General features: G+C 43.3%; 42 protein-coding genes (1 of these 42 running past the window's edge). 11 read left to right on the plus strand and 31 right to left on the minus strand.

Annotated elements, in window-relative coordinates:
• Nucleotides 1-96 precede the first annotated feature (96 nt).
• The 6 genes from ACVBIK_RS13450 to ACVBIK_RS13475 form a co-directional block, all read right to left on the minus strand.
• Nucleotides 97-558, minus strand: coding sequence for a MarR family winged helix-turn-helix transcriptional regulator (locus ACVBIK_RS13450; RefSeq protein ID WP_447162518.1), 462 nt, complete (start codon nucleotides 556-558; stop codon nucleotides 97-99).
• The gene (locus ACVBIK_RS13455) at nucleotides 524-1,549 is read right to left on the minus strand and encodes a DUF2955 domain-containing protein (protein WP_447162517.1); all 1,026 of its coding nucleotides are present in this window, start codon (nucleotides 1,547-1,549) and stop codon (nucleotides 524-526) included. The genes ACVBIK_RS13450 and ACVBIK_RS13455 overlap by 35 nt, the downstream gene beginning before the upstream one ends.
• A gap of 23 nt (nucleotides 1,550-1,572) precedes the next feature.
• Nucleotides 1,573-2,622, minus strand: coding sequence for an HlyD family secretion protein (locus ACVBIK_RS13460; RefSeq protein WP_447162516.1), 1,050 nt, complete (start codon nucleotides 2,620-2,622; stop codon nucleotides 1,573-1,575).
• Nucleotides 2,623-3,086: 464 nt separating this feature from the next.
• Complete coding sequence (locus ACVBIK_RS13465; RefSeq protein ID WP_220762826.1) at nucleotides 3,087-3,332, minus strand: hypothetical protein; 246 nt, start codon at nucleotides 3,330-3,332, stop codon at nucleotides 3,087-3,089.
• Between the two features lie 64 nt (nucleotides 3,333-3,396).
• Nucleotides 3,397-4,458, minus strand: coding sequence for an alpha/beta hydrolase family protein (locus tag ACVBIK_RS13470; RefSeq protein WP_447162515.1), 1,062 nt, complete (start codon nucleotides 4,456-4,458; stop codon nucleotides 3,397-3,399).
• Between the two features lie 233 nt (nucleotides 4,459-4,691).
• Nucleotides 4,692-5,606 (minus strand): M14 family metallopeptidase, encoded by a 915-nt coding sequence (locus ACVBIK_RS13475; RefSeq protein WP_447162514.1) that lies wholly within the window; start codon nucleotides 5,604-5,606, stop codon nucleotides 4,692-4,694.
• A 221-nt stretch (nucleotides 5,607-5,827) separates the two neighbouring features.
• On the opposite strand from ACVBIK_RS13475, the gene ACVBIK_RS13480 reads away from it, so the two are divergent.
• A complete protein-coding gene (locus ACVBIK_RS13480; protein WP_447162513.1) occupies nucleotides 5,828-6,208 on the plus strand; it encodes an STAS/SEC14 domain-containing protein in 381 nt (126 codons plus the stop codon).
• 137 nt (nucleotides 6,209-6,345) lie between these two features.
• Here ACVBIK_RS13480 and lolE read toward each other — a convergent pair whose 3' ends face one another.
• The 3 genes from lolE to ACVBIK_RS13495 form a co-directional block, all read right to left on the minus strand.
• A complete protein-coding gene (lolE, locus tag ACVBIK_RS13485) occupies nucleotides 6,346-7,599 on the minus strand; it encodes a lipoprotein-releasing ABC transporter permease subunit LolE (protein WP_447169897.1) in 1,254 nt (417 codons plus the stop codon).
• Entirely contained in the window at nucleotides 7,596-8,294 is a 699-nt protein-coding gene (gene lolD, locus ACVBIK_RS13490) for a lipoprotein-releasing ABC transporter ATP-binding protein LolD (protein WP_447162629.1), read from the minus strand. Before lolD ends, lolE begins: the two co-directional genes overlap by 4 nt.
• Before the next feature lie 63 nt (nucleotides 8,295-8,357).
• On the minus strand, nucleotides 8,358-9,581 hold the full coding sequence (locus ACVBIK_RS13495; RefSeq protein WP_447162628.1) for a lipoprotein-releasing ABC transporter permease subunit: 1,224 nt from the start codon (nucleotides 9,579-9,581) through the stop codon (nucleotides 8,358-8,360).
• 238 nt (nucleotides 9,582-9,819) lie between these two features.
• Here ACVBIK_RS13495 and ACVBIK_RS13500 point away from each other — a divergent pair, with 238 nt between their 5' ends.
• From ACVBIK_RS13500 to ACVBIK_RS13510, 3 genes are all read left to right on the plus strand, one after another.
• Nucleotides 9,820-10,428 carry a hypothetical protein gene (locus ACVBIK_RS13500; RefSeq protein WP_447162627.1) on the plus strand — a complete coding sequence of 203 codons (609 nt, stop codon included), beginning with the start codon at nucleotides 9,820-9,822 and terminating at the stop codon, nucleotides 10,426-10,428.
• Nucleotides 10,429-10,517: 89 nt separating this feature from the next.
• Nucleotides 10,518-13,991, plus strand: coding sequence for a transcription-repair coupling factor (mfd, locus tag ACVBIK_RS13505; RefSeq protein ID WP_447169898.1), 3,474 nt, complete (start codon nucleotides 10,518-10,520; stop codon nucleotides 13,989-13,991).
• Nucleotides 13,992-13,993: 2 nt separating this feature from the next.
• Entirely contained in the window at nucleotides 13,994-15,004 is a 1,011-nt protein-coding gene (locus tag ACVBIK_RS13510) for a peptidoglycan binding protein CsiV (protein WP_447169899.1), read from the plus strand.
• On the opposite strand, the gene ACVBIK_RS13515 is transcribed toward ACVBIK_RS13510, so the two are convergent.
• The 3 genes from ACVBIK_RS13515 to nagZ all read right to left on the minus strand — a co-directional run bounded on the left by ACVBIK_RS13515 (nucleotide 15,001) and on the right by nagZ (nucleotide 17,092).
• Nucleotides 15,001-15,276: an acylphosphatase gene (locus ACVBIK_RS13515; RefSeq protein WP_447162624.1), complete on the minus strand. Its 276-nt coding sequence runs from the start codon at nucleotides 15,274-15,276 to the stop codon at nucleotides 15,001-15,003. The two genes, ACVBIK_RS13510 and ACVBIK_RS13515, sit on opposite strands and share 4 nt — an antisense overlap.
• Before the next feature lie 192 nt (nucleotides 15,277-15,468).
• The gene (ycfP, locus tag ACVBIK_RS13520; protein WP_447169900.1) at nucleotides 15,469-16,011 is read right to left on the minus strand and encodes an alpha/beta hydrolase YcfP; all 543 of its coding nucleotides are present in this window, start codon (nucleotides 16,009-16,011) and stop codon (nucleotides 15,469-15,471) included.
• Between the two features lie 73 nt (nucleotides 16,012-16,084).
• Nucleotides 16,085-17,092, minus strand: a complete 1,008-nt coding sequence (gene nagZ, locus ACVBIK_RS13525) for a beta-N-acetylhexosaminidase (protein ID WP_447169901.1) — start codon at nucleotides 17,090-17,092, stop codon at nucleotides 16,085-16,087.
• Nucleotides 17,093-17,485: 393 nt separating this feature from the next.
• Here nagZ and ACVBIK_RS13530 point away from each other — a divergent pair, with 393 nt between their 5' ends.
• Nucleotides 17,486-18,862: an L-serine ammonia-lyase gene (locus ACVBIK_RS13530; protein ID WP_447162621.1), complete on the plus strand. Its 1,377-nt coding sequence runs from the start codon at nucleotides 17,486-17,488 to the stop codon at nucleotides 18,860-18,862.
• Between the two features lie 92 nt (nucleotides 18,863-18,954).
• Here the strand turns inward: ACVBIK_RS13530 and cysB are convergent, their stop codons facing one another.
• Complete coding sequence (cysB, locus tag ACVBIK_RS13535) at nucleotides 18,955-19,929, minus strand: HTH-type transcriptional regulator CysB (RefSeq protein WP_447162620.1); 975 nt, start codon at nucleotides 19,927-19,929, stop codon at nucleotides 18,955-18,957.
• A gap of 225 nt (nucleotides 19,930-20,154) precedes the next feature.
• On the opposite strand from cysB, the gene ACVBIK_RS13540 reads away from it, so the two are divergent.
• Nucleotides 20,155-20,931 (plus strand): hypothetical protein, encoded by a 777-nt coding sequence (locus ACVBIK_RS13540; protein WP_447162619.1) that lies wholly within the window; start codon nucleotides 20,155-20,157, stop codon nucleotides 20,929-20,931.
• A 133-nt stretch (nucleotides 20,932-21,064) separates the two neighbouring features.
• On the opposite strand, the gene topA is transcribed toward ACVBIK_RS13540, so the two are convergent.
• Nucleotides 21,065-23,770 (minus strand): type I DNA topoisomerase, encoded by a 2,706-nt coding sequence (topA, locus tag ACVBIK_RS13545; RefSeq protein WP_447169902.1) that lies wholly within the window; start codon nucleotides 23,768-23,770, stop codon nucleotides 21,065-21,067.
• Between the two features lie 334 nt (nucleotides 23,771-24,104).
• Here topA and astB point away from each other — a divergent pair, with 334 nt between their 5' ends.
• The gene (astB, locus tag ACVBIK_RS13550) at nucleotides 24,105-25,442 is read left to right on the plus strand and encodes an N-succinylarginine dihydrolase (protein ID WP_447162076.1); all 1,338 of its coding nucleotides are present in this window, start codon (nucleotides 24,105-24,107) and stop codon (nucleotides 25,440-25,442) included.
• A 78-nt stretch (nucleotides 25,443-25,520) separates the two neighbouring features.
• Here astB and ACVBIK_RS13555 read toward each other — a convergent pair whose 3' ends face one another.
• Entirely contained in the window at nucleotides 25,521-28,832 is a 3,312-nt protein-coding gene (locus tag ACVBIK_RS13555) for an invasin (protein WP_447162077.1), read from the minus strand.
• A gap of 217 nt (nucleotides 28,833-29,049) precedes the next feature.
• Between ACVBIK_RS13555 and ACVBIK_RS13560 the strand changes: the two genes are divergently transcribed.
• On the plus strand, nucleotides 29,050-30,378 hold the full coding sequence (locus ACVBIK_RS13560) for a dicarboxylate/amino acid:cation symporter (protein ID WP_447169903.1): 1,329 nt from the start codon (nucleotides 29,050-29,052) through the stop codon (nucleotides 30,376-30,378).
• 480 nt (nucleotides 30,379-30,858) lie between these two features.
• On the opposite strand, the gene ACVBIK_RS13565 is transcribed toward ACVBIK_RS13560, so the two are convergent.
• The 7 genes from ACVBIK_RS13565 to ACVBIK_RS13595 form a co-directional block, all read right to left on the minus strand.
• Entirely contained in the window at nucleotides 30,859-32,163 is a 1,305-nt protein-coding gene (locus tag ACVBIK_RS13565; RefSeq protein WP_447162079.1) for an inosine/guanosine kinase, read from the minus strand.
• Between the two features lie 259 nt (nucleotides 32,164-32,422).
• Nucleotides 32,423-33,418 carry a ferrochelatase gene (hemH, locus tag ACVBIK_RS13570; protein ID WP_447169904.1) on the minus strand — a complete coding sequence of 332 codons (996 nt, stop codon included), beginning with the start codon at nucleotides 33,416-33,418 and terminating at the stop codon, nucleotides 32,423-32,425.
• A gap of 162 nt (nucleotides 33,419-33,580) precedes the next feature.
• A complete protein-coding gene (gene adk, locus ACVBIK_RS13575) occupies nucleotides 33,581-34,225 on the minus strand; it encodes an adenylate kinase (RefSeq protein ID WP_220762881.1) in 645 nt (214 codons plus the stop codon).
• A gap of 180 nt (nucleotides 34,226-34,405) precedes the next feature.
• A complete protein-coding gene (locus tag ACVBIK_RS13580) occupies nucleotides 34,406-35,251 on the minus strand; it encodes a tetratricopeptide repeat protein (protein ID WP_447169905.1) in 846 nt (281 codons plus the stop codon).
• 86 nt (nucleotides 35,252-35,337) lie between these two features.
• Nucleotides 35,338-37,257 carry a molecular chaperone HtpG gene (htpG, locus tag ACVBIK_RS13585; RefSeq protein WP_447169906.1) on the minus strand — a complete coding sequence of 640 codons (1,920 nt, stop codon included), beginning with the start codon at nucleotides 37,255-37,257 and terminating at the stop codon, nucleotides 35,338-35,340.
• 186 nt (nucleotides 37,258-37,443) lie between these two features.
• A complete protein-coding gene (gene recR / locus ACVBIK_RS13590; RefSeq protein ID WP_447162084.1) occupies nucleotides 37,444-38,043 on the minus strand; it encodes a recombination mediator RecR in 600 nt (199 codons plus the stop codon).
• A gap of 236 nt (nucleotides 38,044-38,279) precedes the next feature.
• Nucleotides 38,280-39,263, minus strand: coding sequence for a DUF4862 family protein (locus tag ACVBIK_RS13595; RefSeq protein WP_447163424.1), 984 nt, complete (start codon nucleotides 39,261-39,263; stop codon nucleotides 38,280-38,282).
• Between the two features lie 419 nt (nucleotides 39,264-39,682).
• Between ACVBIK_RS13595 and nagA the strand changes: the two genes are divergently transcribed.
• Both nagA and ACVBIK_RS13605 read left to right on the plus strand, forming a co-directional pair.
• Nucleotides 39,683-40,819: an N-acetylglucosamine-6-phosphate deacetylase gene (nagA, locus tag ACVBIK_RS13600; RefSeq protein ID WP_447163425.1), complete on the plus strand. Its 1,137-nt coding sequence runs from the start codon at nucleotides 39,683-39,685 to the stop codon at nucleotides 40,817-40,819.
• Between the two features lie 18 nt (nucleotides 40,820-40,837).
• Complete coding sequence (locus tag ACVBIK_RS13605) at nucleotides 40,838-41,743, plus strand: dihydrodipicolinate synthase family protein (protein WP_447162087.1); 906 nt, start codon at nucleotides 40,838-40,840, stop codon at nucleotides 41,741-41,743.
• Nucleotides 41,744-42,159: 416 nt separating this feature from the next.
• Here ACVBIK_RS13605 and nagB read toward each other — a convergent pair whose 3' ends face one another.
• The 5 genes from nagB to ACVBIK_RS13630 all read right to left on the minus strand — a co-directional run bounded on the left by nagB (nucleotide 42,160) and on the right by ACVBIK_RS13630 (nucleotide 48,359).
• Complete coding sequence (nagB, locus tag ACVBIK_RS13610; protein WP_447162088.1) at nucleotides 42,160-42,966, minus strand: glucosamine-6-phosphate deaminase; 807 nt, start codon at nucleotides 42,964-42,966, stop codon at nucleotides 42,160-42,162.
• 107 nt (nucleotides 42,967-43,073) lie between these two features.
• On the minus strand, nucleotides 43,074-43,946 hold the full coding sequence (locus ACVBIK_RS13615; protein ID WP_447162089.1) for an ROK family protein: 873 nt from the start codon (nucleotides 43,944-43,946) through the stop codon (nucleotides 43,074-43,076).
• Nucleotides 43,943-44,698 (minus strand): N-acetylmannosamine-6-phosphate 2-epimerase, encoded by a 756-nt coding sequence (locus ACVBIK_RS13620; RefSeq protein ID WP_447162090.1) that lies wholly within the window; start codon nucleotides 44,696-44,698, stop codon nucleotides 43,943-43,945. The genes ACVBIK_RS13615 and ACVBIK_RS13620 overlap by 4 nt, the downstream gene beginning before the upstream one ends.
• Before the next feature lie 23 nt (nucleotides 44,699-44,721).
• The gene (locus tag ACVBIK_RS13625) at nucleotides 44,722-47,400 is read right to left on the minus strand and encodes a sodium:solute symporter family transporter (RefSeq protein ID WP_447169907.1); all 2,679 of its coding nucleotides are present in this window, start codon (nucleotides 47,398-47,400) and stop codon (nucleotides 44,722-44,724) included.
• Nucleotides 47,401-47,654: 254 nt separating this feature from the next.
• Nucleotides 47,655-48,359: a transcriptional regulator NanR gene (locus ACVBIK_RS13630; protein ID WP_012154766.1), complete on the minus strand. Its 705-nt coding sequence runs from the start codon at nucleotides 48,357-48,359 to the stop codon at nucleotides 47,655-47,657.
• Between the two features lie 200 nt (nucleotides 48,360-48,559).
• Here ACVBIK_RS13630 and ACVBIK_RS13635 point away from each other — a divergent pair, with 200 nt between their 5' ends.
• On the plus strand, nucleotides 48,560-49,372 hold the full coding sequence (locus tag ACVBIK_RS13635; RefSeq protein ID WP_447162092.1) for an alpha/beta hydrolase: 813 nt from the start codon (nucleotides 48,560-48,562) through the stop codon (nucleotides 49,370-49,372).
• A gap of 90 nt (nucleotides 49,373-49,462) precedes the next feature.
• On the opposite strand, the gene ACVBIK_RS13640 is transcribed toward ACVBIK_RS13635, so the two are convergent.
• From ACVBIK_RS13640 to ACVBIK_RS13655, 4 genes are all read right to left on the minus strand, one after another.
• Nucleotides 49,463-52,312, minus strand: coding sequence for an exo-alpha-sialidase (locus ACVBIK_RS13640; protein WP_447169908.1), 2,850 nt, complete (start codon nucleotides 52,310-52,312; stop codon nucleotides 49,463-49,465).
• 516 nt (nucleotides 52,313-52,828) lie between these two features.
• Nucleotides 52,829-54,013 carry a cyclically-permuted mutarotase family protein gene (locus tag ACVBIK_RS13645; RefSeq protein ID WP_447163427.1) on the minus strand — a complete coding sequence of 395 codons (1,185 nt, stop codon included), beginning with the start codon at nucleotides 54,011-54,013 and terminating at the stop codon, nucleotides 52,829-52,831.
• Nucleotides 54,014-54,130: 117 nt separating this feature from the next.
• Nucleotides 54,131-57,025 (minus strand): TonB-dependent receptor domain-containing protein, encoded by a 2,895-nt coding sequence (locus ACVBIK_RS13650; protein ID WP_447163428.1) that lies wholly within the window; start codon nucleotides 57,023-57,025, stop codon nucleotides 54,131-54,133.
• A 569-nt stretch (nucleotides 57,026-57,594) separates the two neighbouring features.
• On the minus strand, nucleotides 57,595-57,671 hold the 3' end of the coding sequence (locus ACVBIK_RS13655) for a hypothetical protein (RefSeq protein ID WP_447162096.1). Its footprint extends 883 nt past the window's final position; only the last 77 of its 960 coding nucleotides appear in the window; its start codon lies off the right edge, out of view; it ends in the stop codon at nucleotides 57,595-57,597.

A 57,671-nucleotide genomic window follows, 5' to 3' on the forward strand; every position in this document is an offset into this window, starting at 1 on the left:
GGTTCTAGGTTCTAGGTTCTAGGTTCTAGGTTCTAGGTTCTAGGTTCTAGGTTCTAGGTTCTAGGTTCTAGGTTCTACAAAGTTTTAACCCATTAGTTAGTCATTTGCCAAAAAAACATCATCTTTTACCAGCTTACGGCAAAGCACTAATATCGTTTCTCTCTCCTGAGCAGTTAATGGCGCGTAAAACTGTTCAATAATTCCTGACAATATAGCGCTAGCCTGCTCTTTTACCTGTATGCCTTTATCTGTAATCGCTAAATATTTCGCTTTTTTATTTGTTTCATTTTTATAGCTGCTGATTAATTCGCGCTTAATGCAGTTATCAACTAGTCGCTTAGTCGCCGAGCGTTCACGCAGTAGGCTTTCAGCTAACCCTTGCTGCGGCATCTCGCCAGCATGGGCTAACACTTTAAGCGCACCTAACATTTCAAGACTAATGCCAAGCTTTGCCGTCAACGCTTGGTTAGCCAAGGTTCTAAATTGTTTATAAGCTAGTCCCATCATAAATGACGTACTAGCTTCAAGCTCCGGCACCATTTTGCTCGTCTGTGACATTGTGTTCTCTTCTGTTAGATAGCTGAAATAATAGGAATAATATACCTAATGTTAGCGCCAGTTCCCACGCTCTAAGTAAAATACTCTCCAACCCCATACTAGCGGTACCAATATAAAGTTGGATTGGTAGGACTGTCGCTAAAAGCGCATCGCCATGAAAGTCTCGTAACGCTTTTTTGGCTGTGACCATCTGGGTCGCAATCAAAAAAATAGCCGCGCCAACAATAAGCGTATAGTAACTGATAACCGCTTGATGGCCTGCAAGTAAAACGCTCACTATCACAGCAATGGCGCAGCCACCTACTTGAGTGATGAAGCGGCGCCTCACCACCTCTTTATAGGCATTGCGATCAATTTGAGTTGCTGCGGCGATGACTGGCACCATACAAAAGGTTGCCGAAAGCAGATTAATGTTCATCAATACCGCAATACCCGTGCCGATAAGACTCATAGTCACAAGTCTTTGCTGATAGGTGACTTGTTGCGGCTTAAATATCTTAGTCTTAGCGTTTTCCGCTAAGTCTGATACAGGGAAAAACCGAACGACAACCTTTGCGACACAAACAGTAATCAACATCGATAGAAAAATTTCACCAATTCTATCCGGCATGCTCTGACTACTAAATTGTGAAAAAATGACGATAAGAATCCAATTAAAAACCGGCATTATCATTGCGCCACGCTTAATGGGTGTATCTGCTTTTTTTCGCATCCAATCGACAAACAGTAAGCTAATTGTCCACACAATAAAGGGATGAGACTGAAACAGTTCAACAATCACAAGCGCTATAGATGCACTGAGCAGTGTTGGCGCAAAGGTTTTTACAAGATGACTCCAAGAGTAATCTTTTACTTTGGTCATCACGATTGTTGGATACAGCGCAAGGTAGACCGCAGAGTCAAAACGAAACATTTGGCCAACCAACATACAAAGCGTGATCACTAAGGTGATCCTAATGGCTTCATTTCTTTGCATTGCGTTAGAAAACATATTCGAACCTGACTTCAAACCTGTTAATACACATAGTGAAAGTAACTAACTAAGCTCATCCAGATCTTAGCACTAGCATCCACCAGCCAATTACCGTTTATCACCATCACACTGGCTCGAGAGCCTGAAATCAATTGCTTATTTAGATCATTAATAGTAATTCGAGTTCGAATTTTTTGCTGTTCCCTGATCCAGCGATCGCTATTAGTGACCTCGGCTAATTGATTGCTCATGCTCGATTGATCGTAAATGGCGCGATCCTGATTAATAATTTTTCCGTAAAAGATGTTACCAGGCAATGCATCGAACACAATCATCACAGGAGCGTCAGCTTGTATATGCTCAATGCCATTTTCATTGAAGTCTGCACTTAGCCAGCTGTCATGCTCATTTACAACAAACATGGCCGTCGCACCCGCCGCGACATAGCTTCCAGTTTGAAGTTGTAAATTACTTACCGAACCCGCGAGTTGCGCTGTAACCTGTGTATGTTCAAGCTCTAACTGAGCTTGAGCTAACTTTGCTTTGGCAAGTTCAATTGCGGCATTATCTTGTTCAGTGGCAAGCTCAGCTTTAATACGCTTCACATCTGCTTTGGCTGCAGACTCACTGCTCAATGCGACGTTATAGGCTAACTCGGCATCTTCTAGCGCTTGCTGTGTAACCGTGCCCTGCTTTAATAACGATTGATAACGCTTCATCTTACGGGTTGCATTCATTTTCTCTGAGCTGCGCTGGGATATAACCTGCTCAGCCGCAACTAACTCTTGCCCCTTGGCAGAGTTATCCTCTAATGCTTGATTAAGCTCAGCTTGGGCCTGTTTTACCGCAATCAGGTACTGACTTTGAACAATTGCAAATAATGGCTGCCCCTGAGTCACTTGCTGGCCATTCTCAACGTAGACCTGAGTAACCACCCCCGAAACTTCAGCGGCTATTGTCGCCACGTTCTTATGTACAGCAGCCTGTGTGGTGAAAGGGGCGATATTGTCTGTTGTGACCAAAAATAGCGAAAACAGTACGGCTAAGCTCAGTACTGCATAGCTAATATATTGGTATATTTTGTCTTTCATCTTCTCTCCACAAACATCACTTGCTCTAATTCCAGCATCTTTATTCGTTGGCCATAACGGGCTTAGGTGTTAGGTGTTAGGTGTTAGGTGTTAGGTGTTAGGTGTTAGGTGTTAGGTGTTAGGTGTTAGGTGTTAGGTGTTAAGCCTTGCTTCAACAGACTCATGAGTTGAACAGCCAGTTAACTTGCTACTTAAAAATTATTGTTGCACATACAACAACTGTGAATTCTAGACTAATTTTGTTGCATAGGCAACAATGGTCTTGCTAAAGTTTATTTTCTAGGCATTAAAAAACGCAGTCCCCCTGATTTCAGGTAATGGCTGCGTTTTCTTTTTTTAAGCTATGTTATAACTCTGGCTTGACGCCGCGCCTTACTCAAACTATTGATATGACCACATATTAAACACTTCCACCGCGATACAGATGTCTCAATTACTGCTAGCGAGTCTGAAGTCAGTTTAACTTAGCCTGCAAACCTTACTTTTGCGCGGCTAAATGCTCGGTAAAACTCAGAAACACTGCAAATAGCCAGAGCGAAGCTGACCACTAACTCAGGACGCTCAGGCGCAGTACTCAATGCTTGTAATAACGGCTCAGAGCGATAGATAAGATGACCGAGTAATCGACCTGTATTGAAGACACTCGCAATAAAAATGATTGGACAAATGATTAAGCCAAACCAAAACCAGAACTCGTTAAATACTCTCATTGCGCATTCCTTGCTACTTTGTGTTGATGGTTAATGCTCGTATTATGTTAATGCTCATTTTAAATTATAGGTATTGCTGAAACCAAGAGACTACCTCTTGGTACGCTTGCTCTTTATTGCGGGTTAAGCCGTGATCATCCTTATCATAAACAACCAGCTTATGACTCAAGTTATGTTGCTTCAACTTCTCGGCAAATGTAATTGAGTGACTGACATCGACTCGCCTATCATCACTGCCATGTAACAACAGAATGGGGACATTAGTCGGTAACTTATCGACCCACTTAATCACCGATCGCTTGTCAAGTTCAGCGGCTTTATTTTGACGATAGTCTGGAATACGTTTTTTATATACACGCTCCATATCAGGGCGCTGGCTAAGACCAGCTAACAGATCTGTGCTCCCGGCTATCGTCACTACCGCTTTAATATTTTCAAGCTGCTTTAATACTAGATAGTTTTGCATTCCCCCTCGACTCCAGCCAAATAGGCCAATACGCTCTGAGTCTGCACCAGCAATACTCGGAATATAATCAATCAAGTGAGTCACATCTTGTATATCTTTACCGCCAAATTCGTCCTCGACACTTACTCGGTCAACGGCTTTTGAGCCCGATTGAGAAAGGAGCTGAGCGCTATAGGAGCCCCTATATTGGCTGCCAATAATCACAAAGCCTTCTTGCGCGATGGGAAAAAGAGTGTGCATCATAGCGCTGAAGCCTACCCGGCCAAAGTCGCCGTTGCCACCGCGGTTAAAAACCACCACTGGTAAAGGTTTTATTGAGAACTTGGGTTTAATCACAAAGCCATCAACTGGAATGCCATCGACCATATAGGTAAACGTGCTGCAAGCTAATTCGCGCTGAGCATAATTAAATTTATGCCGTGGATATCGAGCTTCGAACGAGCTCATCGCATGACTTATCTGTTCTTGGGTATGGTAGTGCGGTTGGTACCTTTGCTTTACCTCTTTTTTCCACACATCGTAACTGGAGAATGTCCCGCTGAAGCAACCCTGCTGCTGGGTAACCTTGGGGTTTTCAATAAGCACCGATGAATCGCCGTTCAAGGGCGCAAGTACTGAGAGAGATAAAGCAAAAGCTGAGGTAGCTAAAACTATGCTCATTCGCAAATTTCCTTTTGCTGTTTTTTGTCATTATTATCGCAATCAGGTTAACTGAAAGTGACCTTTTACTTCAAATACATTTCTTCAAGCAGATGAAAATACAGGCATAAAAAAGCCTCATCTATATGACGAGGCTATTGTGCTAAAGCCGCATTTTTACTGCAAAATGCTAAACTAGAGCCTTAAACTAGAGTCATAAACCAAAGCCTAGGGTCACAGCTAAGAAGCAAAAGCTACAGGGTTAGCAAGTAATCCAGTCCACCGGTTATCGCAGCGACCTGCGCCACAATGCAGTTTTCATCATCTGATAATGGGCTATCAGGGTAGACTTCTGTTGTGGTGACATATTTTGCATCTGTCACGCCCGCGCATAAACCTAACGCTTTAGTCGCGTAATTAATCACGCCAAACTGAGCCAGAACAACACCAATTAACTTACCGCTGTCATCGGCTGGAGCGATATGAGTCACCTGCTCTACTGCTGTTATCATTGCCGTTTGAAACGCATCTTGTGGATTGATGGTATCGCCTACCAGATAGAATCCGTCTGGAATATTCCAGTTAGTGTGTTCTACCGCGTCACGCGCTGCTAATGCCGGTCTAAATTCACTGTTATCGGTATCGGTGGTTTCGTGTAGGTCAATATGGGCAAATATCTCCACCTCAAGTTCTGCTAACAGCTTAATTAACGCTGCCGACTCTTCTGCAGGGCTATCTGCATAGAACGAGCGATTAGGATCAATAGCTTTCGGGTTCCAGCGGTTAATGGTTTCATAACCCCAAGGGCTAATACACGGTGCCACTAAAATATTGAAATGCTTTGCATAATCAGCCGCTTTCGTTTCAACAAAACGAATCGCACCTTGAACGCCGCTTGTCTCGTAGCCATGCACGCCACCGGTCACTAAAATGGTCGCTTTGTTGTCATCCCAGTTTGGCGATTTAATGGCAAATAGAGGATAACGTGCAGCATCGTATGACAGCGCGCCATACTGCTCGACGTTAAAGCAGTCTTTAAGCGCTAGAATTTTACTCAGCACTTCATCTTGGTATGAGCGTTTAACCGACTGAGCATTAAACCACTGGGCTTTTTCTGCATCGCCCCACTTTTGGCCTTTGACACCAATTGAATATGCTTGCTGATCCATTATTATTCCTTTTGGCTTGGTTTTCGCTCCAAGCTCTTCTATACCTAGTACCCAAATAACACCTGATTTTTATAGCTAAACAGGCGAAATTAAATTGCCCGAAAGCATAAACGTGATATTCATCGATATCAATGCAGTTGTCTGGATTAGTTTTCATGGCGCGAGTGATATCAAATCAACAAATACTGTATGACGCGCATTATCTAACAAGGAGAGTCTATATGAATGCACTAAGACACGGTTTCTCTATCGGCATAGAGAGAGTGAGTGACGAGTTTTACTTAACCCTAAAAGCCAAAGGTAAGCTTACCCATAGCGATTACCTCGCGATTACCCCTGTCATTGATTCCGCCCTATCGGAGGTCAAACAGCCTAAGATTAAAGCCCTGTTTGATGCGACAGAGCTTGAAGGTTGGGAGCTTAGCGCTGCTTGGGATGACTTTAAACTCGGGCTTAAACATGGCAATCAATTTGTTAAAATAGCCCTATACGGCAATAAAGGTTGGCAAGAAACCGCCACCAAACTAGGGCGCTGGTTTGTCGCAGGAGAAATTGAATTCTTTGACAATGAGGATGCTGCGTTGACTTGGTTACATGAATAAGCTTTCTAACACCTTATTGCCCTAGATTGCTTACCTTTTTTGACTCGATAGTTGCCGAGATGGTAAAAGATAAGCCAAAAATAAAAACGCCAGCATCTGCTGGCGTTATTTTTGTCTTATAGAGCTGATAATCAGTATTACCTACCAGCCAAGGCTCTTGCTGGCGGAGTTTGGCTCGCTTTCCATGCGGGATATAAGGTTGCAATAACACTCATTATAAAGGCTAAACAGACAACCGTTACCACATCACCGCTTTTTAGTTCAGAGGGTAAGAAATCAATAAAATACACATCCGCCGATAACAGCTGAACGCCTAATACCGATTCTATCGTACGTGCTATAGCGCTTAAGTTAAGCGAGATCATGACCCCTAATACCCCGCCAATGGCACAGCCCAAAATACCATTAAAGGCGCCTTGTACAATAAAGATCAGCATGATTGATGCTTTTCTCATGCCCATGGTGAGTAAGATGGCAATTTCAGACTGTTTATCTCGCACCGCCATTACTAAGGTCGACACAATATTAAAGCACGCCACCGCAATGACTAATGCAAGCACCAGATACATCACCATACGCACTAGCTGGATATCTTGGTATAAATGGCCTTGAGTACGAGTCCAGTCAGAAATATACACATATTGCTGCTGACTATAACCTAAATCTCTTATCAATCTTGGCGCTGCAAATACGTCATCAACTTTAATACGCACGCCCGAAACACTGTCACCTAAATTCAAGGTCTTGGCGGCATATTGCATCGGGATATAGGCTGTGGTCATATCTAGCTCACCGCCAAGTTCAAAAATGCCCGAAACCACAAAGCGATGACTTTTAGCCGCGCCAATTTTACTTTGTGACTGGCCATTGATATTAGGCATATACAAGCTTAATGACTGACCGACTTTTAAATCTAAACTCTTGGCTAAACCTTTACCTAAAACGATATTATTGCTGTTTTGCTCACTTAGGCTCTGCCAGCTCTTAGCTGACATAAATTGCTGAATATTTGATACTTCCGATTCGGTTTCGATATCAATACCCAGTACTGTTAACCCTTGAAAACCACCGACTTTTTGCACTAAGCCCTGCATACGCACAAACGGCGCGGCGGCAGTGATCCCCGGCACTTTATTGGCATCACTGACAATTGATTGCCACTGATGGATGGGCTCATTGACACCAATTAACTCACCATGTGACACCACGCCTAATAAGCGATGCTCTAACTCTTTTTCAAAGCCGTTCATCGCCGATAAAACCACGATAAGCACGGTTACCCCGAGCGCGACCCCCGCCGTTGAAGCAAACGAGATAAAGTTAATAAACCGATTTGACTGACGCGCTAAATAGAAGCGCCAGCCAACCCACATAGCTAACAGACTTCTCATGCAGTGAATTCCTCGGCTTGCACCAAGCGGCCATCTTTCATATGCAGCTGCCTATCCATTCTTGCCGCGAGGCTTTGATCATGAGTCACCACAACAAATGCAGTGCCCAGCTGCGCAGCAAGTTCAGTGATAAGCTCATATACGGCTTCGCCGCTATTAGCATCGAGATTACCGGTTGGCTCGTCTGCGAGCACTAACTTAGGATCGTTAATCAAGGCTCTGGCAATTGCTACCCGTTGACGCTCACCACCGGACATTTCTGCCGGAGTATGGCTTAACCTATGCCCTAACCCCACCCGCTCGAGCAATGACTTGGCTTTGGCTTCAACCTGTTTACGACGTTGACCTTGAATTAACGCAGGCATAGACACATTTTCAAGCGCAGTAAACTCAGGTAATAGATGATGAAATTGATAAATAAAGCCTAAATTTTCATTTCGTATCTTGGCTTGGCGCTGACTCGATAACTTATACAGGTCCTCTCCAAGCATAGTGACGGTGCCGCTGGTCGGGCTATCAAGCGTCCCCATTATATGTAGCAAGGTACTTTTACCCGAGCCAGAGCTGCCGACAATAGCCAGTTGCTCACCTTTAAATACTTGTAAGTCAACATTATGCAAAACCTCAGTATCGACAGAGCCTTCTTGATAACGCTTGCTGACACCGCTGACTTGTAGCAATAATTCTTGATTCATTGTTAACTCGCTATTGTTACTTATTCTGTTCTTATTCATATCGCCGCTTACTCGTATGTTTGCTTACTCATACCTAAGCGCGGTAGCAGGCTGCACATTAGCTGCTCTAATTGCTGGGTAAACGGTGGCTACCAGTGTTATCACTAATGTACCAACCACAATCCAGGTTAATTGACTCAGCTCTAATTGCACCGGCAAATTTTGCCCGGCTCCCAAGATAGAGATCCCTAAAAGCTGAGTAATCATATTGAGGTTCAAGGTTAACAATACACCAACAGCAACGCCTGATATCAAACCAATAATCGCGTTAAGTGAGCCTTGGATCATAAAGATCCCCATCACGTTCGATGTGGTTAAACCTTGTGTTTTGAGAACCGCAACGTCAGTGGTTTTATCAACCACCATCATCACCAAGGCAGAAACAATATTAAATGCAGCAACGGCGATAATAAGACTGAGCATTAAAGACATCATGTTCTTTTCCATCTTTACCGCCCCGAATAAATGTCCGTAGGTATCTCGCCAATCTGTTGTGGTAACGGGCGTGGCAAATTGGTTAATCACTTGAGGCGCCATTTTTGCGGCGTTAAAGGGATCATCTAAATACAAACGCAGCTCTTTAATTTCACCCGCTTTTTGTCTCATCAAACGCTGCGCGTCATCATGATGAACATAGGCAAGGGTCGCATCGACTTGTGAACCCATTTCAAAAACACCGGCCACAGTAAATTTACGCTGGCTTGGCACGGGGCCCAGTGGCGTATACACCACACCATCGCCGCTCAACACTCGAATTTTATCGCCGGGAGCAACATCGAGCATTCGGGCTAGCTCTGCACCTAGGATGATGCGGTATTTTCCAGATTCTAGTGCGTCAAAATCACCGGAATAAACCTGTTTTGTGGTATTAAGTAAGCTTTTTTCTTGCTCAGGATAGATCCCATAAACCTGCGCGGCGCCTATATTACTCGGCGATTGCACCATGGCTTGAGTTGAAATACTGGGGGTAGCCCCAATCACACCGGGAAGTTCGCTCAGCTTGATGACTTGCTCTGGCCAATCAACAATCGCTGTTTGCGAATGCACAGTTAATTGCGGCACTGCGCCTAAGATCCGCTGTTTAAGTTGACCTTCTAGGCCATTCATGACTGAGCTGACCACAATCAATGCCGCGACACCAAGTAAAATCCCAGAGACAGCAAAGATGGTGATAAATGATGCAAATGCATTGGATTTACGCGCTCGCCAGTAGCGATAACCAATATAAAACGATAATGAAAAATTCATTAAAAAACCCAAATATAATCGACTTAAGCTGAGCTCAATAGCCACGGTAATTAACTGGCTAGCCCCCATTCAAATGGAATAACAGATCCCCAGCGCTTCACAAAAAACCTTAATATTTCCTCAATATCTTTTCAATACTGCTCAAATACTAAGACATTTGCGTGTCTAACCTTGCTAAATCATAAAGATGCGCACGATAATAGGTGTATTAGCCCCCTAAAAACAAGAGGCAAAAGCCTTGTTAACCGACTCTACAGCCTATTTTAGTATTAATCATCCATTTGATGTCTATTTGAGTCCTTGGGATAGTGCTAAACCACTGCCATCACCAGCGCAACTTGGCATGATGCTGCCTACCAGCCTGCAGTTGATTAGCGATGTTAAAGCCCTTGAATCAGATTGCCTTATACAACTGCGCCACCTCGATGATGAAGCAAAAACGGTGGTGGAATTTTTAAAGTTGCAGTCTCGAAAAATTGACATGGTATTGCAACACGTCATGGCCAAAGAGGAATATGAGGGAACTCGCTATACCGGCAGTCATTTCGGTGGTAGTGGCATTACCCTTGTTAGTGCTGCGCCAATTGAACTTGGGCAAATGTTTCAAGTGACATTACACATCAAAGAGGAGCTCGTGGCCCTTCTATGCCTTGCAAAAGTGAAAAGCTGCACCTTGCTTGAAGCTGATCCACAAGTTAATTCTGAAACCGCCTCACAAGCTAGCGCAGCCCAGTATGCCTGCGAACTAACCTTCAGTGTGATCCAAGACAGTGATGTAGAACAACTGGTGAAAGCCAGCTTAAGCATACAGCAGAGGCAACTAAAACTGCGCAAGTTAGCCCGCTAAGACAAACATAATTTTCACTGGCATGAGTTGAGACAAGCCTCTACAATACTTAGCAACTTTACTGCTAATGGACTTGTTTCCTCGCCTTAATGAATGCTTTTTCCGTATTGACTCCACCAGCTGTCAAGAGTGCCAAATTGGCACAAACGCTGTGTACACTTAGCGGCGCAGCCCAAGCGCTAACCATCGCCAATATTGCGAAGCAGCACCAGGGAGTAACCTTGGTTGTGACCGCCGACACGCCTAATGCTATCGGCCTAGAAGCTGAGCTAAGTTACTTACTCAGTGAGCAATCAATACCGATCTGGCTGTTCCCTGACAGAGAAACACTGCCTTACGACAGCTTTTCGCCACATCAAGATCTGGTGTCTCAGCGACTCGAAGCGCTATCTCGGATCCCTCAAGCTCAGCAAAGTGTTGTCATTGTGCCGGTTACCACCTTAATGGTGCGCTTACCGCCGCAATCATTTCTCACTGGCAATGTACTGATGCTAGAAAAAGGCGATAAATATCGTCTTTTAGATGTGCGCGAACAGTTAATAAATACCGGTTACCATGTGGTTGAGCAGGTTTATGAGCATGGTGAATTTGCCGTGCGCGGCTCTATCATCGATATTTTTCCTATGGGCTCGAGCCAGCCTTATCGAATCGAACTGTTTGATGATGAAGTGGAAACTATCCGCAATTTTGACCCAGAGACTCAGCGTTCAAGTAAAGAGATCAATGCGATCCGCTTACTGCCTGCAAAAGAGTTCCCAACCGATGACGCGGCCATTGAAGGCTTTAGACAAAGATATCGCCGCCGCTTTGAAGTCTTAGTCAAAGAGCCGGGTTCGATTTACCAAATGGTCAGCAAGAAAACCATGCCTGCTGGTATTGAAAACTATCTACCGCTGTTTTTTGATGAGACAGCCACTCTTTTTGACTATTTACCGGACAATACCCAATTAGTCACAGTGGGAGACATTGAGTCTGCCACTCAGTCGCACCTTAATGAGGTTGAAGCGCGTTATCAAGATAGACGCGTCGATCCATTAAGACCCTTGTTAGCACCACAAGAGCTGTATCTTCTTACTGAACAGATTTTTTCCTCTTTTAAGGCCCTTCCCCGCTTTGGCCTTAAAAATGAAACTTATACTGGCACAGCTCTTCAAGGTAAAGTCAGCAAGCTACCAGATGTCACCGCCAATCATAAACTCAAGCAACCATTAACTGAGCTTGAAAAATACGTCGCACAGGGCGATCGCCTGTTATTTAGTGCTGAATCAGAAGGCCGCCGTGAAGCCTTGTTAGAGCTGCTCGCTAAGATTGATATCAAGCCAAAGCTATTTAGCCACTTCGATGAGTTTGTTGCCAGCAAGACAAAACTTGGGCTGATTGTTTCACCGCTAGCGCAAGGCTGCATCGTTGAAAAGAAAACAGGCGGTAAATTTAGTTTAATTTGCGAAACAGAACTCTTTGGTCAACGTATATCACAGCGACGCCGTCGTGATAAACAGCGCCAAATAAGCTCTGACGCACTGGTTAAGAACCTCGCCGAGCTCAAAGTAGGACAACCGATTGTTCACTTAGATCATGGTGTAGCGCGCTATCAAGGTCTAGAAACATTAGACACGGGCGGCCTCGTTGCCGAGTACCTAGTGCTTGAATATTCAGGCGGCGATAAACTCTATGTGCCAGTGTCATCCTTGCACCTCATTAGTCGCTACAGTGTAGGCCCCGACGAAGAAGCTTCGCTGAATAAACTCGGTAACGAAACTTGGGCGAAAGCGAAGAAAAAAGCGGTTGAGAAGATTCGTGATGTCGCTGCTGAGCTGCTTGATGTGTATGCCCGCAGGCAAGCACGTCCTGGTGAAGCTTGCCACATCGACCAAGAAGAATATGCTCAGTTTGCTAACAGTTTTCCGTATGAAGAAACCGTTGATCAAGAGACCTCAATTAATGCGGTACTTGAAGATATGCGCTCACCAACAGCGATGGACAGACTCGTTTGCGGTGATGTGGGATTTGGTAAGACTGAAGTGGCTATGCGAGCCGCCTTTGTTGCCGTCAATGATGGCAAACAGGTCGCCATTTTAGTGCCCACGACTCTGCTAGCCCAGCAGCATTATGAGAACTTTAAAGACCGCTTTGCTGATTGGCCTTTCAAAATTGAAGTGATGTCTCGCTTTAAAACGGCAAAAGAGCAAACTCAGGTAATGAAAGATTTGCTCAATGGCAAAGTCGATATCGTTATTGGTACCCACAAATTATTACAATCTGAGGCTAAGTTTGAAAACTTGGGCTTGTTAGTCATTGATGAAGAGCACCGTTTTGGTGTCAGACAAAAAGAGAAGATTAAGGCGTTACGAGCCAATGTCGATATCTTAACCCTAACAGCAACCCCTATTCCGCGAACATTGAATATGGCCATGTCTGGCATGCGCGACTTGTCAATTATCGCCACGCCGCCAGCCAAACGACTCGCAGTAAAAACCTTTGTCAGAGAATATGATGAAGCCACCATTCGCGAGGCATTGCTGCGTGAGATCTTAAGAGGTGGCCAAGTTTACTTCTTGCATAACAGTGTTGAAACCATTGAAAAACGCGCAGCTGAAATCAGTGAACTCTTACCTGAAGCGCGAGTCGTTACCGCCCATGGTCAGATGCGAGAGCGTGAACTTGAGCGGGTGATGTCTGATTTTTATCATCAACGCTTTAACGTATTGGTGTGCACCACCATCATTGAAACGGGTATTGATGTGCCCTCTGCCAATACCATTGTCATTGAACGTGCTGACAATTTTGGTTTGGCGCAGCTGCATCAACTTCGCGGCCGTGTAGGACGCTCACATCACCAAGCCTATGCTTATTTGATGACGCCTCATCCAAAACGAATGACAAAAGATGCCCGTAAACGTCTTGAAGCTATTGGCGCATTAGAGGATCTCGGTGCAGGCTTTATGCTTGCAACCCAAGATTTAGAAATTCGCGGTGCGGGTGAGCTGCTTGGTGACGAACAAAGTGGCCATATTTCTAAGATTGGTTTTACCCTCTACATGGAGATGCTAGAGGATGCGGTTAAGTCACTAAAACAAGGTAAAGAGCCCTCACTTAACCAGATGCTGCGTCATCAATGTGAAATTGAGCTGCGTATTCCTGCGCTATTGCCAGAAGATTATGTCGGTGACGTCAACATGCGTTTATCTTTGTATAAACGCATTGCCAACAGTGAAACGGCTAAAGCCCTTGATGAATTAAAAGTCGAGTTAATTGACCGTTTCGGTATGTTACCCGACGCCACTAAAAACTTGATGGAAATGACACTTTATAAGCACTTAGCCACACAGTTAGGCCTAAGAAAAATCGAAATGCATGCTAAAGGTGGTAGTATAGAGTTTGGTGACAATAATAAGGTTGATCCAACCTTTATCATCGGCTTACTGCAAACTCAGCCCCAAGTATATCGAATGGACGGGCCCAATAAGCTAAAATTTACTATGCCTTCTGAAACAGCTAAAGACAGGCTCGCATTACTGAAACTGTTAATTGAGCAGCTGTTTCAACATCGTCTTGGAGAATAATCGTGTTAGGACTATCTAAAAACAAGCTAAGCGTAGCTTTAGCTGTTAGCCTCTTATCCAGCCTACCCGCAAGTGTATTTGCTGCAGAAGAGCGCTGGTTTGAGGTCGAAGTCTATATCTTCGAACGCGATTTACCCAGCGTAGAGCAGTGGCCAACAAAAGCCACTGAAACACGTAGCCGCAAAACAGTCGACTTTATCACGCCGATGGTCAGTACAGACTTAACTGCTGTGAGTATGGGGCTTAATGGCTGTTCGTCGACTGATTGGGCCACCGACAGCGTAAACTGCAATGAACAAATGAGCAGCGCAAACCATAAAGCCTTGGCCGATGTGCCGATGCAGATAGCAGCAGCAAAGCCTGCTGTGGCACATTTAGGTGATGGCGCAGTGCTATTAGCTCAAAGCCAAAGTCAATTTAGCGATATTATGGCGACAATTTCTCGCGAAAAAGGCACCCACAGCCTGTTACACATGACTTGGCAGCAATCAATGCTACCGCGTAATCGCGCCGTACCAGTAAGACTTTACTCTGGACATGACTATTCTGAAGAGTATGAGTTCAGCGGGCAGCCAATTAAAGCATCGGGGGCAGCCTCTGAGTTTGGCAACTTCGACTTTATGGGGTCACAATTTACTGCCGATGCAAACAAACCCGTATGGAAATTTGACGGCACCATTAATATCTATCTACAGCACTATCTGTTTATCGAAACTGATTTTAGATTACGCGAGCCAGGCAGCAAAACCGTTTTAGTGGCTAAAAATGAACTCCGCGCATCGGCTAATGAAATAGAAGCAGGAATAGCAGCAACAACGCCTCAAGAGGTAACAACACCTTACCTTTACTCTATCCCTATGCTACAAAACCGCAGGGTACGCAGTGACGAGGTGCATTACTTTGACCACCCCAAAATGGGCATGATCATTCAGATAAGAAAAATGGAGCAACCTACTGCTAGTGTCGTAGAAACGAGCACAGACACTGCTGCAATGCCTCTATCCACTTTTTAAAGCTGAATAATTGAAAAGTCGAGGTAGATCTCATCTGCCTCATCCTCTTCGACAATAACCTCAGAGACTCGTGACATGGGTGCCCCTATGTGGCACCAGCTAATCAGTTTGTCGACGGCAGGGTAGCCACCTTGGGCTAAGATCTGCACCGAACCATCACTAAGGTTACTCACGTATCCAGTCACGCCAAGCGCGTTGGCCTGCACCAGTGTACTTTGTCGATAGGAAACCCCTTGCACCTTTCCCTTCACGTTAATCATGACACGCTTCATAGTCTATTCCTTAGATGGGCGTTAAAATCTTTGTACTGAACTCTTTATACTGATTGGGTTAATCAAGGATTTAACTTATCAATAAGATAACCCAAAGCCCTGCATTGGGCAAAAAATACCCATAAAAAACCACTTATAGCAAGCTTGCTATAAGTGGTTTTATTGGACTTCGATCCTAACCCTAAAACTAGCCTAAAGTAGGCCTTTAAACTCTTTAATTCGGTTTAGCTGTCCAGCCAGTGATACGAATTTATGCCGCTGCTCTTCATCCCACGCAATAGCGTAATAATCCTTTAGCGTCGACTCGACTTGTGAATTGTCGTTAACCTCATCTTGCCTTGCTAAAATACACAGTGACTTACCCGCGTTTAAACCGCGAAAATCCTTCACACACTTATTAGCGATATCGCTGTACTCTTCAGGCCTATCAATATTGCCGACCATGTTCTCTTGAGGCATTAGGTTTGGATTAATGAGTACCGACTTAACCCCATTTAGAAAACCAATCCGCTCAGCCCAATATCCGCCTAAACCAACACCAATAATTAACGGTGACTCATCATCAGACGATGCGATTTGTTTACTCACTTCATTCAGTAAATGCTGCATATCGTTTTTGGGATGCTGGGTGCTATAACTGACTAAACGTACATCATCGTCAATAAATTGCAGTTGACGCATCTTGTCATGATTACCTGGGCTTGTAGCATCAAACCCATGAAGATAAAGGATCATTGTATCCCCCAAAATAATTTATTCATCATTAATGTTAGCCAACCTATCAAGCAATGGTTACCTTTGTGTTGCGCTAAATCAAACTTTTAGCAATAGACTTAGCGTGCTCCCAGCGCTCATGATCTTCAAGCGCTTTAGCGACTTGTTTAGCGTTAGGTTTTAATAAATTAGCACTTAACCCCTTATCATCACTCGGCCACTGAACACCTTTAAGTACCTCTGTCGCGCCATCGCTATCGTTACAGACTAAAATCATGTTGCAGCCCGCATCAATTGCAGCCTGTGCCCTTGCCGTGTATCCGCCTGCGACTGCGGCGCCCTTCATCCCGAGATCATCAGAGAAAATCACCCCGTTGAAGGTTAACTGCTGGCGCAAGACACCTTGTAACCAAAATGAAGAGAAGCCCGCAGGCTGGCTATCCACTTTAGAATAAATAACATGCGCTGGCATAATGCCTTGTAATCGATTCTTTCCGATTAACGCCTTAAATGGCTGCATGTCATTAGCAAAAATCTCATCTTTGGTGCGCTCATCAACTGGCTTAGCAATATGAGAGTCGGCTTCGACGCTGCCATGGCCAGGAAAATGTTTTCCTACCGCGCACATACCCGCTTGCTCCATACCATCAATAAAGGCCCCCGCAAGTTCGACCACCTCAGCCTTATTAGGGCTAAAGCTTCGAGTGCCGATCACTTGGCTCACCCCGTTCAAATCCAGTACCGGTGCAAAGCTCAAATCGATATCAACGGCTAACAATTCAATGGCCATGAGATAACCTAGCTCCGTAGCCCACGCTTTAGCTTGTGCCATATCGCCTTTGGCCGCGGGTAAAATATCCCCCATTGCAGGTAGAACAGTAAAACCTTCACGAAAACGCTGCACTCGCCCGCCCTCATGATCGACAGCGATAACAATGTCAGGGCGTACAGCTCGAATTGATTGAATAAGCGTAACTAACTGGGCACGGTCGACATAATTACGACTAAATAGAATCAATCCACCTATCATAGGATGCGCTAATTGTGCTAATTCAGCAGCACTTAGCTCTGTGGACTCGATATCTAACATCAAATAACTCATATAACCCTCTAAATTTTAATCCCGATGACGCTAAAGCTTAAGTAGGTCTGTAATAGCCCTAGCCTTAAGCACATAACAAAATTCCCAATAAATGACTGTTAAACAACAATTATTAATAAAAGTGACAGACTAAAAAATGAAAATATTGTTAACAATGTACAATTAGTTTATCTAATGTTTAAAAATTGCATACAAAAAAACTAATGGTAGAGAAAAAGCTAAAGTATGGGATACTTTTTCGCACCAATGAATTCAAGCAACTAAGATTAACATCAAGCATCGTTTCTACACGCTGAATAAATGAAATATATCAAGAATAGAGTCATTCCTCCATTCAGTTCTATCTTAGCGAATTGGTAATTATTATAACGACTAGAGCAATAAAGGTTTAGCATGATTAGTGTATTCGACATGTTCAAAATCGGCATCGGGCCGTCAAGTTCTCATACTGTGGGCCCAATGAAAGCCGGCAATATATTTATCGAACAACTGCAAACATTAGGGTTACTCGACAGCGTTGATGAGTTACGTTCTGAGCTGTTCGGCTCTTTAGGTCAAACGGGTAAGGGTCACGGTACCGGTAAAGCAGTGATTTTAGGCCTTATGGGTGAAGCCCCTGATACGGTCGATACCGACCGAATCGATGCCATCTTAGAGCAAGTCAGTGACAATGAACACTTACTCCTTGCCTCAGGTCGTAATGTCATTTTTACACGTGCAAACGGCATAACTTATCATAGACGCAAGAGCCTCCCCGCTCACGCCAATGCTATGACTTTATATGCATATAAAGAAGGCAAATGTATTTATGAGCGTACTTACTACTCTGTAGGCGGCGGTTTTATTCTCGATGAAGATGAAATTAAAGCCCAAGATGCATCACCTGCCGCGCCTATCAAAGCAGCCCCATTTGACTTTAACTCTGCGCAGCAATTATTAGCCCTTTGCACCGAAAATGGCTTTAGCATTTCATCACTCATGATGGCCAATGAACTGAGCATTGCCGATGCTGACGATATTCATGAGCAATTATGGCAAATTTGGGAAACCATGAAGACCTGTGTCGAGCGTGGCTACCATAAAGAAGGCATACTGCCTGGAGGGCTAAAGCTGAGACGCCGTGCACCTTCACTTTACCGTCGTTTAAAAGCGGAAGGGAAAAACTGTGTTGACCCACTCACAGCGATGGATTGGGTAGACCTATTTGCACTTTCTGTTAACGAGCAAAATGCCGCTGGCGATCGTGTTGTCACCGCTCCCACCAATGGCGCAGCGGGGATCATTCCGGCTGTACTCTGTTATTACGACATGTTTGTGCAAGAAGTTGACAGAGATGTTTGTTCACGCTACCTACTTACTGCCGCAGCGATTGGTATTCTGTATAAGAAGAATGCGTCGATCTCTGGCGCTGAAGTCGGCTGTCAGGGTGAGGTTGGCGTAGCTTGCTCAATGGCTGCAGCTGCACTGACAGAAATCATGGGCGGCACTGTAGAACATGTTGAGAACGCCGCTGAAATAGGTATGGAGCATAACCTAGGGCTAACCTGCGATCCCGTTGGCGGCCTTGTACAAGTACCTTGTATTGAGCGTAATGCCATGGGTGCAGTTAAAGCGATTAACGCCTCTCGCATGGCGATGCGCGGCGACGGTAACCATAAGGTATCACTCGATAAAGTGATTAAGACCATGATGGATACCGGTAAAGATATGCGCAGCAAATACAAAGAAACTGCTAAAGGCGGTCTAGCGGTTAATATTGTAGAGTGTTAATCACGGCTTTTTGTATGGCTTAATCGCTGTGCGTCTAAAAACAAAAAACCTCGCTTTAAGCGAGGTTTTTTTATTGGTTAGCGAACGTATTATTAGCGAACTGGAAGCTCAATATCTTTGAACATCGCTTCTATCTGCTGCGCATCTCTTAACGCTACCGCTTGTTCTACAACGGTTCGAGTCAAATGCGGCGCAAAATGCTCGATAAAATCATACATATAAGTACGTAAGAAATTACCTTTTCTAAAGCCAATCTTTGTCGTGCTATGGGCAAACAGATGACTTGCATCGATGGCGACAAGATCTTTATCCATATGCTCATCAATTGCCATTGAAGCAATCACGCCGACACCAAGACCCAGTCTGACGTAGGTTTTAAGTACATCGGCACTCGTGGCACTAAATACAACTCTAGGTTCAAGTCCGGCGCGGTTAAACGATTTTTCGATTTCAGATGCGCGGTCAAACCCAAACACGTAGGTGACCAGCGGAAAACGCGCAAGATCTTCAATGCTAATATTGCTTCTGGACGCCAGAGGGTGATCACGCTTCACCACAATAGAGCGATTCCAGTGATAGCAAGGCAGCATGATTAAATCACTGTACAGATGCATAGCTTCTGTCGCGATAGCGAAATCAGCGTCGCCTCTAGCGGCCAACTCGCTTATCTGTGACGGCGTACCTTGATGCATATGCAAATTAACTTTTGGATAGCGGTCAATAAAACCTTGAATGATATGCGGCAGCGCATAACGCGCTTGCGTATCTGTAGTGGCAATATTCAGCTCACCTTGATCTGGCTTAGTGTACTCTTCTGCCACTTTCTTGATGCTTTCAACCTTGCCAAGAATATCATTAGCAATGTTTATCACCTGTAGTCCCGCAGGAGTCACATGAGTGAGGTGTTTGCCGCTACGGCCAAAAATCTGGATCCCAAGCTCATCTTCAAGCATTCGTACCTGTTTACTTATACCGGGCTGAGATGTGTACAGATTTTCCGCTGTAGCAGAAACATTGAGATTGTGATTTACGACCTCTGCAATATATCTAAGTTGCTGCAACTTCATCTTTTATCCTTCCAATGGGCAGGCTCAGTACCTGTCTAGTAAATAAGTAATGACGCATTTACTATAATTATTGGTTATAGTACAACGCAATAATTAAATCAAATGGAATATACCATAATTGTCGATCTCTGCGAAGGACTTATATAGAAACCATGATGAAGATTACTACCCTAGAATGTTGATTTATAGTAGCATTAACCGAATTGTAAATTTATTGGTTTCAGTATGATATTTGCTTCAGTCTTGGTTTTGCTCGGCGCTCTATTACTTCTAGTAATAGGTATTAGCATCATTCAGCAACAAAAAGCCCGTGTTGAAGCTGAAAGGCGCATAGAGCTTGCTCGTCAACGTGCAGTGATAGATGAAACTGAAGAAGTTTTATCTAATACAGGCCTTATCCCCTGCTCTTCAGGTATTCTCTTAGTCCTTTATCGAAGAGTCGAAGACGCCTTGTCTACTGCGCTTCCCCTTGCCGCAAACCAAAGTAACGATTATGAGCGTCGTCTTATCGATGTTCGTACTCAGGTACAGGCGCTGCAAACCAGCCCAAAAACCGCCCCAGCTATTGAGCTATTTCGCTTACCTGATAATGATAGGCAAATACTCACTCTGGTACAGACTCTAAAGAAGATGAAAGCGATTCTTCGAGCCGAACACAGCAAGGGAAAAGTTGAGCCTAGCGTTTTCAGCCAAGAAGAGATCCGAATCGATAGCTTGCAACTACGCATTAACGTCGACTCCATGCTTGGAAGAGGCCGTGCAGCTTGTTTTATGAAGCAATATGGTTCAGCTAAGCAAATGGTGACAAAGGCACTCGCTACCTTGCATACGATCAAGGCACAAACTCCCAATGACCCGTTTATTGCCCGTAAAGTTGAAGAAGCTAAAGCCATGCTTGAGGAGATCACTGGCGCTCAGAAAATCGCTCACCCGGTAGCCAGTAAAGCCAAAGGTGATGACGATGATATTGATGTGTTGTTCCAACCGAAGAAGAAGTGGTAAAGCTAAGCATTTTTGAATGGGATGATAGCGGCCGTTAACTGATGGCAACAGCATCATTAACCTGTAAGCATATAATCTATAAATACAAAAAAGCCCCGATAATACGGGGCTTTTTTACGGCTTATAAAACAAATTACTCAGCTTTTTTCGCCTTAGCTTTTGGTTTAGCTTTGGCCTTAGCTTTTGGTTTAGCTTTGGCCTTAGGCTTAGGCTTAGCTTTTGCCTCTGTAACCCACTTGCCATCAACAAACTTAGATGACCAGCCTGTAGCCTTACCATCAACATCTGTTGCGACATACTGCTCTTTGGTCTTACGACTAAAGCGCACTGATGCTAAGTTACCGTCATCATCTGCCACAGGCGCATCGGCTAGATACTGATACTTAGGCCATAGTAGCTCACGATACTTAATCAGCTCTTCCACTAACGGACCACGTGTCTCTCGTGATTTAGGGAAGGTACTCGCAGCCAGGAAAATACCTGCTGCACCGTCTCTCAATACAAAGTATGCATCCGACTTAGTACATTTAAGCTCTGGTAAGTGAATAGGATCTTCTTTAGGCGGCGCCGCTTCGCCGCTCTTGAGCAGTTTACGGGTATTCTTACACTCAGAATTAGTACAACCAAAGTACTTACCAAAACGACCGTTTTTAAGCTCCATATCGTTGCCACAGCGATCGCACTCGATAATCGGACCTTCGTAACCTTTGATCTTAAACTGACCCGCTTCGACTTCGTAACCTTCACACGTAGGGTTGTTACCACACACATGTAGCTTACGCTTTTCATCGATTAAGTAGCTATCCATGGCTGTACCACAAATACCACAACGATGTTTAGCACGCAGCGCTTCCGTTTCAGCATCTTCACCACCTTCACTTATCGCTTCTTCGCCTGGCGTTAAGTTCAAGGTCGTCTTACAACGCTCTTTTGGTGGTAATGCGTAACCTGAACAGCCTAAGAACACGCCCGTTGTACCGGTACGAATGCCCATAGGACGACCACAAGTCGGACACTTAATGTCGTCAGTGATCACCATTTCGTTCGGGCGCATACCGCCCTCTTCTGGTGGCAATTCAGCAAGCTCTAGCTGTTTAGTGAAGTCTTTATAAAAACCATCAAGGACTTTTTTCCACTCAAGCTTACCTTGAGCGACATCATCTAATGTTTGCTCCATGCTTGCAGTGAAATCATAGCTCATCAGATCTTCAAAGCTACCGACTAAACTGTCACTAACAATTTCACCCATCTTCTCAGCGTAGAAACGACGGTTTTCAACTTTCACATAACCACGGTCTTGAATGGTTGAAATAATCGTTGCGTAGGTTGATGGACGACCAATACCGCGCTTTTCTAACTCTTTAACAAGAGAAGCTTCACTGAAACGTGCTGCTGGTTTAGTGAAGTGCTGCTTAGGCAGTAACTCTTTAAGCTTAACAGCATCGCCTTCTGCCACGTATGGCAAGGTGTTATCTTCTTCGTTTTTCTTTTTGACAGCAGTTTGAACACGAGTCCAACCATCAAAACGCAAAGTACGACCCGTCGCTTTTAGCTCATATTCACCGGCTTTAACGGTCAAACGAGTGGCATCGTATTTTGCAGGAGTCATCTGACAAGACACAAACTGACGCCAAATAAGCTCGTAAAGGCGCTGAGCGTCTCGCTCCATGTCAGACAAAGATGCCGCGCTAACTTTTACATTTGAAGGACGAATCGCTTCGTGAGCCTCTTGAGCGCCTTCTTTGCTACCATAACGAATTGGAGATTCTGGCAGATACTTATCGCCATATTCTTTACCAATCATGTCGCGCACATTCTCTAACGCTTCTTGGCTTAAATTTGTAGAGTCGGTACGCATATAAGTAATATGGCCCGCTTCATACAAACGTTGAGCCATCATCATGGTCTTCTTAACGCCATAACCTAAACGCGTACTCGCAGCTTGTTGTAACGTTGAAGTAATATATGGCGCAGACGGCTTACTTGATGTAGCTCTATCTTCACGAGCTGCCACCACAAAGCTTGACTGAGACAGCTGACTAACCGCAGTTTGTGCTTGGGTTTCATTCACTGGGCTAAATGCTTTACCTTGGAACTTGACTACCTGCATTTTCAACAAGTCGTCCGTCAAAGTATTTAGCTCAGCATGCACGTCCCAAAACTCTTCTGGCACAAATGCTTTAATTTCGCTTTCACGCTCAACCACTAGGCGAACAGCCACAGACTGTACACGGCCAGCAGATAAACCACGTGCCACTTTTTTCCACAATAGTGGTGATGCCATAAAACCAACAACACGGTCTAAGAATCGACGTGCTTGCTGTGCATTGACCATATTGGTATCAAGCACTGATGGTTGGCTAAATGCATCTTGAATCGCTGACTTGGTAATTTCGTTAAATACCACGCGTTGATAGCGAGACTCATCACCACCGATTACTTGCTGTAGATGCCAAGCAATTGCCTCTCCCTCTCTATCCAAATCGGTTGCGAGATAGATGTGGTCAGCAGACGCTGCCAGAGTTTGAAGTTCCTTAACGACTTTTTCTTTGCCGGGTAAGGTTTGATAATTGGCTTTCCAGCCTTTTTCCGGGTCTACCCCCATGCGCGCAACTAATGCTTGCTTCGCTTTTAAGCTCTTATACTCAGCCTTCTCCTCTGGAGACATCTTCTTAACTTCAGCTGCTGTCTTACTGACAACTTTAGCGTCTGAACTCGATGATGTAGGCAGATCACGGATGTGACCTACACTCGACTTAACGATGAAATCTTTGCCTAGATATTTATTAATAGTCTTGGCTTTGGCCGGTGATTCGACGATTACTAGCGATTTACCCATAGATTACTTTGCGCCAACGAGTCTCAAAAATCGGAAATTTGGCTCCATATATAGAGGGTTGTGTACAGAGTTTCAAGCTAATCCCTCTTTTATTTGTACTGGAGTATCAATTTTTAACCGTTTTTGAAATAAATGTGAAAAAAATTAGTGCGTATTTAAAAACTAATATTTCATTATTAGTCATCAAGCAAGTATTAGTTGTGCATTTCGATTCAAATTCAGTATTTTTGTCAATTATCGTTCGCTTGTGTGGTACTCACGCTTCAGTATACTGACCACAATAATTACAACTCAGAAAAGATATTACAACCTGAGATACCCTTAAGGATAAAGAATGAAGCATTTTGAAGCGAATTTCGACGGACTCGTTGGGCCAACGCATAATTACGCTGGTTTATCATTTGGTAACGTCGCCTCATTAAATAACGCCGCTGCAACCTCAAGCCCAAAAGATGCCGCGAAGCAAGGGCTCAAAAAAGCAAAGGCCCTCGCTGATCTCGGTTTAGTTCAAGGAATGCTTGCACCTCAAGAACGCCCAGACCTACACACGCTTCGTAGAATCGGTTTTACAGGCACAGATGCAGCGATCCTCTCTAAAGCGGCAAAAGACGCCCCAGCGCTACTACGAGCTTGCTGCAGTGCATCAAGTATGTGGACCGCTAATGCCGCCACAGTCTCTCCAAGCGCAGACACACACGACGGTAAACTCCATTTCACCCCTGCGAACCTTGTCGACAAGCTTCACCGCAGCATTGAACCCATTACAACGGGCAATATACTCCAAGCTACGTTTAACGATAGCCGTTATTTCAAACATCACCAACATCTGCCAGAACATGCCAGCTTTGGTGATGAAGGGGCTGCTAACCATACTCGTCTTTGCCATGAGTACGGACATGCTGGTGTAGAGTTATTTGTTTATGGTCAAGAAGCCACGAACCCATCAGCACCTAGGCCACAAAAATTCCCCGCTCGTCAAACACTAGAAGCGTCGCAAGCTGTCGCCCGCCTACACCAATTAGATGATGATGGCACAGTTTATATTCAGCAAAACCCGGATGTGATTGACCAAGGTGTATTTCACAACGATGTGATTGCCGTCGGCAACCAAAACGTGTTGTTCTACCATGAGCAGGCGTTTTTAAATACTCAGCAAAAGCTCACTGAGATTAAGCGCAAATTTGGTGACTCTGCGCTGCACTTTGTTGAAGTACCAACCTCAAAGGTTGCTATTCAAGATGCCGTAAAGAGTTATCTGTTCAATACCCAAGTCGTTACCTTACCTTCAGGTGAAATGGCAATTATTGCGCCAACTAACTGTCAAGAGAACCCAGCGGTTTTCGCTTACCTTAACGAACTTGTCACTCTTGATACGCCGATTAAGCAAGTGCTTTACTTTGACGTTAAGCAGAGCATGCAAAATGGCGGTGGCCCAGCCTGTTTACGCCTTCGTGTTGCCATGAATCAAGACGAAGTTGCCGCAGTAAACCAGCACACCTTGATGAACGATGGATTATTCACACGCTTAAATCAGTGGGTTGATAAGCATTATCGTGACCGCTTACTCGTTGAAGACTTAGCCGATCCGCAGCTTATCATTGAGTCCCGCACAGCCCTTGATGAGCTAACCCAAATCATGAAGCTAGGCAGTGTGTACCAGTTCCAGAGGTAAATAATGACTAGATGATTTTGCTCCATAAAAAATGCCGCTAAGAAGCGGCATTTTTGTTTTATTAACTCACATTAGTGATTAACCATTATCTTTAACATTAACTGAATAAATAACCGGATCCCCATACTTAGTCTGTACCGTAATTGAAAGTAACCCAGAGGTTTTTTGGTTAGGTGTCCCTTCTCTCCCGAGAGTAAACTGATAAAGCAACGGTTTATTGGAACTATTATTGCCGATAGTGTATGCCTGAGTTGAACTAGCTAATACGCCATTATCAGTCTCCGCGGAAATGGTGGTGCCATTTGACAAGGTATTATTGTTTAAATCTGATACGAATAGATACACCGTTTTAGAAGATAGACCTACATCAACATCTGGAGTGCCTGGGTCATTATCATCATCTACCATTTGTATCGTTAAATCAATTTCAGACACAGGAGTTATATTTCCAGCATCATCAATATCAACCAAACGTCCGTATGGTGTAGAGCCAGACATCACTAACGTCATATTTCTAAATACGTTTAATTGCGCCTGAGCATTATCTATCCCGGTTTGTGTGCAATTTGAAGCAGAAGTTGCCGCACACAAAATACCCGTATAAAAGCCATCTTTATCAGAGAATGTTCCATCATTGTTATAGTCAATAAACTCCTCTTCAACAGCTCCTACTGGTACAGGACTACCACGGTAAACGTCATCTTCGTTATCATCAGTAAAGGCTTCACTGATATCAGTCCAAGGCTCGCCAAAGTCATACTGACCGTTACCATTTAAATCAACAAAACTTTCTTCACCAATCGCATAAGCGGTTACTGTTGAGCGTCCTGGACGAGGTTCAGGAATAATTGATTCAGTTCCATTCAAATATCCAGCTAAAGTGGTTCCAATACATGGTGGAATTGAAGAACCATTAAATTCTGCTGGACAAGTAACTGTCACTCCTTCAAATGGGCGAGGGTTTTGACTCTCCCAACCGACAGAACACGTACCAGTTTTATCTACAGTAAGACAGTTACCACCGATATCTCCACCTTCAGTAGTAAACACAATTGATGTTCCCGCTGGAACTGGATTATTTGAGTGATCAGAAGAACGGATAGTAATAGAGGTAGTTTCGCCATCATGCTCCCAACCTTCAAGGTTCAATACTGTCGAAGATAAGCTAAAGCTATTGTAATCAGCTAATCCTGTTGTCACAGTTAACCCATCTGATACATTGGCAACTATTGGCGAGTCAGTATTTTCACGGTCTTGCCAAACTGCAAAAACTTTCACTGGTGTAGCTATAGTACCAGAATTCACAGTGACACTAATGTCGCCATTTGCATCGGAGTAAGCAACTGCGTATTTATTTAGTGCGCTGATGTTAGTTGGATACTCTGGCTCACCTGGTTTAGGGAAATTTGCGCATTTAATATAATCTACCGCTGATGGAGATGGAGATAAAGTAATCCCTCCAACGTCTGTTGATAGTTCAAAACAAACAAGTTCAGAACCTGCAGCTTGGCCCACTTCATTTAATAATCTAAAAGACACTTTTGATGTTTCTGAACGAGAGCCTGCACCACTTAAACCACCTGATACTTTTATAGCAAGCTCTGATGGAATAGCACTTACAAACTCTATGGCACCAACGCTTACTGGGTTTACAGATATATCTGAAGTTGCACTTACACTCGAAGCACCTGTAATAGCTGACACAGTAACAGTATCCGTACCTTCACAATTAATACTTCTATAAGTAGCAAAGCCTTTGCCTGCATTTGTTACTACAGGAGAATCTATAACAGCTCTACCTGCTGCCATACATTGTGAAGTAAGTTCAAGAGTGAAGGGTTGACTCGTTTCTAACTTCCCACTTGAATTTTTAACTTTAACCTCAATGACTGTTGAGCCGCCAGCAGGTAGCACTCCACTACCTACATATGTAGAAACATCAAGACTGATATCAACTCGTCCGATTTCAAATGCTTTCGTACTAATAATATCTTTTACTTTAAGTGTTAACTCACCAGCACCAACATCACCATTTGCATATAGGTCTAAAACAGCCTTACCATCGGCATTCGTGATTGCTGTACCTGATGCAGGGCTTACACCACCTAAAGTCGTCGCAGCTGTGACTAGTACTTGTTGTAATGCCTGTGTAGTACCAGAACGAGTGACTGTAGCACCAATGATCCCTGGGTTATCATTATTGATATTGTCTGTAACCACACAAACTTCGAAGTTTTTAAGCGTTTTATCCCAAGCAGTAATACCATTACAATTGTAGATATTGAAACTAATCTCAGGACTGGCTTCAACTGGATCTATCTCATCACCCGCTGTTTGAAAGCCTATCACTGCAAAAGTATCGCCATATGAAGCAGTTACTTCTCCAGCCCCTTCAATGCTACCAGCTGACAAGATAATCGATGCCGAGCCTAAGTTATCAGTTAATGCTGTACCAATATTGGGTAAAAATATTCCTAATGTACTAGCGAATCTAACGACTTTCCCTTTAATTGGTGCGCCATCTTTGTCAGTCAAAGTAATATTGATACGACCAGGGTTCTCTGAGCTAATACCACTCGTTTGATTGCCTGAAATATTATCAGTAAGTGATATTGCTATTGTGTTCTCTTCGCCGTCCCCACCAGGAGCATCGCCGATAACGCTATAACTATAATTATCACTTACAATATCATCATTAGACTTGTACTTTGCGATAACTTTACCTGCACCTTTTACAGTTCCCGAAATAATATCTATTCGAGCTTCACCACTTGAATTAGTAAGTGCAGTTCCTGAAGATGGATTAATAATTCCTTCGCCTTCGATAGTAAATTCAATAACTGAGAACTTTACAGGCTTATCTTCTTGAGTAAGAGTAACTATTACTGTACCTGGAGTAGATTGTGATATCTCTCGAAGCTCTTGTTTAGTTGAGTCAACGACAGTTAACGATAATTCAAAAGGCTCAATAGCTGTTCCATCACCAATCATGGTAACCTGCAACGTTTCAGACTCTCCCGAAGAAATTGACGCTGTAACCGTCGCTCCAGTATTTATGGAGCCAGCCCTAAGGTCTATTGATGCTATACCTTCAGAGTCAGTGGAAACCTCACCAGTTCCAGGGGTAAAAACACCATAGGTTGCATTATTTAATGAAAATGAAACCAATGTACTTACAGGAGCCCCATTGGAATCGGTCACCTTTGCAGTAATTGTCGCATTTTCTGCAACCGATATAAGCGAATTTGTCGTGTTTAACTCTATTGAAATTGCAGTTGGGTCAGGAGTAGTTCCACCATCTTCATCTTCAGAAATACTACCTCCACCACTACAACCAACGAGAATAAACGACCATATAAAAGCAATAAAAATGCTATAAGCTGACTTCATTGTCAGACTCCCTGTTACTCAGATTATTATTTTTGATAACTATCAAGCTACCTAGCTACTCACATTACACAATTTTCCCATAACTTTTCCACAATAAACATCTATTTATTTGCAAGAACCCTGCAAAACTTAACTTTTACCCCATTTCCTCGGTGACACTTTCTTGCTAGGCTTTATGACGCAAATTGAAAAGCATAAAAATTATACAGGAAGCACTATGTCTGCTACGAAAACCAAAAAACTCGGCTTAACGAGTAAAATTATTATCGGTATGTTTACCGGTATTATTCTCGGGCTGTTATTACGCAATCTGTTTCCAGAGAGTGACTTTGTCAAAGAGTACATCACAGAGGGTGTGCTCAATGTAATCGGTACCATCTTTATCTCAAGCTTAAAAATGCTTGTTGTTCCTCTTGTTTTTGTTTCATTAGTCTGTGGTACTTGTTCACTGAGTGAGCCTTCTAAAGTGGGTCGACTCGGTGGCAAAACCATCGCGTTTTACTTGTTTACCACTGCGATTGCACTTTCAATGGCCATTTTAGTGGCTATTGCAGTCCACCCAGGTAACGCCAGTATGGTCACTGAAGGCATGCAGTTTGATGTCAAACAGGCACCAAGCCTTTCAGATGTACTGATTAACCTTGTCCCCACTAACCCACTGCATGCAATGAGTGAAGGTAATATGCTGCAGATCATCATATTTGCGGTGATCTTCGGTTTTGCTATCTCGCATATTGGCGAGCGTGGCGCACGTGTTGCAGCGCTGTTTAACGACCTTAACGAAGTGATCATGCGTGTTGTTACGCTAATCATGCAGCTTGCTCCATATGGTGTGTTTGCCTTGATGGCAAAACTTGCTCTAACACTGGGCATGGAAACCTTTGGTAGCGTGGTTAAATACTTCTTCGTAGTGCTTGGCGTATTACTTATCCATGCGTTTGTTGTTTACCCTGTGTTGCTTAAAGTATTCTCGGGACTTAATCCATTCACCTTTATCCGTAAAATCCGCGACGTACAGCTATTTGCCTTCAGTACGGCAAGTTCAAATGCCACATTGCCTGTGACGATTGAGACTGCAGAGCACCGTATGGGCGTTGACAATAAGATTGCCTCTTTCACCTTGCCACTAGGTGCGACCATTAACATGGATGGCACCGCAATTATGCAAGGTGTTGCAACCGTCTTTATTGCTCAAGTATTTGGTATCGAGCTAACCATCACCGATTACGCTATGGTTGTGGTAACAGCAACCCTTGCCTCTATCGGTACTGCTGGTGTGCCTGGTGTGGGTCTAATCATGCTTGCTATGGTACTAAACCAAGTAGGCCTTCCTGTTGAAGGTATCGCATTGATTATTGGTGTGGATAGATTGCTTGATATGGTCCGTACTGCGGTTAACGTCACTGGCGATACAGTCGCGACAGTGGTGATTGCCAAGTCTGAAAATGAATTTAACGAAGAAATCTTCAACAATACTCAAGCGGGTAAAGTCGCTCCTGGCTTTAACGCTCAAGTACACGCTGAAGAAATGAAGTTGAACAAATAAACATATTCGTTCAACCTAAAAAGGCAGCCTAACGGATCAATGCCGATCGTTTAAGCGTAAAATGAGAAATTAGCTAATATTCTAAAACGTTTAAAAGCAAAGAACCCAGTGAAAGCTGGGTTCTTTCATTGTAAGCCTTTAATCGAATCGCGGGATATAGGCTTATCCGAATAGCATTAATCCTAATGGATGCCTTTTTACTTTCTATTTACTGGCTAACTCGTCAGGTTGCAACCTTTACGGCATAGCATTGCCAATGCTGGCCCATTAGCTACAGCGATTGCTCAGTAGAATTGAGTTTCTTTAATCCTCTCGAAGGTACGCCGCCAACCATACAGTCTACCGGTACATTCTTAATGTATTCGCTCATATCATTAATTGTTTAAATTAAAATGATAGATTCAAAAAAGGCATAACTCGAATTAACCAAGTTATGCCTTTCAAAAAGATGTCGCTATTAGGCCATAAAGGCCGCTGTGCTTATCTTTCCCAGTACGACTCTTCTAAGCTATCTTCACGCTCTGGTAAGCCGCGAGAAAGTCTTGGGCTATGCTGCGCGAGTACTTCATAAGCAACGCGGTTTGCGTACTTACAAATTTGCGAGAACGACGAATAACACAGGCCATCACGCTTGTGCTTGCTCGAACCTGGCACATTGGTCTTATGGAAAGTGTTAGACGCTAAATCATGCAATAGCGCCGCTAATGCACCATCACCGGCGCCGTTAGTATTACGAATAATTTCTGGGCCGCCCATATAAGGTGAAATATGTGCGTACACCTTTAATGGTGATTCACAATCTACTTTTAATTTAGGACGTGAAAACTCATAACGGTTAAACTCTGGAATAGAGCCCGGTAGCAGAGTGTGGCTGGTTTCGCGCTTTTCAGAATCTTCAGTGTAACCCGCGGTATAAAGCCCTAAAGGACCCGCCGTTGTTAACACCATGTCACACCACTCAAGCGCTGCTTCACTGGCTTGCAGTGGATCGCTAAAGCCAGTTAACGCTTCACCTTCATCTTCATTCATCGCCAAAATGGTCACATGTTCGTTAATGAACTCCTGCCACCATTTAGGATCTTCTTCAATGAGGAAACGCGTACCAAGCGTTAACACCACAGGCACTTCAGCTTCTTTAGCATAGTTAATCGCCGTCATTGCCGCGTCAGTGATCTGATCGTCACCACTTGCGCGCATCAAATACGCGGTTAAGATCAACGCAGAGCCACCTTGAACCACTTCTTTATCGATATATTCCGGCGTCATTTTGTCCATTGAGCCTTTGCTGATAGCAAAAGTACGCTCGCCGCACTCAGAGATCAGCGTGAAGCAACGACCAATTGGGCCAGCGACTGGCTGAAGGTAGTTCAAATCGACTTTAGAAGAGGTATTACACAGGTAACGATAAGCATAACTGCCAATTTCAATGTTTTGGCTCATAACGCCAAACAGTACTGAGCGGTCGTCAGCTAAAATAGAATAGTTATGAACCGTATTACCAATGGTGCCACCCGCGAACTCGTCACTGATAAGCTCTTGTTGTTTCAACTCGGTATAAAGCGCGTGTGCTCTATCATCATCGATTAAAGTTGAGTTGCCTTTAGGTAACTCATATCGAGTCAATAGCTCATCTTCCACTTTCGCCTCAATATCTACAAGCGTCTGATCGATACCAGAGATGTAGGTTGAAATTGGCAGAGGCTGTTGGATCAACTGCGCAAGCAGAGGATCACGATTTTTAACGGGAAAATAGTGTTTAGACTTACGCTGACCTGGAAACTTCATATAGAGCTCTCTTTCATTCGGCATCCATGCAAAATATAAATTAAAACGGGTAAGTTATCTCAAGTTGTTTATTCTAATTCGAATAAACAAACTCTGCACCTCTAGCGACTAACGCGATAAAAATTTTGTCTTCAACGTTATAGCCTAGTCAAAAACCAAGCCTATAAGATAGATTCAAAAGGCTAGATGCACGAAAAGGTGGGCGATTTTACCACAACCCTCCTCTTTCGCTAGCTGAAATCACCCAATACAGCAGAAATTAATGCCAACCTTGAGTTTGTTTTTGAACAATTTGGGCTAATAGTTGAATATGTTGCTCTGAATCATTCAAACAAGCAATAAACTCGTAACGTTCACCACCAGCAGACAGAAACGCCTCTTTGCCTTCTTCAGCGATCTCTTCGAGTGTTTCCAAGCAATCACAAGAGAATGCTGGGCACATAATATCCACTGATTTTATCCCTTGCTTGGGTAAGTCCTCTAATAACTGATCAGTTGCTGGAGAGATCCATTGCTCTTTTCCAAATTGCGATTGAAAACAAACTCGCCATTGCTCTGCAGTTAATTCAAGTTGTTCAGCCAACAGTTCAGCGGTTCGTTGGCATTGCTGTTGATAAGGGTCGCCTTCGGTCACGTAGCGCAGCGGTACGCCATGAAACGACATCAATAACACTTCTGCCTGGCCTTTGGCCTGCCAATGGTTTTTAACCGACTGCGCTAAGGCTTGGATATAGGCGGGATGATCAAAGTACTGCTTATTCATACGCATTTCTGGGATATTACGCTCAGCTTTTAATAGCTCGGCTAGCGCATCATAGACCGGCGCAACAGTAGAGCAGGAATATTGAGCGTAAAGCGGCAGAACGAAAACCTTATCAACGCCTTGAGACGTTAAGTTATCAAGGCCTGTCTGCAGTGATGGATTGCCATAACTCATGCCTAATTCAACAGGAATAGATTGTCCAAGCGTCTCTTTTAATAACATCTTGAGTTTATCGCGCTGCTTTTGGCTTATCACCATCAAAGGTGAACCTTCATCCCACCAGATAGATTGATACAGCTTGGCGACTTTGGCCGGACGAGTATTAAGAATGATACCGTTTAAAATTGGCTTCCATAGCCAAGGGGAAAGATCGACCACGCGAGGATCGCTCAAGAACTGCTTAAGGAATTTTCTAACATCAGGAGCGGTAGGTGAATCAGGGGTACCTAAGTTTACTAATAACACACCAAATGGCGGGGCTAAATCACTCACATGAATTCTCTTTTTAGCAAGATATTCAGGTCAGGCTATCACCGCAAAACGCATAAAAAAAGCCCATTTACATGGGCTTTTCAAAATATGAGAACTAGCTCATAAACACATATTCAGCCGAGTATTTTTTATACTCGCTGACTAAGGAATTGACGCTAGATATTAGCCAAGAATTGTAACGATTTCTTCGCTAACTGTTGCTACAGACTTAGTACCGTCAAACTTGTTGTAAGTTACGTCGCCTTTAGCTGCAACCGCGCCGTAGTATTCTACTAGTGGCTTAGTTTGCTCATGGTAAATATCAAGACGCTTACGAACAGTTGACTCTTCGTCATCAGGACGAATTGCTAAGTCTTCACCAGTCACGTCATCTTTACCTTCAACCTTAGGCTGGTTGAATACGATGTGGTAAACACGGCCTGAACCTGGGTGAACACGACGACCGCTCATACGCTTAACGATCTCTTCGTCTGGTACATCAATTTCAATCACGTGATCAAGAGCGATACCGCTTGAAGCCATAGCGTCTGCTTGTGGAATAGTACGTGGGAAACCGTCTAATAGGAAACCTGAAGCGCAATCATCTTGTGCAACACGCTCTTTTACTAGGCCAATAATTAACTCATCAGAAACCAACTGACCAGCATCCATGACTTTCTTAGCTTCTAAGCCTAGTGGTGTGCCCGCTTTAACCGCTGCACGTAGCATGTCGCCTGTTGAAATTTGAGGAATACCGTACTTTTCCATGATGAATTGGGCTTGGGTACCTTTACCGGCACCTGGGGCACCTAATAGCATAATGCGCATCTGAATCTTCCTCTTAATTTCGCACTGTGATACCAACATCTGCCTAGAATAAGCAAAAAGCTGTCTAGTCGATGGGTATTGTTCTGTTTAGGGCGGCGATCTTCGCACAAATAGCCGCTATTTTGAAGTTATTTTCATTCGACTTTAGCATCAGTCACGGTAAATAAACTTTGACACGAATCAGTAAAGTAGAGTGTAGAGTTTGCGTCTATATTGATTGGCTAAACTGTTGCCTTGGCCCAGTGCAGTTAAGATCTCTAGAAACAATGCTTTTACCTTGCCATCTAGTGCCGCAAGATCTTTCTGTAGTGGTGTAAACAACAAAGGCAAAGCTTCATCGTTACGCCCTGCTTGATGCAGCGCTTTGGCCAAATCTAACACTAAGCTTAAATCATCTGGCGTGCTGTCTACTGCTTGCTGTAAATTTCTGATCTCTGGTGTATCAGCAGCATCTAACGCTAACGCAAGCTTTGCCTTAAGGCTTTGATAATAACTGTCTTGGTCCGCAAGACCCACAGAGTCGAGCAGGCCTTTTGCATCGTCAAGTACGCCTAATGACAAGTACACATCGGCTAATGCTAAAGCGATTTCAGCGAGCTGGTTTTCGTTATAGGCATCTTTTAACAGTGGCAAAGCAGCAATCGCATTGTTTTCTGCTAAAAATACTCGCGCTTGGTTAAGTTTTAACTGCCACTCGGCAGGTAAATGTTTATCAAGCATCTCCACGATTTGCGGCGCTTCTTGCACACCTGCAAAGCCATCTACCGGCTTTCCTTCGTGTAATACTAGGGTGGTGGGCAAGCTTTGGATCTGGAAATAATTGGCAATTTCCATTTCCGTCTCACAGTTAATCTTGGCTAATACAAAACGGCCATTTTGTTGCTGTGCGATACCTTCAAGGGTTTGCATTAGGCTTAAACTTTCAGGGCTTTGACTCGCCCAAAATGCCATCACCACGACCTTCTCCATCGAAGCGTCGACCACTTGCTGTATATTTTCTTTCGTCAGCTCTAGAATCGATTGCATAACTTTTCCTTCGCTTTTAGCGAGTGACCATAAAAAGAGGCAGTAATACCAATTAGTATAACTGCCTCTTTAATCATAGCTGTTGATTATTTAACGCTAGCTAATAGCATTTGGTTCATTAACTTAATGAATGCTGATGGGTCAGCAAGGCTACCTTTTTCAGATAACAATGCTTGCTGTAGTAATAGCTCAGACCACTGAGCAAATAACTGCTCATCTTGCTCGTCGTTTAAACGGGCAACCAGCGGGTGCTCAGGGTTTAGCTCAAATGTCGGCTTAGGCTCTGGTACATCTTGACCAGCTGCTTGCATCAACTTGATCATCTGCGTCGACATCTCACCTTCACCAGCAACCACACATGCAGGAGTATCAGTTAGGCGGGTCGTCACTTTAACCGCAGACACTTTATCACCTAAGCTGTCTTTAACGCGCTTAACTAAGCCTTCTGACTCAGTTTCAAGTTTCTCTTGTGCTTCTTTCTCACCCGCATCTTCAAGCTCACCCAGTTCAAGATCACCACGTGTAACTGAATGTAACTTCTTACCGTCAAATTCAGTTAAGTGATTAATCAACCACTCATCGATACGCTCTGACATCAACAGCACTTCGATGCCCTTCTTACGCAGTAATTCAAGGTGTGGGCTGTTTGCAGCAGCTTCATAGCTGTCGGCGACAATGAAATAGATCTTAGACTGACCTTCTTTCATACGTTCAACATAATCTGCCAGTGATACATTGGCAGTCGCTTCACCGGTATGCGTCGATGCAAAACGTAATAGGCCAGCGATACGTTCTTTGTTAGCAAAATCTTCAGCTGGGCCTTCTTTTAGCACTTGGCCAAATTCGGTCCAAAAAGACTGATATTTTTCAGCATCATTCTTAGCAAGCTTTTCAAGCATGCCCAGTACACGCTTAGTTACAGCAGTGCGCAGTGCCGTGGTGACTTTATTATCTTGTAAAATCTCACGAGATACGTTCAGAGGTAAGTCGTTTGAGTCGATAAGGCCCTGCACAAAACGTAAGTAACTTGGCATAAACTGCTCTGCATCGTCCATCACAAATACACGTTGCACAAACAGCTTTAGACCATGTTTACGATCGCGATTCCACATATCCCAAGGCGCTTTAGCCGGAACATAAAGTAAACTCGTGTATTCTTGCTTACCTTCTACACGGTTGTGACTCCAAAGTAATGGGTCAGCAAAATCATGAGAAAGGTATTTGTAAAACTCTTTGTACTCTTCCTCTGACACATCGCTCTTGTTACGAGTCCAAAGTGCTGTCGCTTTGTTGATAGGCTTCCAGCTACCTTCAACTGCTGGCGTTGCTTCAGCGCCCTCTTCTGTTGCTTCAACCGCAGGCGTGCCTTCTTCATACATCTCTACCGGTACAGAGATATGATCTGAGTACTTAGTGATGATTGAACGTAGGCGATGGTCATCAGCAAACTCTTGCTCATCTGCACGCAGATGTAATGTGATTTCAGTACCACGGTTTTGCTTAGAGATAGTCTCAACGGTAAAGTCACCTTCACCCGCAGACTCCCAAAGTACCGCTTCATCAACGCTATGACCTGCAGCGCGAGTGCGAACAGTTACGCGATCTGCAACAATAAAAGCTGAGTAGAAACCAACACCAAACTGACCAATTAACTGTGAATCTTTTGATTCGTCACCTGAAAGGTTTTTGAAAAAATCTGCGGTGCCTGACTTGGCGATTGTGCCTAAGTGTTCAATCACACCATCGCGCGTCATACCAATACCGTTATCTTCAATCGTTACGGTACCTTTCTCTTTATCGGTGCTAATGCGAACCCGTAGTTCGCCATCACCGCCATAAAGATCATCGTTTGTAAGGGCTTCATAGCGTAGCTTATCTGCCGCGTCTGCCGCGTTAGATACCAACTCACGCAAAAAGATCTCTTTATTCGAGTACAAAGAGTGGATCATCAAATGCAGTAGTTGTTTGACTTCAGTTTGAAAGCCGTGCGTCTCTTGTTGTGACATGAAATGTTCCCTTTAAAAATCAGTTTAAATAAAGCTTACAAATAAGATGGGGCTATAAAATGGCTTTTCAAGGGAGAAATGCTGCATTGGTTTTAATTGCACAAAAAAAACCCAGTCTGCGACAATGCGTTGACTGGGTTTAATTGCGTTTTTTATATGCACTTCATCATGCAAAGCACACAAACATTAAATCGGTAAACGTCCGTTAAAAGAAAGCGCTAACGTGGTGCTATCAACATACTCCAGCTCACCGCCGACGGGTACACCATGGGCAATTCGGCTAACGGTTAGTTGGTGACGCTTTGCCATATCGGCGATATAGTGCGCAGTGGCGTCACCTTCAACAGTGGGATTGGTCGCTAAAATAAGCTCATTGATATCACCTGACGCTAAATGCTGCTCAAGTAGCGCCAGCCCTAACTCTTCAGGGCCAACACCGTCAAGCGGAGATAAGTGCCCTAATAAGACAAAGTATCGCCCAGAAAAATGACCGCCAGCCTCAATTGCCAACACATCCGCAGGAGTTTCAACTACGCAAATCACATCTGAATGACCACGCTTTGTACTGACACAAATTGGGCAGTAAGTTTCCTCGGTGAAAGTACGACATGACTGACAATGTCCGACATCTGACATCGCTTTAGCTAGCGAGTCAGCAAGTTTAGATCCCGCTTTACGGTCACGCTCTAACAGCTGAAACGCCATTCTTTGGGCTGATTTAGGGCCAACACCAGGTAAACAACGAAGTGACTGAATGAGCTCATCAACGAGTGGACTAAATTTCATTTAACGTTCCGCATAACAAGGTGCTGCACACCTCTAAAATTGAATTAAATAGCCAAAGGAAAAAGCTTTGCTAAATAGATTGGTTGGGGATGTTAACATAGAAAGCCTGAATTTGAGCGTGATTTCACGTTAAATAAAACCAGACATACTCTCTAAAATCCCCACCGCTTCACGGCTAAATTTGCCGTTAAAAACACTTAACTTTAATTAGAAATCTAACAGCTCCTAGTCCCATTTTAAGAAACTGACGTTCCATTTGGTTCTAAAGCATGATCCAACAAGGTCAGTAAACTTTTTATATATGAAACACGTTGCTCAACATCGGCTCGGTTTGGTTGCAAAGAAATTTTACCGCCGATAAAGCTCAAGCTGTGCGGTTGACACGCCTGCAATGAATTTGCGATCTCTTTAAAGGTCAATAATGAACCTTCGGCATAACTTGGAATATAGAGATCTTTAGCAGGAGGCATGTGGGTATCCTTCCACTTGCCATACGGCCCTTCAATATCACTGGCTCCAGAAAATATAATGCCTTTCAGTAATCCGCTCTGCTTAGCCAATTCAATGTGCTGTAAAGGTCCGTTAGTACTGCGAGCCTCAATTGCCGAACGCCCCCAATTAATACTAATACCTAGGTCACTCTGTAGTTTACTATTAACGTATTGTGCAGCCGAGATCTCATCTTCTAAACGCATAAATCCTTTTTCTGCATCTTGGCCTTCTATATAGGCATCACAATGCTCAATAACCAGTTTTGCTCCGTGCCAATCCCACGACAACATTGTCTCTAATGAATATTGTAAGGCTGTAACAGACGATGTTGAATTTTTTGATATTTTGGGAGCCGTATGAATCTTAAGAAAACTTACCGCCTCCCGTCCAAGATGATTATTTAATGTAATAATCGCTTGTTGAGCCTGCTGATAAAAAACTAATGCGGCTTGTCTACCGGCTTCATTTGTTGACGCTATACCGAAGTGGGGATTACTCGCTAACTGTCCCATCACTCCTGGAATAGAGGTAAATACAAACTGCCAGTCCTTACTGACATTACTTAAAAACCATTCATCATCATAAGGATGTAACTTACCGACAAAAGGATGTTCAATACCAATAATGTTTTCTTCGGACTTTAAATGTTGATAATACTGTGTCTCAAGCTCAGGCTCCCAACCTGCAGCCGAAGGAGCAGTAGCATATGCGCCAACAATATATTCCATCAATCGTTTTCCTTATCATAATAAAAACCTAACAGGTATACCTATTACACCACCATGTAAGTATAGATGCAATTTTGTTTATGGACATTCGTTTGCATAGCTAGTACTGCTATGCCTCAATAGCATCACAGCTTGCACATCAATATCTAGTTTAACTAATCAGCCTGCGGGTTTGACCCTCACAGAGATAACATCAATCCAAAATAGACTCGTGCGCAATTCACTCCCCAACAAGCATAAGCCACATCAACACGAAACTTTTCTTTGACAAAAAACAAACAACTGGTACATTGGTATAACAGGTTGACGAGATACCTGTTATGACAGGTAGCGCAACTGGCTAACCTTACACTCACTCAGCGCCGGATCATAGAACCGCATCAAGTGGGATTGTCTTCAGCAATAGAGCCTAATAAATCATGATTACGACAGTGATAGCCGAGCAAGTATTTAATGGTAGAGAGATCTTGGAAGATCAGCCAATCACTTTCCAAGATGGTAAAGTGATTGCTTTTGATAGCGTAAACAACGCAAAAGAATTCAAAATTTCAGGATTATTAACCCCAGGATTTATTGACGTTCAAGTTAATGGTGGTGGCGGCTATTTGTTTAATCAGCAAACTCACTTAACGGCTCTCGAAGCTATGGTGCATGCCCACAGTCGTTATGGCACCACTGGGTTACTTCCAACGCTAATTACCAGTGATTTAACCACATTAAACAATGCCGCAAATACTATCGCTGACGCCATTAAAAAACGGCTTCCAGGCGTTATAGGTGTTCACTTTGAAGGACCTCATATCAGCGAGCCCAAAAAAGGGATCCACAATAGCCAGCACATAAGGGCCCTAAGTGATCAAGAAATGGCAGTGTATTGCCGTAACGACCTAGGTATAAAAGTGGTCACCATCGCACCAGAGTGTGTGACAACAGAGCAAGTAAAATCGCTAATAGCACACAATGTTAAAGTATGTTTAGGCCACTCCAATGCGAGCTTTGAACTCACTCAAACAGCGCTCGATACTGGCGCAATCGGGTTTACTCATCTATTTAATGCAATGTCGCCACTCACATCCCGAGACCCCAATATGCTAGGCGCTGCACTTCTTGATAAGAATAGCTGGTGTGGCCTTATCTTAGACGGCCATCACGTGCACCCTGCAACGGCAAAGCTTGCTACCAAAGTTAAAAGCAATGGAAAAATGATGTTAGTGACTGATGCAATGTCTACCATTGGTAGCAACCAACAAACATTTGAGTTTGATGGTCATCAAATACAACTCAGCACTAATAAGTTAACCAGCCAAACCGGTCAATTAGCAGGCTCTGCATTAGATATGATAACGGCGGTCAACAACGCCCAAACTATGCTAGATATTTCACTAGAAGAGTCTCTAAGAATGGCAAGTGTGTATCCAGCAGACTTTCTCGGCATTAATACAGCCACGCAATTACTTGCAATAGGCGCTAATGCAGACTTCACCGTACTTGAAAAGAGTAACCAAACAAGTTTACACGTAAACCAAACATGGATTGATGGCAAACAAATATTTTAATTTAAATAAAGGATTACCATGAAAAAACTAACTGGATTAATCGCAGCACCGCATACTCCATTTGATATTAATGGTGATGTTAATCTGCCTGTTATCGATCAAATTGCCGCACTGCTCATCAAACAAAATGTTAAAGGTGTTTATATTTGCGGCACAACAGGCGAAGGCCTCAATTGCTCCGTCAATGAGCGAAAAGCGGTAGCAGAGCGCTGGGTTAATGCCGCACAAGGTAAACTAAGTATTACAGTTCATACTGGTGCCCTATCCATTGTTGACACGCTAGAGCTAACTAAGCACGCCGACACTCTTGATGTATTTGCAACATCCGTTATTGCACCTTGCTTTTTTAAACCCAGTTCAGTCGATTGCCTTGTCAAATACTGCGCAACCGTCGCGGCCGCGGCGCCAAGTAAAGCTTTTTATTACTACCACTCAGGAATGTCGAATGTCATGTTTGATATGGAACAGTTTCTTATCAAAGCAGATAAAGTCATTGATAACCTTGCAGGTATAAAATTTAACCATGTCGACTTATATGAGTTTCAGCGCTGTAAGCGAGTAGCCAATGGTAAATTCGATATTCCATTTGGTGTCGATGAGTCACTGCCAGGCGGGCTCGCAGTAGGCGCTATCGGCGCTGTTGGTAGTACTTATAATTACGCAGCCTCGCTGTATTTGGACATAATTGATGCGTTTAACAAAGGAGAGCAACAAACTGTCACTCACTTAATGAATAAGGTTATTGGCCTTATTCGACCTCTTGTGCAATATGGCGGAGTCGCGGCAGGGAAAGCGGCAATGCAACTACATGGGATTGATGTTGGCGATCCTCGCTTGCCAATTAGAGCTCTATCACCACAAGAAAAAGAGGAGGTCATCGTGCAAATGAAAGCCGCCGGCTTTATGGAGCATACAGCTTCATAACGCTATGATGCTGATGCTATCGCTTATTTCTTACTTATATTTATGTTTAAAGGCCAAGTCGGTAGCTTTAACCACCCCATTTGGCCAACCCAATAAGTAATAGTAAGCCGAACTCGTTAACACCTAGATTTCCTTAGACTTTCGATATATAGCAAAACACCAATATTTTGCCGATATTTTAAGTGTTTTATAGTGAGGTCGCATTTAATGCACTATATATCAAACCATCATCATCTTGATGATGGTTTTTCTTTATCTATACCGACTCAATTTAAAATTGATTTATCCCCCCCCTCTTTAAACTCATAGAGTTGACTCTCTTTCGATTGATTATTCTTATTTTGCGGCAATAAAAAAAGCCATATTAAACAATATGGCTTTATAAAGAAGCACTCAAATTAACTGCCGCACACAAGCTAGCACATTGTTAATAGTCCGTGACTATCAGTCACTTTTTGCTGCTCTTTATCGGCCCACAAAAAGTAATCTTGTTCAGTTAGCTCGCTAGCGGCGGCCTTATCGATAAGAATAACCGCATGCTGATGTAACTGTAGCGCTGATGCGGGACACATGGCATTTAATGGTCCGGTGATCATTTGCTTCACTGCCGACGCTTTATTTTTTCCTGTAGCCATCAACAACACATAACTAGCTTCTAAAATAGTGGCAATCCCCATAGTCATAGCCATTGTTGGTTGAAATTCACCTTGACCAAATAAACGGCTGTTATCTGTTAACGTTTGCTTGGTTAAAGTTTTTATTCTGGTGCGTGATGACAGACTCGATGTTGGCTCGTTAAAACCTATATGACCATTTGCACCTATGCCCAATATTTGCAGATCTATTCCACCTTTATCTTTTATCTTTTGCTCATACGCCTGGCCTTGGAGGCGAGGATTTTGCTCTGAGCTACATGTAGGTAAATACGTCCGACTAGGCGCAATATCAACATGATCAAATAAATGCTTTTGCATAAAAGTACGGTAACTTTGAGGATTCTCAGCCGCAATATTGTGGTACTCATCAAGATTAAATGTGGTGATATCGGCAAAGCTTAAGTCGCCATGTCGATATTGCTCCACCAGAAGCTCATATAGACTAATTGGCGTGCTTCCGGTAGCTAAACCTAAAACTGCCGCAGGCTTTTGTTTAATGACTTCTGTTACCCATTGCGCTGACTTTTCGGCAACTTGCTCTGGGGTATCTAAAATAATTACTTGCATATCAATTCCAATATCAAGGTAAAACACAGGCATCCATTAATCACAATATCAAGGTAAAACACTGGCATCATTAATCACAATATCAAAAGGTAAAACACTGGCATCTATTAATCACAACCAATTACCGAACCGGCATACAAAGCTGCACCAATAAGGTCGGCATGCTCTCCAGAGACAGGGGCAACGAGTTCGACGTGGTAGATTTTAGGAAGTGCCTTTAATTTGGTTTTTATTCGCTCTTGAAATAAGTTTGTAGAGCCGACACTGCCGCCTAACACCACGATACGCGTTCCTGTTAAGGCTCTAATGTTAGCGATAAGCTCAACAATGGTATCAGTTGCCTGCTCTAGTAACTGGGCTATTTCTGGATGGGATAAATGCTCATTAAAAACGGTTTTGCAGCTAACACCTTTATTTAAAATAGTTGACGCTTGATTAGCGATAGCCGTCCCTGAAGATAGGGCCTCGACACAGTTAAACCTGCCACAATGACACTCTATTGCAGGCAAACCTGACCGACTCACTGACATATGCCCAATGTGCGCACAAAATCCATCATCAGCCATCACTAACTTGCCATTTTGAACAATGCCACCACCCACACCGGTTGAAACGGTAATGTAGGCCAAAGTATTGTCTGACCTATCAGGCCTTAAGGTATATTCAGCCCAGGCTGCAGCGGCAGCATCGTTTAACATAACAACAGGTAAACCAAAGCCTATTTCAAGTTGCTGCTTTAGCGGTAGCGAATCGTTTGCAGATAAAAAGTTAACTCGCTCTGCTCCCACAAGCCCAGTACAGGCTACCGCAATCGTAAATGCCTGCTCTGCCCAACCTTCACATAAGTTAACAAGGTAACTTGCAAGGTTAGCTAAGTCTTGATGGATAATTGAATCAACTTTCCTGAGTTCAATGACTTTAGTCCCCTTGATTAACGCAGCCGATATCTTGGTGCCGCCAACATCAATTGCGATAATCATGTAGCCAAGGCTCCTATACCGTCTTGGGCATTTTCACTTGCCAGTACACTGGTATTACCGCCCGCTTCAACGCCAGCCACAAACCACTGAGTAATGTGTTCCACACGTGTAATAGCTGATCCAACAGTAACGGAAAACGCACCAAGCTCTATGGCACATGCTGCCCGCTCAGGAGAGTTATAACGCCCTTCTGCAATTACATTCAGCCCCTGACTTACCCAGCGGCTCACCAAGTTATAATCAGGCTCAAAAGGAGGGGCTGAGTTATCGGTGTAACCAGACAATGTACTGCCAATAAAAGTGCAGCCATGTTGAGCCAGCATTAAGCCAACCTCATAATCAGCACAATCTGCCATAGCAACACAACCTGCCATGTGGATTGCCTCTAATAGCTGTAACATTGATGCAGGGCGGCTCCTGTCTGTTCCATCAAATGCAATAATACTTGCGCCAGCCTTTGCTAACGCATTGACATCATCAACATATGGCGTGATACGCACAGCGCTATCAGCTAAATCTCTTTTTATAATACCGACAATTGGCACAGGGCTTACCTTGGCCACCGCCCGTACATTCTCGACACCTTCGATTCTTAACCCTTTGGCTCCACCATTCACGGCAGCCAGCGCCATAGCCACAACGTGCTCAACCTTGTCCATCGGACCATCATCTACTGGCTGACAAGAAACAATCAAAGAGTGCTTCATCGACAATAATAATTGCTTTTCTAACTCTCTATTTACCACTGACATATCCCCTTGTTAAAGCCTGATGTTTACGATGGTTTGATGGCGACTGAGTCCATTGTGTAAAGTGTTAATCCAGTTAAGTCTTTATTCGCTGCTTTCGTGTTTTGTGTCAGTAAGCTGGCAACGTAGCCAAACACTAAACAAGACACTATTCCTATCGTGGCGTACAAGTAACCATTCGCCCATCCCAACTGCCAAGCTGAAACCATGGTTGCAACGCCAGCTAAAATTCCGACTATCGCGCCAAATGAGTTGGCTTTTTTAGTCAATGTCCCTAGTACAAATAAACCTCCTAACGCCCCCATAAACATGCCAATGACCTTAAAATACGCCTCCATTAAGGAGCGAATTTCAGGGTCAATAAAGATAAGGCCCGCTAAGGTTCCCAATACGCCCATAATGAACGTCAGCCAACGTGCGGCGCTCATATAGCCTTGTTCTGTTTTTACTAAATTAAAGGGGCGTATAAAGTCTGTCACAAGAGTCGTGGCAATGGAGTTCATGCTAGTTGACACGGTAGATTGTGCGGCGGCGAATATCCCGGCCACAATCAAGCCTGCTAGCCCCACGGGCAGCTCTGTTGCAATAAAGGTTGGGAATATTTGATCTATTTGAATTGTAGGATCTAACTTCTCAGGATGGGTTTGGTAAAACGCATACAGCCCAGTACCAATACAGAAAAACAATAGCGCTGCAGGCGCGGCAATAATGGCATTTGCCCAGATAGAACGACTGGCTTCTTTCGGGTTCTTAGTCACCATGTAACGCTGCACTACGGCTTGATCTGCCGTATAACTTGATAGATTTTGGCCAATACCACCAATTACAACGACCCAAATAGACAAGGTAGTTATGCTATCGAGGCTAAAATCAACATCCACCATGGTAAATTTATTATCCGTAAGACCAATACTAATAAACTCAGCCATACCTCCGTCTAACCCTGCAATGATGACGATAAAGCACAGCACTGCACCAATAAGTAACACTATGGTTTGTAAGGTATCAGTCCAAATCACTGCCTCAATTCCACCCATAGTGCAATAGATGAGACAAAGAACTCCCATTATCAATACGCTCTCACTCGGAGATAACGGCGTAACAGCAGACAAAGCTAATGCAGTAAGTGCCATAACAATACCCATGCGTCCTACATGGAATAGCGTAAATAAACCACTAGCAAATAATCTGACGCTCATATTGAAGCGTTTTGAAAGGTATTCGTAGGCGCTCGTTGCATCAATCTGACGGAAAAACGGCATAGCAACATAAATCGCAATAGGGGCGACAGCAATGATCATCCAGATCCCCAATAACAATAGCCAGTTGCTCTGAAAAACCACCGCGGGTAACGCAACGTAAGTTAACGAACTCAACATGGTGGCATAAATTGAGCAAGCAGCGGCCCACCAAGGAATCGATTGACCACCACGAAAATAATCATTAGTGGTTCTATTTTTGAAAACGAAGAACAAGCCAACCAAAACGACAAATACTAAATATGTCACTAGTACCGTCATGTTGATCCAACCAAAATCCTTAGCTGGTCGCTTTAATGATGCTTGCCATAATGTAGATGCAGAGCGGTTATCAAGACTAGGGCTTAGTGCATAAACATAACCGTTTGCAGTCATGGTGCTTTCAGTGATCCCGCCACTAAAATCGGCTGGAGTATTGCGATTATCATTCGCCGTTAAATATTGCGTCCAACTATTAGTTATCGCATTAAATGCTAAAGTATCGCCCTTATCGGTAAAGGCGAGTATGTGTGAATGGCCGAATGTTGCCAGGCTATTTACTTGCTGATTAAAGTCATTATTCGTCTCTGAAATGTCGCCGAGTTTTTGCCATTGATTAGCGAGAGTTTCAATGGCTGGATTAAACTTCCAAAAAGCCGTTAAGGGCAGAGGAATATGGCTTGAATTCGGCTCTTGGTTTAATAGACGATAGCCCCCTATCGCATATATTTTTTCACCACTGCCATCATTTTGAACCGCTAACTGCACACCATTTTGATAAGTGGTACTTTCACTTGGTAATGCAGGTAAAGCGCGCCAAGCGCTCTTGGCTGCGAAGCGTTCAAAATCAAATTGATTGTTTGAAAGCAAATTTTTACCTGCTGTTAACGCGCTCAAATCCAAAGCGAAAAACTGGTTATTTGCATCCATCCCCGTTAATACATACACAGTGTTTTCGACAATGACAGCTGATGGCGATTTTACGGCGACGGGGAGTGGCGGTAATAAAAAACTCTCTAATACAGAAGCGCTCTGTTGCCATACCAGTAGATTGACTCGATTCGATGCTTGCTGCGCATTAATGCCACCAATAACAAGTGTCCCCCCAGCAAAAGGAGCAGTAGCCGCATAGGCTCTATTGCCATCGTTCGCCGATAAAGAAGTCGGTACCACTGCACTATCGGCGGTAACAATATAAACAAGCTGAGATTGCTTAGCGGTTAGCAGCATGTTTTCAACGATTAATGGTTGCTCTTGAGTGAACGATTGAGTGAACGGCTCAAACTCCAACCCAGAGGAGATAATAACATGCTCACCTTGCTCACCTATGAACGCACCAGCACCTAAACGAAATGGTCCAGAGAGCTCCGTCTCGATCTTTTGCCAGCTGACAAACGTTTCAGCGACGGCAAGTAGCGGCATCATTAACATCAAACAGAATGCTAACTTTATTAGTTTGTTGGTCATATGTTTCAAATATTAGTGGTTAGCTGTATACCTGTTATACCACCATGGAAACATCAGGGCCACAAAAAACAACAATTAATTTAACACTAAAGCAACCTCGCGCTTCGATTTTCAAAAGCGCTCAAACTGCGCGCAATAAAAAAGGGCTATCGTAAGATAGCCCTTAGAATGAATAATTCATGTTTTAATTAAGCTCAAAAATAGATAAGCAGCCTTTACTGAAAAGACTGCTTGAGCATGAAAATATTTCTCTACTAATCGTAATACTTATCAAATACATATTGTATGTGTTGAGTTAACTTTTTATCCGCTCCCTCTACATCACGATTTTTAATGCATTCTAAAATATCGACATGGTCTTGATGGCTTTTAGCGTTTAACTCTTTAACGTTGGTTTTAGCCGGTCTAGCATCAATAACCCAATCAACTAGCGCTTGGTGAATGGCCAAAAAAATGGGATTACCAGGTATTGATGCTATGACATGGTGAAAATAGATATCGGTTTTTTTAAATTGGCTTTCGTTATCTATTGCTTTGCCATTTAATGCGACCGCTTTTTCTAACTCTTCAATTTGTTCACTTGTTGCAAACTCAGCCGCATGGCGCACTAAGCTCGATTCAAAGAAGCTTCTTAGCTGATCAAAATATTGCAATCCGTTAGGCTGCGATAGAAAGTCTTTTGACATTCCAGATAGCTCAGAAATAATGGTTTCAGGAGAAGGTCTACTCACACGAGTTCGTTCACCGCTGCTAATTTTAACTAAGCCTTTGCGTGCAAGTGCTGACAAGGCATCGCGAATTGAAGGCCTGCCCACTCCAAATGCCGCCATTAACTCTCTTTCAGACGGCAGCGCTTCACCTTCGGCTATTTCACCTTGGCGTATCATCTGTTCCAATTCTTCTTCAACGGTTTCTGAAAGTTTTTTTCGTTCAACAGGACGTTTAATAGTAATTGGCATTCGAAGTTCCTTTAGCACCTAACAAGTTTTATACCTATCTAGCTATCATACCAGTGGTGCTATGAATGTATACACAATTATCCCAAATAGATGCCACATCGATAGCAAAAGTAAACTTTGGGCTTACTTTCATTAAACATTGATCCTTTGGTACACCTATTATACCGTTGAGTGATTATCAACCACACCAGTTCAAGACTATGAATAAGCATCAGCTAAAAAAAGTGTATTATGGCAACGATAGTCAGCAGTTTGCCCACCTTTATACACCGAGTCATAAAGAGAAACTAACAGCTGTTGTTATCGTGATTCATGGTGGTTATTGGAAGGATAATCATACTCTTGAAACATATGCTACCAGTGCCATTGTTGATTACTTGCAAGGCTTTAATGTCGCAATATGGAACTTAGAATATCGTCGCATGGATAGTGTAGGCGACAATATCAAAGCGCCATGGCCCGCAACATTTAAGGATATTGCAGCAGGCATAGACATGCTTCAACATATTAGCCTTGAGGAGGGTTTGGACTTAAGGCGGATCCTATTAATCGGGCATTCTGCCGGCGGACATTTGGCAACTTGGGCGGCTTCTAGATCGAAGATATCTCCAAGCAGTCCCCTCTTCAGCCCACAAGCACTTGCTATTCGAAACGTTATTTCTATTAGCGGCATACTAGATTTAACCGCAGCCGATGATCTTGAACAGCCTCAGCAAATACATAGGCTAATGGGAGGCACGGTAAAAGATTTTCCTGAGCGTTACCAAGCATGCAACCCAAGCGACTTACCCGCAATGCACCTTAACCTAACATTAGTGCATGGTGAGCTCGACACTTGTGTCAAAATTGCTCAGCTCAAGCGCTATAAAGACCAAACAAGCCAAGATATAAAGCAAATTAGCATACCAAATGCAGATCATTTCTCGATGTTACCCCATAAGGGGGACTGGCAAGAGTCTCACTGGGCGGTTATCAAACAGCTTATAGCAGATGAAATCGACGCCTTAGCTTAACGGCTCGAAATGTAGACTGTTAGCCATACTTATAGCTAACAGCCTAGGTTTCTATTTCATAGCCATGAATAGCACTGTAAAACAGCCAGCTTACTGCCGCTCAAGGCTGCTCAGCTCAAAGTTTAGAAACTTCAATAGCGTGCTTCCCGTCGCCTCATAAATCACACCAATAGAGCCGTCATTTAGCCTTACCACATCAGAATAGGCACTCATGCCATAAACTAATTGATAAGGAGTGCCAAAATTAGTCCCTTCATCTGTACTGACCCAAATCCCCAAGTTATTACGATTAGGGCCTGATGTTGTACCTATGGGCGCAGTAGCAATGATAAGATCTTCAGCATTTCCCGCTCTTATCGCTGAAAATCGAGTGAGCCCAATATCAACCTTAGAAACAGCCAAGTCATGACTTGTTTGCGTCCATGTGATCCCGCCATCATGACTCAAGAAGTGATAACGAGTACCTGCTGCGCCTCCATCATTGCGAGCGGTCAATAATAATGTTCCATCATTAAGCTCAACCATATCAGCTTCGGTCGGTCCAGAAACAGGCGTAAACTCACCTTTATGCCAAGTTAAGCCATTGTCGTCACTAAACACTGTCGCAACATAAAACAGGCTATTACCAGCACGCACTATGGCTGGAAAAATCATTCTGCCATTGTGTTCACCTTGAGCTGAAGTCTGCCATTGCAATTGGATCCCTTGCCCTGGACCTGGGTTTATTGAACGCCAAGTCGGATCTTTAACTTGCGAAGTAACATCGACTGCGGCGGACCATGTCAGTCCATTATCAATACTTTTTTTATAGTACAAATAGTTAGCATCACCCGGGGCGACACAGTTACCATTTTGTGCACACAAGTCTGGCCACTGCACATAAAACACATAAACCGTATTTGTCGATTTATCAACAAATGGACGGGGATCTGAATAATCAAACGCTGGATCTTGATGAATAATCTGCACAGGTAGCCAGCTACGTCCATTATCAATTGAACGTTTTAAAGAGATGTTAATCTGACCCACTTGCCCAGGATCTCCACCACTTGGACGGCCTTCAATAAACGCCAGTATTGAGCCATCTGCAGATTGGACCATGGAAGGTATTCGATAATGACTCATACCATCATCGCCTTCTTGATCTCCTTGAAAAACAATACTTTCAAAGATAGCCGGACCACTACCAAAGGTCTCAAAGTTGACATAACGGTAATTGGCAACACCATTTGTGCCAGAAGAGCCATTACCCCACACTATGACATTCTGACTGGTAGCGGAACCAGCCCAAGTTTCGATTGCAATACCGTCAAAATAAAACGTCGCTAAGCTCGTTTCAACATCGTAAATCACTTCATAGGTATGGTACTTATCCGCACCAGTCATCGGCACTAATGTATGACTACTGCCTCCCTCCAACGCTGCGACTAAGTCACCATTGCCATTGATACTTAACAAAGCTAAAAAGCGTTTATTACCATTTGCGTAGTAATCAGAAATCGCACTGCCCGACACAATTCGACTCGTGGTGGTCATTTTCCAGCCTAAGGTTGTCGCATCTCGATTAACTTGCACGCTAGGCTGTATTTCCCACTCAGCTCGGCCATTAATACCACTAGCCTGCCAAGCAGCTTGACCTTGTTCGTTGACTAAACTGCCTGCGCCAGAGTCCGCACTATCATTTGTCCAGCCAGCCAAGAGGGGATCGGTATTGAGGTTACTATCAAAAGTCGCCACCACAGTCGATAACCGAGTGAGAGCCTCAGCTTGCTCTGCCGTCAGTATATTGTCATAAATACGGGTTTCATCTATGCTGCCGCTGAAATACCATTGGCCACCATTACTATCATGGTTACGACCAATATTCATGCTATCTAACCCCGCAATGGCGCTAAGAAAGCTAGTTGCATTACCACTGAATGCTAACCGGCCATCGACATAGATTTGGGTACCGTTTGCATCCACCATAATCAGTGCTTTGTGCTCTTGATTATTATTGAATGTGGTGACGGTTTTTGAGTCATTGACAAAACTGCCGTTCTCTCGAGCATGCACCCGTAACGTGCCATCACCATTAATCAGTATTGCAAATTCACTTGAACCTTCGGCTGAATTGGAAGCACTAAAAAGAGTTGCTGTTGTCCCCGTGGCTTTAAACTTGGTAAATATGCTACCTCGGGCCAGCTGCTGTACAGATGCAAGTTCAGTATCAACCGATATAAATTGGCTTTCGCCATCAAAAGTGATCCCAGATGAGTCCCACGTTGCAATAATCTTAGCTTCTTCAGGTACTGTTTCGCTGAGCGTCTCAAAGGCGACAGTTCTATAATAAGCAATACCATTAATGTTTGATGAACCATTTCCCCATGCAAGCATATTTTGATTGCTGGCCTCACCAACCCAAGCAGGATCAATTATCACTCCATCAAAGCTGAAACTAGCAAGTTGAGTAAGTGGATCATACTCAACCACGTATTGATGATAGCTATCCGCTCCCGTTCCTGAAACTAATGTATGTTCTCCTCCCCCAACTAGGTTTACGACTAAATCTCCCGACGCACTAATACTCAATATTGGTAGAAAACGTAAAGCACCATTTGCGTAGTAATCAGTGATATAGCCGCCAGACTCAACGCGACTAGTCCAGCTCATTCGCCAACCTTTTAGACTAGCCTCATTATTAAGCTCGGTAGTTGGAAGCATATTCCATTGCGCTCTGCCGCTGCTTCCCGTTGACTTCCAACTTGCGGCATTTAAATCTTGCACTACTGTTCCCGTAGCTTGCCCCGAAAGGAAATCACTCCAACCTTGGCTCGTTGGGCTTGTTTCATGCATCGCATCAAAATTTGCGACCAATGTGTTTGCTTGCGCATATCCACTACTAAAGCCCATGGAGCATAAAGCAATAAATAGCGCTGTTAATCTAATTGTTCTCAGCATAATGTCACCTTTATAAATTAAGTGTTATCCATGACAAAGCCAGCAATAAGTGGCTGATAATCTAAAGGTTCTTTACTCAAGCTATACATCCTGAACCACTTTAACGCTACAAACAGCTTAAGTACCCATGTTCTTATCTTATTGAAGTCTTACGCGAACTCAGTGAGTCCTGTAGTAGCGACTCAAATATCTGATCCACGGTTTTACATATCAACCTGTCACACCACCAATACAAACATGTGTGCAAAAATTGGACAAGAACTTTATGGTATAATAGTATAACTAGATAATTGGTAGTGCTAGTGATAGTCGTAGGAGTTAATATTGCTGGGTACAGGAAAGCGGCTTACAAGTTACACCTTCAAATAAGGTGCAACTAGGTAAACCATTGTAGAAAGCTTTAACTAATTTAAGTGATTATTGGTTTAGCAAGTTGAGGGGATAAGCGAGTCTCAGATCCAGGCTCTGCTAATAAATATCAATGTACTAAACAAGATAATGAAATAGACGACAGTTTTATTGAACAGGTTCAATAGTGGCTTGATACACATTAGGGGTACGGATAACCGGCCTTATCTCGCCAGAAATCCAATATATTTGGTTATCTTTTTGCGATATAGCAAGGGGCCCCGCTCCCCCCGTAAAAGGCACCTCCTTACTTAAAGTTGACCAGTTATCTTTATTGAGATCATAAATAAGCTGTTGGCGGCTAAAGTTAACCTCTTGCTCATTCAAACTAAAATAATATTGTTTGAACTTAGATAGCCTATCCTGTGAGCTAGTCGCCAATTGAAAAATAGCATCGTTAAACACTTGCCTGTTTACACCACCAAGTAAAATGAATTGCTCATCATTAATCACCGCAACCCCACCACCAGCGACAGAATAGGGTTGGTCTTTAACTGTAACCGGTGTAAGTGTTCTCCAGCTTAGTGCTTCAAAGTCAAACGCATAAGCGTCGGTTAGAACATAACGTCCTTTTCCTGCCAGCATATTTGCACCACCAAATACATAAAATTGTTTGTGATGCTTTATGGAGGGGAAATCGGCTCTCGCAAGCCCCGGGATTGGCGCTATCTTATCTTTATTGATGCATTTTTGCTGTTTCAAAGAAAACTGACACACTGCATTACTCACTACGCCGTTATGCTTACCGGCAAATAAAAACAGTGAGTCGTCTTGCCAGGCCGCCGCGCCAGAATCCCAAGTAAAAGGCAGTTGATTAACAGCATTAACCACAGGTTGAGAGTTATCATCTAGTGTCAGCTTTAGAATAGAGTCGAAGGCTTGGCCGTTATTTTTACCTCCAACAAGATACAGACTATTGTCAACAACCACAGCTGCACCATGACCTCTTGCGGAGGGTAATTGCCCATGAGCTACTAACTCAAATTGATTATTTGCGGTATCAAAAACAAAAATATCTGAATAATACTGCTTAACCCCCTTATCAAAAAAAGGGTGGCCCTTAGGAAAATTAGCCCCACCAGCAACCACAAGGTAATTACCGACAAATGCACTATAGGCACCAGCTATACCGATAGATTGATTAAAGCCTTTAGGAGCTGGAAGTTGCCCCGCTTTTACCCAACTCACCTTGGCCTGAACAGGTACTTTTGTTTGACTTTCCACAGCTAACACTGGCCCACAAACAAGCGCGACAAATAGCATAAGTAGGAAAAATAACTCAGTAGGCTTCAAGCGGGACTCCTTAACTTTTAAGTAAAATAAAACCTAATCAACATTGATTAGGTTTTAGGACATTACACCGACAACAAGGCATTTATTGTTATAAAAAGAGCATGCCTTTCCCAGCTATTAGAATGTCAATTTAACACCAGCAAAGATTTGACGACCAATAACATCATAAGCTTGAGGCGTAGTATTGGTACCGACTGCCGCACTCGTCGCCTGAATATCTGGCTGCTCATCAAATAAGTTATTTGAGCCAAGATAAACATTAACAGCATCATTTATTTGGTAGCTAGCTCTAAGATCAACATAGTAAACCGCATCCATAGTGTTTAGATCATCCGACAGCGTCGTTTCACCAAGCACACCCTTAGTTTCAGAGCGGTAAGTCAACTGTGCATATAAGTTAAAAGCATCAGTAATGTCATAAGAGGCATTCATCGTATAACGATACTCAGGGAATAAGGTTTTTCCTAAATTATCAATTTTTCCACCTGGTGTATCAATTTCATATTCACCGAGATAGTTAGCGATTAAATTTAAGTGTAAATCTTCAAGCGAGTAACCTATCTCAAGATCTAAACCGCTAGTTGAAATGGTATCGGCATTAATTGATGTAGAGTAAATATTTAGAATTGGACCGTCTTTTACGTCACGCACGACTTTGCCGCCACAGCTTGCATCAAATTGTGATGGGTCAGCGTCATAACAACGCTCAACCATAATATCGGGAGTGATTGTGGTAATACCATCTTCAATTTCGATATCATAATAATCGAGTGAAACGTATAAATTATCTATCGGCGTTACAACAAATCCTAAAGTCAATGAATCAGCAGTCTCCTCTTTAAGATCTGGAGAGCCGCTCTGCATTACTAAAGTATTATTGGTTTCTGAGCCAACCAATACATACTCGCCATTTGGATCGGTCGCCATTCGGTTTGCAATAGCCGAAATAGAACTACAGTTAACATCTCTATTCGACGTCCCTGAACTGCTCGCTCCGTTACAAACATCAATGGTAGGGTTAGCGACACTGGTTGTTCCTGTAGAAAAGATATCATTAATGTTTGGCGCGCGCACAGAGCTTGATTGACTAGCACGAAGACGAATTACATCATTAATGGGTGCATCTAGACCGAGTCGATAAGTTGATGTGGTACCGATTGTAGAGTAGTCGCCCACACGGCCCGCTAAACTCACATTCAGCCAGTCAGCAACTGGAATATAAAGCTCACCAAAAACTTCGGCGACATCAAAACTACCGTCAATAGGTTGCACCGCGCCTTCGCGTGTAATGCCTAACTGACGAAAACTATCTGGGTTTTCAACTGCGGACTCTTTACGGTATTCAAGACCTGCAGCAAATCCCATATTATCGTGACCAACAGATAAATCTAACTCTCCAGATACAACACTGTTAATAACAAATTGTTCAACTTTACCCGTTTGACCAGTGCTAACAGCAAGATACTTCATTGCTTCATCAGAAAATCCGACAATCCCGGCTTGGCCTGCCAAACTGTCAGTAGTACCAAATGGATTCACAGGTAAACAACCGTAAATTCTAGCTATTTCATCGGCACACTGATAACCACCATTGCCATCGTCTTCAATCGTCACAGCCTGTTGCATATGAGGGATACTAAAGTCACCGCTATTTTGCTGTTGTTGCGAAGTGATGCCATAAGTAGCACTCGTTTTCCAGTCCAAATCATTATCAAAATAATAGTTATAGCTACCTGCAATACGGAAAGTCTCACGGTGATTTTCAGTTGTTCGATTACCAAACTCATAGGTACGTCTATTCGTCGATACACCATCAAGAGAAGTATTATCACCCATGACAGCAAGAAGCTGCTGTCCAGCACTACTGCCTACGAAGAAGGGACTCGTTGCTACATCGATACCTGTAGTACCACCATCTCCTTTTCTAAAGATATTGTTTACAACGTCAATTGGCGCTTCTTCTAAATCAACACTGGCTTTTGTCTGTGAGTAGTTTAGCTCTACTTTTAAATCTGAATTTTCAGATACATCGAAACTCATCCCGGAAGCGACATTGAAGCGTTGGAACGGGGTAACTAAAGTACGATTAGCATGTTGATTATCCCAGTCAGATTCGCCCATAGGTTGGAAATTGCCGTCAAGCAAAGGCTGATTGGTATTAAATGGGTCCCCATTACCAAATATTTTTAGATCACCATAACCGAGTGATGCTCCATCAACATGACCAGGGCCATCTCGTCTAGCTATAGAGTCCCTGATGCCATCACCATTGGTATCAAGAAATCTCATTTCATATCTGGAAAAGTCTCTTTCTGACGAGTTTAAAGCCTCTTGATTGGAGTAGCCTACAGAAACCCATGCATTTCCTTCATCAAAGTTCTGACCATAGGTAAAGTCAATGTTCTGTCTCTCTGCTCCCCCTTCAGAAGAATCGGCCGCAAAAGCATTGATTTCCAAACCTTCGTAATTCTGTTTAGTGATAATATTAATAACACCAGCAATGGCATCAGAGCCGTAAATAGCAGATTGCCCGCCAGTTAGTACATCTACGCGCTCAATAATCGCTGGCGGGATCGAGTTTAAATCAACACCATAACCTGTATTTGCAGAAACTCCTGAGACATAACGACGACCATTCACTAATACTAAGGTTCGAGCAGTGCCTAAGTTACGAAGTGAAGTAGTCGAAACACCAACGTTACTACCTGCGCCACCAAGAGAAACATTATCACTTGAACCATTAATCGATGCAGTCACGGAAGGGACTTTATTTAATACATCACCAAGAGATATTGCCGCCACTCCTTCAATGCTGTCTCTTCCTATTTCAGTAATCGGCGATGATGATGAAGCGTTAGCGGAACCGTTAAAAATGTTTGAACCCGTTACAGCAATTCGTTCAACGTTGTTACTTTCTTGCTCCGCGTCATTTGCTATAGCTGCAGAACTAAATAATCCAGCAATACATAATGACAGTGCGCTGCGGCAAAACATCCTTTGATTGGTATTCATAACTTCCCTCTCTGAGTTTTATAGTTTTAATTCAATGTGCAACTGTTTCTGATGTAACTAACCTTTGAATCGATAAATTCTAGTGCAACTAATCTCTAGCTATCCCAACATTATGCAGTCAACCTATCATACCAGTATACACGTAGCAACATTAACAACACAAAAACAAACAAGATGATTACCAATGCGCAACATCGCAGAGTGATGCTACGCTAAAAAAGAGCGCTAAACAAAAAACCAAATATACTTACAAACTAAACATTTTCAATTAGTTATTTGGCTTTGAATATATAAAGCAGATATTTGAACCATAGGCGAAATGCATAGGAAGCATTTTCATGAACTGAATTGATTAAAAGCAGATTTAAAATAAAAGTAGCGGTTCTAACAGATAAATTAAACTGTGTGAGGTAGCTGATATCGCTAATAAGCGCTTATCCATCAGGAAACCATCAAGACTTGAATCACAAGTCTGATACGCTGATGAAACAGTTTTGAAGGGCCAATAATAACTTAGGAAAAAGTGAAAAGTGCAGACTAAATAAATACCCTAAGGATCTTAAGTGCGACTATTTAAGCTCGATGGCTTTTACCTTAAAAGCAATAACCGATGACTCTCCCAGTGCAACAGCTTTCATACTAGGAT

The organism is Shewanella sp. 125m-1 (genome assembly GCF_052977065.1).

What these genes read in the sequence shown, in the direction of transcription:
- ACVBIK_RS13450 (WP_447162518.1), bottom strand. Translation starts at nt 558, where the DNA reads ATGTCACAGACGAGCAAAATGGTGCCGGAGCTTGAAGCTAGTACGTCA.
- ACVBIK_RS13455 (WP_447162517.1), bottom strand. Translation starts at nt 1,549, where the DNA reads ATGTTTTCTAACGCAATGCAAAGAAATGAAGCCATTAGGATCACCTTA.
- ACVBIK_RS13460 (WP_447162516.1), bottom strand. Translation starts at nt 2,622, where the DNA reads ATGAAAGACAAAATATACCAATATATTAGCTATGCAGTACTGAGCTTA.
- ACVBIK_RS13465 (WP_220762826.1), bottom strand. Translation starts at nt 3,332, where the DNA reads ATGAGAGTATTTAACGAGTTCTGGTTTTGGTTTGGCTTAATCATTTGT.
- ACVBIK_RS13470 (WP_447162515.1), bottom strand. Translation starts at nt 4,458, where the DNA reads ATGAGCATAGTTTTAGCTACCTCAGCTTTTGCTTTATCTCTCTCAGTA.
- ACVBIK_RS13475 (WP_447162514.1), bottom strand. Translation starts at nt 5,606, where the DNA reads ATGGATCAGCAAGCATATTCAATTGGTGTCAAAGGCCAAAAGTGGGGC.
- ACVBIK_RS13480 (WP_447162513.1), top strand. Translation starts at nt 5,828, where the DNA reads ATGAATGCACTAAGACACGGTTTCTCTATCGGCATAGAGAGAGTGAGT.
- lolE (WP_447169897.1), bottom strand. Translation starts at nt 7,599, where the DNA reads ATGAGAAGTCTGTTAGCTATGTGGGTTGGCTGGCGCTTCTATTTAGCG.
- lolD (WP_447162629.1), bottom strand. Translation starts at nt 8,294, where the DNA reads ATGAATCAAGAATTATTGCTACAAGTCAGCGGTGTCAGCAAGCGTTAT.
- ACVBIK_RS13495 (WP_447162628.1), bottom strand. Translation starts at nt 9,581, where the DNA reads ATGAATTTTTCATTATCGTTTTATATTGGTTATCGCTACTGGCGAGCG.
- mfd (WP_447169898.1), top strand. Translation starts at nt 10,518, where the DNA reads ATGAATGCTTTTTCCGTATTGACTCCACCAGCTGTCAAGAGTGCCAAA.
- ACVBIK_RS13515 (WP_447162624.1), bottom strand. Translation starts at nt 15,276, where the DNA reads ATGAAGCGTGTCATGATTAACGTGAAGGGAAAGGTGCAAGGGGTTTCC.
- ycfP (WP_447169900.1), bottom strand. Translation starts at nt 16,011, where the DNA reads ATGATCCTTTATCTTCATGGGTTTGATGCTACAAGCCCAGGTAATCAT.
- nagZ (WP_447169901.1), bottom strand. Translation starts at nt 17,092, where the DNA reads ATGAGTTATTTGATGTTAGATATCGAGTCCACAGAGCTAAGTGCTGCT.
- ACVBIK_RS13530 (WP_447162621.1), top strand. Translation starts at nt 17,486, where the DNA reads ATGATTAGTGTATTCGACATGTTCAAAATCGGCATCGGGCCGTCAAGT.
- cysB (WP_447162620.1), bottom strand. Translation starts at nt 19,929, where the DNA reads ATGAAGTTGCAGCAACTTAGATATATTGCAGAGGTCGTAAATCACAAT.
- ACVBIK_RS13540 (WP_447162619.1), top strand. Translation starts at nt 20,155, where the DNA reads ATGATATTTGCTTCAGTCTTGGTTTTGCTCGGCGCTCTATTACTTCTA.
- topA (WP_447169902.1), bottom strand. Translation starts at nt 23,770, where the DNA reads ATGGGTAAATCGCTAGTAATCGTCGAATCACCGGCCAAAGCCAAGACT.
- astB (WP_447162076.1), top strand. Translation starts at nt 24,105, where the DNA reads ATGAAGCATTTTGAAGCGAATTTCGACGGACTCGTTGGGCCAACGCAT.
- ACVBIK_RS13555 (WP_447162077.1), bottom strand. Translation starts at nt 28,832, where the DNA reads ATGAAGTCAGCTTATAGCATTTTTATTGCTTTTATATGGTCGTTTATT.
- ACVBIK_RS13560 (WP_447169903.1), top strand. Translation starts at nt 29,050, where the DNA reads ATGTCTGCTACGAAAACCAAAAAACTCGGCTTAACGAGTAAAATTATT.
- ACVBIK_RS13565 (WP_447162079.1), bottom strand. Translation starts at nt 32,163, where the DNA reads ATGAAGTTTCCAGGTCAGCGTAAGTCTAAACACTATTTTCCCGTTAAA.
- adk (WP_220762881.1), bottom strand. Translation starts at nt 34,225, where the DNA reads ATGCGCATTATGCTATTAGGTGCCCCAGGTGCCGGTAAAGGTACCCAA.
- ACVBIK_RS13580 (WP_447169905.1), bottom strand. Translation starts at nt 35,251, where the DNA reads ATGCAATCGATTCTAGAGCTGACGAAAGAAAATATACAGCAAGTGGTC.
- htpG (WP_447169906.1), bottom strand. Translation starts at nt 37,257, where the DNA reads ATGTCACAACAAGAGACGCACGGCTTTCAAACTGAAGTCAAACAACTA.
- recR (WP_447162084.1), bottom strand. Translation starts at nt 38,043, where the DNA reads ATGAAATTTAGTCCACTCGTTGATGAGCTCATTCAGTCACTTCGTTGT.
- ACVBIK_RS13595 (WP_447163424.1), bottom strand. Translation starts at nt 39,263, where the DNA reads ATGGAATATATTGTTGGCGCATATGCTACTGCTCCTTCGGCTGCAGGT.
- nagA (WP_447163425.1), top strand. Translation starts at nt 39,683, where the DNA reads ATGATTACGACAGTGATAGCCGAGCAAGTATTTAATGGTAGAGAGATC.
- ACVBIK_RS13605 (WP_447162087.1), top strand. Translation starts at nt 40,838, where the DNA reads ATGAAAAAACTAACTGGATTAATCGCAGCACCGCATACTCCATTTGAT.
- nagB (WP_447162088.1), bottom strand. Translation starts at nt 42,966, where the DNA reads ATGCAAGTAATTATTTTAGATACCCCAGAGCAAGTTGCCGAAAAGTCA.
- ACVBIK_RS13615 (WP_447162089.1), bottom strand. Translation starts at nt 43,946, where the DNA reads ATGATTATCGCAATTGATGTTGGCGGCACCAAGATATCGGCTGCGTTA.
- ACVBIK_RS13620 (WP_447162090.1), bottom strand. Translation starts at nt 44,698, where the DNA reads ATGTCAGTGGTAAATAGAGAGTTAGAAAAGCAATTATTATTGTCGATG.
- ACVBIK_RS13625 (WP_447169907.1), bottom strand. Translation starts at nt 47,400, where the DNA reads ATGACCAACAAACTAATAAAGTTAGCATTCTGTTTGATGTTAATGATG.
- ACVBIK_RS13630 (WP_012154766.1), bottom strand. Translation starts at nt 48,359, where the DNA reads ATGCCAATTACTATTAAACGTCCTGTTGAACGAAAAAAACTTTCAGAA.
- ACVBIK_RS13635 (WP_447162092.1), top strand. Translation starts at nt 48,560, where the DNA reads ATGAATAAGCATCAGCTAAAAAAAGTGTATTATGGCAACGATAGTCAG.
- ACVBIK_RS13640 (WP_447169908.1), bottom strand. Translation starts at nt 52,312, where the DNA reads ATGCTGAGAACAATTAGATTAACAGCGCTATTTATTGCTTTATGCTCC.
- ACVBIK_RS13650 (WP_447163428.1), bottom strand. Translation starts at nt 57,025, where the DNA reads ATGAATACCAATCAAAGGATGTTTTGCCGCAGCGCACTGTCATTATGT.